This window comes from Sphingomonas colocasiae (assembly GCF_019880585.1).
Lineage (GTDB): Bacteria > Pseudomonadota > Alphaproteobacteria > Sphingomonadales > Sphingomonadaceae > Sphingobium_A > Sphingobium_A colocasiae.
In genome coordinates this window covers 1-55566 of sequence record NZ_JAINVV010000014.1, presented here as the reverse complement: position 1 = coordinate 55566, position 55566 = coordinate 1, and the positions used below count along the sequence as shown (strand labels likewise).

The 55566-nt window shown below is 65.7% G+C and carries 58 protein-coding genes (1 of these 58 only partly in view); 35 read left to right on the top strand and 23 right to left on the bottom strand.

Annotation, left to right across the window (positions count from 1 at the left end):
* From K7G82_RS26975 to K7G82_RS26945, 7 genes are all read left to right on the top strand, one after another.
* Positions 1-574: the 3' portion of a cell division protein FtsQ/DivIB gene (locus tag K7G82_RS26975; RefSeq protein WP_246623918.1), read on the top strand. It extends 416 nt beyond the left edge of the window; the window shows 574 of its 990 coding nt (coding positions 417-990); the start codon falls outside the window, past its left edge; its stop codon occupies positions 572-574.
* Positions 555-1817, top strand: a complete 1263-nt coding sequence (gene ftsA, locus K7G82_RS26970) for a cell division protein FtsA (protein ID WP_222993189.1) — start codon at positions 555-557, stop codon at positions 1815-1817. The genes K7G82_RS26975 and ftsA overlap by 20 nt, the downstream gene beginning before the upstream one ends.
* A gap of 174 nt (positions 1818-1991) precedes the next feature.
* Positions 1992-3422, top strand: coding sequence for a cell division protein FtsZ (gene ftsZ / locus K7G82_RS26965; protein ID WP_222993187.1), 1431 nt, complete (start codon positions 1992-1994; stop codon positions 3420-3422).
* 189 nt (positions 3423-3611) lie between these two features.
* Entirely contained in the window at positions 3612-5411 is a 1800-nt protein-coding gene (locus K7G82_RS26960; RefSeq protein WP_222993185.1) for a tetratricopeptide repeat protein, read from the top strand.
* A gap of 10 nt (positions 5412-5421) precedes the next feature.
* Positions 5422-6588 carry a deoxyguanosinetriphosphate triphosphohydrolase gene (locus tag K7G82_RS26955; protein WP_222993183.1) on the top strand — a complete coding sequence of 389 codons (1167 nt, stop codon included), beginning with the start codon at positions 5422-5424 and terminating at the stop codon, positions 6586-6588.
* Between the two features lie 85 nt (positions 6589-6673).
* A complete protein-coding gene (locus K7G82_RS26950; protein ID WP_222993182.1) occupies positions 6674-8107 on the top strand; it encodes a DUF1800 domain-containing protein in 1434 nt (477 codons plus the stop codon).
* Between the two features lie 4 nt (positions 8108-8111).
* Entirely contained in the window at positions 8112-9263 is a 1152-nt protein-coding gene (locus tag K7G82_RS26945; RefSeq protein ID WP_222993180.1) for a DUF1501 domain-containing protein, read from the top strand.
* A gap of 58 nt (positions 9264-9321) precedes the next feature.
* Here K7G82_RS26945 and K7G82_RS26940 read toward each other — a convergent pair whose 3' ends face one another.
* Positions 9322-9615 carry a hypothetical protein gene (locus K7G82_RS26940; protein ID WP_222993178.1) on the bottom strand — a complete coding sequence of 98 codons (294 nt, stop codon included), beginning with the start codon at positions 9613-9615 and terminating at the stop codon, positions 9322-9324.
* Between the two features lie 206 nt (positions 9616-9821).
* On the opposite strand from K7G82_RS26940, the gene argS reads away from it, so the two are divergent.
* The 8 genes from argS to tatC all read left to right on the top strand — a co-directional run bounded on the left by argS (position 9822) and on the right by tatC (position 16369).
* Positions 9822-11549 (top strand): arginine--tRNA ligase, encoded by a 1728-nt coding sequence (gene argS, locus K7G82_RS26935; RefSeq protein ID WP_222993176.1) that lies wholly within the window; start codon positions 9822-9824, stop codon positions 11547-11549.
* Positions 11549-12301 (top strand): SPOR domain-containing protein, encoded by a 753-nt coding sequence (locus K7G82_RS26930; protein WP_222993174.1) that lies wholly within the window; start codon positions 11549-11551, stop codon positions 12299-12301. The genes argS and K7G82_RS26930 overlap by 1 nt, the downstream gene beginning before the upstream one ends.
* 7 nt (positions 12302-12308) lie before the next feature.
* Entirely contained in the window at positions 12309-13319 is a 1011-nt protein-coding gene (gene nagZ, locus K7G82_RS26925; protein ID WP_222993172.1) for a beta-N-acetylhexosaminidase, read from the top strand.
* A 62-nt stretch (positions 13320-13381) separates the two neighbouring features.
* On the top strand, positions 13382-14146 hold the full coding sequence (locus tag K7G82_RS26920) for a segregation and condensation protein A (protein ID WP_222993170.1): 765 nt from the start codon (positions 13382-13384) through the stop codon (positions 14144-14146).
* On the top strand, positions 14143-14733 hold the full coding sequence (scpB, locus tag K7G82_RS26915; protein ID WP_222993168.1) for an SMC-Scp complex subunit ScpB: 591 nt from the start codon (positions 14143-14145) through the stop codon (positions 14731-14733). Before K7G82_RS26920 ends, scpB begins: the two co-directional genes overlap by 4 nt.
* 27 nt (positions 14734-14760) lie before the next feature.
* On the top strand, positions 14761-14994 hold the full coding sequence (locus K7G82_RS26910) for a twin-arginine translocase TatA/TatE family subunit (RefSeq protein WP_222993166.1): 234 nt from the start codon (positions 14761-14763) through the stop codon (positions 14992-14994).
* Positions 14995-15089: 95 nt separating this feature from the next.
* Complete coding sequence (gene tatB, locus K7G82_RS29965) at positions 15090-15608, top strand: Sec-independent protein translocase protein TatB (RefSeq protein WP_246623917.1); 519 nt, start codon at positions 15090-15092, stop codon at positions 15606-15608.
* Positions 15605-16369: a twin-arginine translocase subunit TatC gene (gene tatC / locus K7G82_RS26900; protein WP_222993164.1), complete on the top strand. Its 765-nt coding sequence runs from the start codon at positions 15605-15607 to the stop codon at positions 16367-16369. The genes tatB and tatC overlap by 4 nt, the downstream gene beginning before the upstream one ends.
* Before the next feature lie 63 nt (positions 16370-16432).
* Here tatC and K7G82_RS26895 read toward each other — a convergent pair whose 3' ends face one another.
* The 3 genes from K7G82_RS26895 to K7G82_RS26885 all read right to left on the bottom strand — a co-directional run bounded on the left by K7G82_RS26895 (position 16433) and on the right by K7G82_RS26885 (position 18644).
* On the bottom strand, positions 16433-16561 hold the full coding sequence (locus K7G82_RS26895; RefSeq protein WP_222993162.1) for an entericidin A/B family lipoprotein: 129 nt from the start codon (positions 16559-16561) through the stop codon (positions 16433-16435).
* A 337-nt stretch (positions 16562-16898) separates the two neighbouring features.
* On the bottom strand, positions 16899-18497 hold the full coding sequence (locus K7G82_RS30255) for a sensor histidine kinase (RefSeq protein ID WP_222993160.1): 1599 nt from the start codon (positions 18495-18497) through the stop codon (positions 16899-16901).
* Positions 18498-18503: 6 nt separating this feature from the next.
* Positions 18504-18644, bottom strand: a complete 141-nt coding sequence (locus K7G82_RS26885; protein WP_222993157.1) for a NepR family anti-sigma factor — start codon at positions 18642-18644, stop codon at positions 18504-18506.
* 293 nt (positions 18645-18937) lie between these two features.
* On the opposite strand from K7G82_RS26885, the gene K7G82_RS26880 reads away from it, so the two are divergent.
* The 10 genes from K7G82_RS26880 (at position 18938) to K7G82_RS26840 (ending at position 27749) form a co-directional block, all read left to right on the top strand.
* Positions 18938-19738: a response regulator gene (locus K7G82_RS26880; protein ID WP_222993155.1), complete on the top strand. Its 801-nt coding sequence runs from the start codon at positions 18938-18940 to the stop codon at positions 19736-19738.
* Positions 19739-19831: 93 nt separating this feature from the next.
* On the top strand, positions 19832-19966 hold the full coding sequence (locus K7G82_RS30110) for a hypothetical protein (protein WP_281423071.1): 135 nt from the start codon (positions 19832-19834) through the stop codon (positions 19964-19966).
* A gap of 92 nt (positions 19967-20058) precedes the next feature.
* The gene (locus tag K7G82_RS26875) at positions 20059-20724 is read left to right on the top strand and encodes a sigma-70 family RNA polymerase sigma factor (protein WP_222993153.1); all 666 of its coding nucleotides are present in this window, start codon (positions 20059-20061) and stop codon (positions 20722-20724) included.
* 400 nt (positions 20725-21124) lie between these two features.
* Positions 21125-23827, top strand: a complete 2703-nt coding sequence (locus K7G82_RS26870; RefSeq protein WP_222993151.1) for a bifunctional [glutamine synthetase] adenylyltransferase/[glutamine synthetase]-adenylyl-L-tyrosine phosphorylase — start codon at positions 21125-21127, stop codon at positions 23825-23827.
* Complete coding sequence (locus tag K7G82_RS26865; protein WP_222993518.1) at positions 23827-24288, top strand: peroxiredoxin; 462 nt, start codon at positions 23827-23829, stop codon at positions 24286-24288. The genes K7G82_RS26870 and K7G82_RS26865 overlap by 1 nt, the downstream gene beginning before the upstream one ends.
* A gap of 4 nt (positions 24289-24292) precedes the next feature.
* Positions 24293-25072: a ferritin-like domain-containing protein gene (locus K7G82_RS26860; protein WP_222993149.1), complete on the top strand. Its 780-nt coding sequence runs from the start codon at positions 24293-24295 to the stop codon at positions 25070-25072.
* A 138-nt stretch (positions 25073-25210) separates the two neighbouring features.
* Positions 25211-25978 (top strand): M23 family metallopeptidase, encoded by a 768-nt coding sequence (locus K7G82_RS26855; protein ID WP_222993146.1) that lies wholly within the window; start codon positions 25211-25213, stop codon positions 25976-25978.
* A gap of 55 nt (positions 25979-26033) precedes the next feature.
* A complete protein-coding gene (gene erpA / locus K7G82_RS26850) occupies positions 26034-26369 on the top strand; it encodes an iron-sulfur cluster insertion protein ErpA (RefSeq protein ID WP_222993144.1) in 336 nt (111 codons plus the stop codon).
* A gap of 32 nt (positions 26370-26401) precedes the next feature.
* Positions 26402-27175, top strand: a complete 774-nt coding sequence (gene xth, locus K7G82_RS26845) for an exodeoxyribonuclease III (protein WP_222993142.1) — start codon at positions 26402-26404, stop codon at positions 27173-27175.
* A 58-nt stretch (positions 27176-27233) separates the two neighbouring features.
* A complete protein-coding gene (locus K7G82_RS26840; RefSeq protein WP_222993140.1) occupies positions 27234-27749 on the top strand; it encodes a DUF2239 family protein in 516 nt (171 codons plus the stop codon).
* A gap of 6 nt (positions 27750-27755) precedes the next feature.
* Here K7G82_RS26840 and K7G82_RS26835 read toward each other — a convergent pair whose 3' ends face one another.
* A complete protein-coding gene (locus K7G82_RS26835; RefSeq protein WP_246623916.1) occupies positions 27756-28505 on the bottom strand; it encodes an SDR family oxidoreductase in 750 nt (249 codons plus the stop codon).
* 103 nt (positions 28506-28608) lie between these two features.
* On the opposite strand from K7G82_RS26835, the gene K7G82_RS26830 reads away from it, so the two are divergent.
* Entirely contained in the window at positions 28609-29502 is an 894-nt protein-coding gene (locus K7G82_RS26830; protein ID WP_222993138.1) for a LysR family transcriptional regulator, read from the top strand.
* Here the strand turns inward: K7G82_RS26830 and K7G82_RS26825 are convergent.
* From K7G82_RS26825 to lptF, 8 genes are all read right to left on the bottom strand, one after another.
* On the bottom strand, positions 29493-29933 hold the full coding sequence (locus tag K7G82_RS26825; protein WP_222993136.1) for a DUF6644 family protein: 441 nt from the start codon (positions 29931-29933) through the stop codon (positions 29493-29495). The genes K7G82_RS26830 and K7G82_RS26825 overlap by 10 nt on opposite strands.
* Before the next feature lie 20 nt (positions 29934-29953).
* Entirely contained in the window at positions 29954-30301 is a 348-nt protein-coding gene (locus K7G82_RS26820) for a DUF6152 family protein (protein ID WP_222993134.1), read from the bottom strand.
* 72 nt (positions 30302-30373) lie between these two features.
* The gene (locus tag K7G82_RS26815) at positions 30374-30667 is read right to left on the bottom strand and encodes a hypothetical protein (RefSeq protein WP_222993132.1); all 294 of its coding nucleotides are present in this window, start codon (positions 30665-30667) and stop codon (positions 30374-30376) included.
* 116 nt (positions 30668-30783) lie between these two features.
* Positions 30784-31458 carry a fumarylacetoacetate hydrolase family protein gene (locus tag K7G82_RS26810; RefSeq protein WP_222993130.1) on the bottom strand — a complete coding sequence of 225 codons (675 nt, stop codon included), beginning with the start codon at positions 31456-31458 and terminating at the stop codon, positions 30784-30786.
* Between the two features lie 17 nt (positions 31459-31475).
* Positions 31476-32630, bottom strand: coding sequence for an N-acetyltransferase (locus tag K7G82_RS26805; RefSeq protein ID WP_222993128.1), 1155 nt, complete (start codon positions 32628-32630; stop codon positions 31476-31478).
* Positions 32631-32717: 87 nt separating this feature from the next.
* On the bottom strand, positions 32718-33425 hold the full coding sequence (locus K7G82_RS26800) for a sterol desaturase family protein (RefSeq protein WP_246623930.1): 708 nt from the start codon (positions 33423-33425) through the stop codon (positions 32718-32720).
* A 231-nt stretch (positions 33426-33656) separates the two neighbouring features.
* A complete protein-coding gene (lptG, locus tag K7G82_RS26795; protein WP_222993124.1) occupies positions 33657-34751 on the bottom strand; it encodes an LPS export ABC transporter permease LptG in 1095 nt (364 codons plus the stop codon).
* 3 nt (positions 34752-34754) lie between these two features.
* Positions 34755-35951, bottom strand: a complete 1197-nt coding sequence (gene lptF, locus K7G82_RS26790) for an LPS export ABC transporter permease LptF (protein WP_222993122.1) — start codon at positions 35949-35951, stop codon at positions 34755-34757.
* A 130-nt stretch (positions 35952-36081) separates the two neighbouring features.
* Here lptF and K7G82_RS26785 point away from each other — a divergent pair, with 130 nt between their 5' ends.
* The 3 genes from K7G82_RS26785 to K7G82_RS26775 are packed head-to-tail and all read left to right on the top strand — an operon-like array spanning position 36082 to position 38431.
* A complete protein-coding gene (locus K7G82_RS26785) occupies positions 36082-36594 on the top strand; it encodes a DUF2141 domain-containing protein (RefSeq protein ID WP_222993120.1) in 513 nt (170 codons plus the stop codon).
* An 8-nt stretch (positions 36595-36602) separates the two neighbouring features.
* Positions 36603-37577, top strand: coding sequence for a diacylglycerol/lipid kinase family protein (locus tag K7G82_RS26780; protein WP_222993118.1), 975 nt, complete (start codon positions 36603-36605; stop codon positions 37575-37577).
* Positions 37574-38431, top strand: coding sequence for a hypothetical protein (locus tag K7G82_RS26775; protein WP_222993117.1), 858 nt, complete (start codon positions 37574-37576; stop codon positions 38429-38431). The genes K7G82_RS26780 and K7G82_RS26775 overlap by 4 nt, the downstream gene beginning before the upstream one ends.
* On the opposite strand, the gene K7G82_RS26770 is transcribed toward K7G82_RS26775, so the two are convergent.
* The 3 genes from K7G82_RS26770 to K7G82_RS26760 all read right to left on the bottom strand — a co-directional run bounded on the left by K7G82_RS26770 (position 38388) and on the right by K7G82_RS26760 (position 41997).
* Complete coding sequence (locus K7G82_RS26770) at positions 38388-40385, bottom strand: ATP-binding protein (RefSeq protein ID WP_222993115.1); 1998 nt, start codon at positions 40383-40385, stop codon at positions 38388-38390. The two genes, K7G82_RS26775 and K7G82_RS26770, sit on opposite strands and share 44 nt — an antisense overlap.
* A gap of 54 nt (positions 40386-40439) precedes the next feature.
* Entirely contained in the window at positions 40440-41642 is a 1203-nt protein-coding gene (gene spt, locus K7G82_RS26765; RefSeq protein WP_222993113.1) for a serine palmitoyltransferase, read from the bottom strand.
* 112 nt (positions 41643-41754) lie between these two features.
* The gene (locus tag K7G82_RS26760) at positions 41755-41997 is read right to left on the bottom strand and encodes an acyl carrier protein (RefSeq protein WP_222993102.1); all 243 of its coding nucleotides are present in this window, start codon (positions 41995-41997) and stop codon (positions 41755-41757) included.
* A 114-nt stretch (positions 41998-42111) separates the two neighbouring features.
* Between K7G82_RS26760 and K7G82_RS26755 the strand changes: the two genes are divergently transcribed.
* Complete coding sequence (locus tag K7G82_RS26755) at positions 42112-42648, top strand: Pycsar system effector family protein (RefSeq protein ID WP_222993101.1); 537 nt, start codon at positions 42112-42114, stop codon at positions 42646-42648.
* Here K7G82_RS26755 and K7G82_RS26750 read toward each other — a convergent pair.
* The 5 genes from K7G82_RS26750 to K7G82_RS26730 form a co-directional block, all read right to left on the bottom strand.
* Entirely contained in the window at positions 42645-43760 is a 1116-nt protein-coding gene (locus tag K7G82_RS26750; RefSeq protein WP_222993099.1) for an endonuclease/exonuclease/phosphatase family protein, read from the bottom strand. The two genes, K7G82_RS26755 and K7G82_RS26750, sit on opposite strands and share 4 nt — an antisense overlap.
* Before the next feature lie 102 nt (positions 43761-43862).
* Complete coding sequence (locus K7G82_RS26745; RefSeq protein WP_222993097.1) at positions 43863-44774, bottom strand: SDR family oxidoreductase; 912 nt, start codon at positions 44772-44774, stop codon at positions 43863-43865.
* On the bottom strand, positions 44771-45919 hold the full coding sequence (gene proB, locus K7G82_RS26740) for a glutamate 5-kinase (RefSeq protein ID WP_222993095.1): 1149 nt from the start codon (positions 45917-45919) through the stop codon (positions 44771-44773). The genes K7G82_RS26745 and proB overlap by 4 nt, the downstream gene beginning before the upstream one ends.
* On the bottom strand, positions 45904-46944 hold the full coding sequence (obgE, locus tag K7G82_RS26735; protein WP_222993093.1) for a GTPase ObgE: 1041 nt from the start codon (positions 46942-46944) through the stop codon (positions 45904-45906). The genes proB and obgE overlap by 16 nt, the downstream gene beginning before the upstream one ends.
* Positions 46945-46999: 55 nt before the next feature.
* Positions 47000-47584, bottom strand: a complete 585-nt coding sequence (locus tag K7G82_RS26730) for a TetR/AcrR family transcriptional regulator (protein WP_222993091.1) — start codon at positions 47582-47584, stop codon at positions 47000-47002.
* A 42-nt stretch (positions 47585-47626) separates the two neighbouring features.
* On the opposite strand from K7G82_RS26730, the gene K7G82_RS26725 reads away from it, so the two are divergent.
* On the top strand, positions 47627-48487 hold the full coding sequence (locus K7G82_RS26725; protein WP_222993089.1) for a metal-dependent hydrolase: 861 nt from the start codon (positions 47627-47629) through the stop codon (positions 48485-48487).
* Positions 48488-48594: 107 nt separating this feature from the next.
* Here the strand turns inward: K7G82_RS26725 and K7G82_RS26720 are convergent, their stop codons facing one another.
* Positions 48595-50388 (bottom strand): aminopeptidase P family protein, encoded by a 1794-nt coding sequence (locus tag K7G82_RS26720; protein ID WP_222993087.1) that lies wholly within the window; start codon positions 50386-50388, stop codon positions 48595-48597.
* 155 nt (positions 50389-50543) lie between these two features.
* Between K7G82_RS26720 and K7G82_RS26715 the strand changes: the two genes are divergently transcribed.
* Genes K7G82_RS26715 through K7G82_RS26705 form a run of 3 tightly spaced genes read left to right on the top strand, consistent with a single transcriptional unit; the run spans position 50544 to position 53316 of the window.
* The gene (locus K7G82_RS26715; protein WP_222993514.1) at positions 50544-52601 is read left to right on the top strand and encodes a S9 family peptidase; all 2058 of its coding nucleotides are present in this window, start codon (positions 50544-50546) and stop codon (positions 52599-52601) included.
* Between the two features lie 11 nt (positions 52602-52612).
* Positions 52613-53014 carry an acyl-CoA thioesterase gene (locus K7G82_RS26710; RefSeq protein ID WP_222993086.1) on the top strand — a complete coding sequence of 134 codons (402 nt, stop codon included), beginning with the start codon at positions 52613-52615 and terminating at the stop codon, positions 53012-53014.
* Positions 53015-53019: 5 nt separating this feature from the next.
* The gene (locus K7G82_RS26705) at positions 53020-53316 is read left to right on the top strand and encodes a putative quinol monooxygenase (protein WP_222993084.1); all 297 of its coding nucleotides are present in this window, start codon (positions 53020-53022) and stop codon (positions 53314-53316) included.
* A 132-nt stretch (positions 53317-53448) separates the two neighbouring features.
* Here the strand turns inward: K7G82_RS26705 and K7G82_RS26700 are convergent, their stop codons facing one another.
* Positions 53449-54150: an esterase/lipase family protein gene (locus K7G82_RS26700; RefSeq protein ID WP_222993082.1), complete on the bottom strand. Its 702-nt coding sequence runs from the start codon at positions 54148-54150 to the stop codon at positions 53449-53451.
* Between the two features lie 189 nt (positions 54151-54339).
* Here K7G82_RS26700 and K7G82_RS26695 point away from each other — a divergent pair, with 189 nt between their 5' ends.
* Complete coding sequence (locus tag K7G82_RS26695; protein WP_222993080.1) at positions 54340-55344, top strand: histone deacetylase family protein; 1005 nt, start codon at positions 54340-54342, stop codon at positions 55342-55344.
* Positions 55345-55566: the final 222 nt, after the last annotated feature.

Sequence of the window (55566 nt, the reverse complement as noted above, 5' to 3'; positions counted from 1 at the left end):
CCGCGTGTCGCGCCGCCTGCCCGACACGCTGCTGATCGACATCGTCGAGCGCAAGCCGGCGGCGATCTGGCAGAATGCGCAGAAGCTGAGCCTGATCGACGCGACCGGCGTCGAGCTGGAGCCGGTGTCGATCGGATCGATGCCCGATCTGCCGCTGGTCGTCGGCCCTGACGCCAACAAGCAGATCGCGGCGCTCGACACGCTGCTCGAAGCCGCGCCCGCGCTCAAGCCGATGCTGGCGGGCGCGAGCTGGATCGGCAAGCGTCGCTGGGATCTGCGCTTCCAGTCGGGCGAGACGCTGGCGCTGCCCGAGGGCGGGCCGGAAGCGGCGGCGGCGCTGGTCAAATTCGCGCGCATGGACGGTACCGATCGCCTGCTTGGCCGGGGCTTTGTGCGTTTCGACATGCGCATTCCCGACAAATTCTATGTGCGCCTGCCTCCCAAGGGTGCGGCGCGTCCGATCGTTCCCGACGAAACCACGATTGCCAAGGCGGCCGACGGCGACACCAAGTCCGTGAAGGATGCCGGCAAGGACAGCAGGAAGGACAAGGGCAATGGCACAACCGCGGGCTGAAGGGCTGATCACCGCGCTGGACATCGGCTCGTGGAAGGTGTCCGCACTGATCGCGGAGAAGACCGAGAGCGGCGAGATCAACGTGCTCGCCACCGGCCAGCGTGAGAGCCAGGGCGTCAAGCGCGGCTATATCGCCGACATGGCCGCCACCGAACGCGCGGTGCGCGAAGCGGTCGAACAGGCGGAACGGATCGCGGGCACCAATATCGAGGATGTCTGGGTCAGCTTCTCCGCTGGCGGACTGGTCAGCGATATCGCCTCGGTCGAGGTCGAGCTGGGCGGCCACAGGATCGAGCAGGAGGACATCAACGAACTGCTCGCCGCCGGGCGCGGTTCGATCGATCCGGACGGGCGCATGGTGCTCCATGCCCTGCCGACGCTGTATACGCTCGACGGTTTGCGTGGCGTGAAGACCCCGCTGGGCCTTCATGCCGATCGCATGGGCGTCGATATCCATGTCGTCGCCGCCGATGGTTCGCCGGTGCGCAATCTCGATCTGTGCGTCCGCTCCGCCTATCTCAAGGTCAAGTCGATCGTCGCCTCGCCGGTCGCCACCGGCATGGCGTGCCTGACCGACGAGGAGCGCGAACTGGGCGTGGCGCTGGTCGAGCTGGGCGCGGGCGTCACCAATGTTTCGCTGTTCGCCGGCGGCATGCTGGTCGGGCTGATGTCGATCCCCTTCGGTGCGGCCGACATCACCGACGACATCGCCTCCGCCTTCGGTACGCGGCGCACCCATGCCGAACGGATGAAGTGCTTCTATGGTTCGGCGACGACGAGCCCGCGCGACAATCACGACATGATCGAGGTCGCGCCGATCTCGCCCGACGGGGACCATGCCGATACCACGCGGATCACCCGCGCGCAGCTTATCTCGGTCATCCGCCAGCGGCTGGAGCATCTGACCGGCGAGGTCGGCAGGGCGTTGGGCGAACTCGGCTTTTCCGGGCCGGTCGGACGTCAGGTGGTGCTGACCGGCGGTGGCGCCGAGCTCAAGGGCATCGCCGATTACATGCAGGGCGCGCTCGGCCGCGCCGTCCGTCTGGGCAAGCCGCGCGGCCTGATCGGGCTGCCCGATGCGCATAGCGGGCCGGGCTTCGCAACATTGGCTGGCCTCGTCCAATATGCGGCGTCCAATCCGGTCGATCTGCGCGCGATCGTGCCCGCTCAGCAGATGGTGCATCGCGCCGCCGGCGCGGGACTGATCCAGCGGCTGATCACGGCCTTTCGGGCGGGTTATTGATGAACCGGAACGGCTCGTCTTTGGCCTTGACCACAAGGGGCGGGGGGTGTCGCCCGCGACTCGGCACAATTTTTTCCTCGCGGGTTAACTTTTTTGGTGATTCCGCGAATCGGTTCGTGCAAAACCGTCAAGGGGCATTCGCTTGGCCCACGACGAAGCTTGGGAGTTAAGCAAATGAGCATCGAATTCATGCCGCCTGAGGTCGATGAACTTCGGCCCAGGATCAGCGTCATCGGCGTCGGCGGCGCGGGGGGCAACGCCATCGCCAACATGATGGCCAGCCAGGTCCAGGGCGTCGATTTCATCGTCGCCAACACCGACGCGCAGGCGCTCAACGCCTCGCCTGCGGAGCGCCGCATCCAGCTCGGCCTGCGCATCACCCAGGGCCTCGGCGCCGGTTCGCGCCCCGAGATCGGGCGCGCGGCCGCTGAAGAGGCGATGGAGCAGATCGATCGTGCGCTCGATGGCGCGCATATGTGTTTCGTCGCGGCCGGCATGGGCGGCGGCACGGGCACCGGCGCGGCGCCGGTGATCGCGAAGGCCGCGCGCGACAAGGGCATCCTGACCGTCGGCGTCGTCACCAAGCCGTTCAGCTTCGAAGGCTCGCGCCGTTCGCGTTCGGCGGACGCCGGCATCGAGGAACTGCAGAAGCATGTCGATACGCTGATCGTCATCCCCAACCAGAATCTCTTCCTGATCGCCAATGCGAACACGACCTTCAAGGAAGCGTTCCAGATGGCGGACGAAGTGCTGCAGCAGGGCGTGCGCGGCATCACCGATCTGATGGTCATGCCCGGCCTGATCAACCTCGACTTTGCCGACGTCCGCTCGGTGATGGGCGAGATGGGCAAAGCGATGATGGGCACCGGCGAAGCCGAGGGCGACGGTCGCGCGATCGAAGCCGCCGAAAAGGCGATCGCCAATCCGCTGCTCGACGGCGTGTCGATGCGCGGCGCCAAGGGTGTGATCATCTCGATCACCGGCGGCGACGACATGCGCCTGATGGAAGTCGACGAGGCGGCCAACCACATCAAGGAACTGGTCGATCCCGATGCGAACATCATCTGGGGTTCGGCGTTCAACAACGACCTGCAGGGCAAGATCCGCGTTTCGGTGGTTGCGACCGGCATAGAGGCGGAGACCTCGGTCCAGCCCGAGCCGGCCCGCGTCTTCGCATTCCCGACCGCGCGTGACCGCGCGCCCGAGCCGGTGAAGGCCGCGCCCGCGCCGGAAGCACCCGCCGTGGTTGTGGAGGCGCCCGAGCCGGTCGTTGCCGAAGCCGTCGCCGAAACCGCCGAGGACGAACTGTTGCTCGACAGCGGCCGGATCGTCGAGGACGAGGCCGATGCGCCGCTCGACCTGACGGTCGAGGCGCCGGAAGCGGTCGAGGCCGCGCCGGAGCCCAAGCCGGCCACGCCGAGCTGGCTCGAGGCCGAAGCCGCGCCCGAACCGCGCGCGCCGCGCGTTTCGACCGGCGGCGGCACGCTGTTCGAGCGCATGTCCAACATCGCGCGTGGCGCGGCGAAGGGCGACGATGCCGATGCGGACGGCAAGTCCGATCCGCTCGACATTCCGCGCTTCCTGAATCGCCAGAACAACCAGTAACCCGTCAAAGGGGGCGTCCGCCGGCATGGCGGACGATCGGAGGGGCCGGATGGCTGGGGGCATCGCTCTCGTCGTCCGGCCCTTTCTCCATGCCGGGTGCAAGCGATCGGCCGCAGGATACGGTTGAGCCGGATTCGGCTTGCAATTCATCTGGGCTTCATCGACACCGCGCTCAGTGCGGGACCAGCCATGACAATCATCCATACTCTTCGCGCGACCGTAGCAGCGGCCGCGCTCATCCTGCTGCCGAGCGTCGCCGTGCGCGCGCAATCGTCGGCCTTCATCTCCGATGCGGACGCCGGCCGCACCCTGTCGCAGGCGCTCAACACGCTGTCTTCGGATCCCCAGAATGTCCGCGCCTTGATCGAGGCGGGCAATGCCGCGCTCGCGCTGGACGACACCAATGGTGCGTTGGGTTTCTTCGCGCGGGCGGAAGAAATCGACCCGCGCAACGGCCGGATCAAGACCGGGCTGGCCCGCGCGATGCTGATGACCGAGCGGCCGCGCGAGGCGCTCAAACTGTTCAACGATGCGGTCGGGCTCGGCATAGCCGAGGCCGAGATCGCGGGCGATCGCGGCCTCGCTTACGACCTGCGCGGCGATACGCGGCGTGCCCAGCGCGATTATCAGACGGCGTTGCGGCACCGTCAGGATGCCGAGGTCACGCGCCGCCTGGCATTGTCCTACGCGATCGGCGGCGACCGCGAACAGGCAATGCAGACGCTCGATCCGCTGCTCCGCATCCAGGATCGCGCCGCATGGCGCGCGCGCGCCTTCATCATGGCGATCGGCGGCGATCTCGAAGGCGCGAACGGGGTGGCGCGCACGGTGATGCCCGCCAATCTCGCCGTGCCGATGGGCCCCTTCTTCGCGCGCCTGCCGTCGCTTTCCGCGTCGCAAAAGGCGGCCGCGGTGCATTTCGGTCGTATCCCGTCCGATGGCAAGACCAGGCAGGTGCTGGCTGCGGCGGACATCGATACGCGACCGCCGCAGCCCTCGACGCGCGCGTCCGTGCCGATGAGCGAACCGATGGATTCGGGGCACGAGGCGGAGGATGACGACGCTCCGGCGACGGCGCCGCCCGTGCCGGTCTCGCGCGAACCGCGGCGCCGTCCCGGCGCGCCGGTCGCGCTCGCCGCGCGGACCGATACCGTCAGGCCGGCGCCGGCCGTATCGGCGCCCAGCCGCGCACCCGCGTCCACGGCGACACGAACCGCTCCGCCGGTTTCGAAGCCGATGTCCGATCTCGCACCCGCCGTGCCGGTGGCGCGCGATCCTGCGCCGGCGCCGGGATTCAGCCAGCCGGTGACCGCACCGGCCCGTCAGGACGAACCCGTTCGCCTTGCCCAGGCGGCATCGACACCCAGCGTTGCGGTGACGGCGGCATTGCCGCCCAGGGCCGAACCGACCGCGCCAACGCCCGCGCCATCGCCGCAGCCGTCTTCGCCGCCGACACCGCTTGAGCGATCGCTTGCCTCGATCGTGCAGGGGCTCGAACTCGAACAGGTCGAAGCCGTGCCGGTGCCCGTCCCCGCAGCGCGCAAACCCGCGGCGCCGGTGGTGGCGAAGGAAGCGGATGAGCCCGTGGCCGACGCCAGGGCGGTTGCCGACAAAAAAGCCGCGGACAAGAAGGCGGCCGATAAAAAGGCTGCCGACAAGAAAGAGGCCGATAAGAAAGCCGCCGAGAAAAAGGCTGCGGCGAAGCCCGATCCGAAAAAGCTTCACCCGGAGCGGATCTGGGCGCAGATCGCGACTGGGGCGAGCAAGGGCGCGCTCGTCACCGACTATGGCAAGCTGGTCAAGAAGTCCCCGGCCGCGTTCAAGGGCATGACGGGCTGGACGGTGCCGTTCAAGGCGACCCGCCGGCTGCTGGTCGGCCCGTTCCCGACCGCCGGCAAGGCCAGCGACTTCCTGAAAAAGGCCGGCATCACCGGCTTCGCCTGGACCAGCCCGGCCGGCACGGAGATCGAGAAGCTCGGCGGACGATGACGGATATCGGATGAGTCTGCTGGCGCCCTATGCCGCCGATCCTGCGACCAGCCGCGGCCGATTGCACCGCGAGGCGGACGGCGCCGCGCGTGGCCCGCGCGACGCGTTCCAGCGCGATCGCGACCGGATCATCCATTCGATCGCCTTTCGCCGGCTGCGTCACAAGACCCAGGTTTTCCTCGCGCCCGATGGCGACCATTTCCGCGTTCGGCTGACACACAGCCTGGAGGTCGCGCAGATCGGGCGCACCATCGCGCGCGCGCTGGGGCTCAACGAGGATCTGACCGAGGCGCTGTGCCTGGCCCATGATATCGGCCATCCGCCCTTCGGCCATGCAGGCGAGGATGCGCTGAAGGCCGCGACGATGGCGCAGGGCGGCTTCGATCACAACGCGCATACATTGCGTACGTTGATGCGGCTGGAGACGCCTTATCCGCGCTGGAACGGATTGAACCTGACCTGGGAAATGCTGGAGGGGCTGGCGAAGCATAACGGCCCCGTCCGCACGCCTGGCTGGGCGATGCGCGAAGCCGATGCCGAATTTCCGCTCGACCTCGATCGCTGGCCGTCGCTGGAAGCGCAGGTCGCGGCGCTTGCCGACGACATCGCCTATGACAATCACGATATCGATGACGGCGTGCGTGCGGGGCTGCTCGATATCGACCAGCTTCTGACGGTGCCGTTGATCGCGGAGGGCTGGGCGGACGTCCTGCGCGCCTGCGACGGATGCCATCCCGACCGGCTTCGCGCCGAACTGGTCCGCGCGCAGATCGGGCGGATGGTCAATGATCTGATCGCGGAGACGCGGCGACGGATCGCCGGGGCCGATATCGGCAGCGTCGATGACGTGCGCGCCGCCGGGCGCGCGCTGGTCGGTTTCTCCGACGGCATGCGCGATGCGGAGCGGGCGCTGAAGCGCTTCATGTACGCCAATCTCTATCACCATCCGAGCCAGCTCGCCGCCGCCGATGCCGCGCGCCATGTCGTCTCGGGACTGTTCGCCGCCTATCAGGACGATCCGGCGAAACTGCCGGGGGAGTGGCTGGCGACGCTGCCGGGCGAGGAGCCTGGCCGCAGCCGCCACATCGCCGATTTCGTCGCGGGCATGACCGATCGTTATGCGATCAAGCGCTATCGCGAGATTGTCGGCCCTGTGGATATGCCGGATGGTTTCTGAAACGCGACGAAATCCTGTGCTGACATAGTTTTGCGACAAGTCTGGCCTAGTTTGGCGGGATCGTTGATCGGCCGATGAGGCAGCCATGGAATCCGCCATCGCCCTGAACCGCTTCGGGCTCGGCGCGCGACCTGATGACGCGCAACCGGCGCAGCCCAGAGCCTGGCTGAAGGACCAGCTTCGCCGTTTCGAGCCGCGTCCGGCAACATTGGCGGATATCCCGACCCGTGCGGAAATCGCATCGGTCTATGCCGATCACATCGAAGAACTGCGCGTCCGCAACACGCTCAAGCTTCAGTCCAGATCGATGGACGCATCCGGCATGGCGCCGAAACCGGGGGAGCAGAAGCCGCCGCCGCAATATGCGCTGCAGGCGGCCCGGCGGCAGCATGTCGCCGAAATCGGTGCAAGGATGGGGACGGCTCTGGTCAGCCAGGCGCCGTTCGCCGAGCGCCTCGTGCATTTCTGGGCCAATCATTTCGCGATCTCGGCGGACAGGCTCACCGCCATCGGCCTGTCGGGCATGCTCGAGTTCGAAGCGATCCGGCCCAATCTGCTCGGCAGTTTCGGCGATATGCTGCTGGCGGTCGAGCGGCATCCGGCGATGCTGATCTATCTCGATCAGGCGCAGTCGATCGGGGCCATGTCGACGCTGGGCAGCCGCGCCGCGGCCCGCGGTGGCCGGAAGCTCGGCCTGAACGAAAATCTGGCGCGCGAGATACTGGAACTCCACACCCTTGGCGTTCGCACCGGATACCGCCAGCAGGACGTGACCGAATTGGCGCGCGCGCTGACCGGCTGGACCGTGGCGGGCCTCACCCGCGGCCCCGGCCCGCGCGAGGCCGATCTGATCGGAGAGCCGGGCGCATTCGTCTTCGCCGACCGCCTTCACGAACCGGGCCCGCGCACGATCCTTGGACGCCAATATCCTCAGGAAGGAGAGGCACAGGCCCGCGCGGTTCTTCAGGATCTGGCGGTGCATCCGGCGACGGCCCTGCATGTCGCGACGAAACTTGCGCGCCATTTCGTCGCGGACGATCCGCCGGCCTCGCTTGTCGACCGGCTGGCCGCGGCATTTACGGCTTCGCGCGGGGATCTGCCGACGCTCTACGCCGCGTTGATCGACGCACCGGAAAGCTGGGCGCCGGACGCGGGCAAGTTCAAGACGCCATGGGATTGGGGAGTGTCCGCATTGCGGGCGACTGGGGCGACCACCGCCGACGGCAGGATGGTGGTGGCGATGATGCAGCAACTGGGACAGCCGGTTTGGCAACCCGGCTCGCCTGCCGGCTGGGAGGATGTTGCGGCGAGCTGGATGGGCCCCGATGCACTGCTGCGGTGTGTGGAGGCGGCGCAGCGCCTGGTGCAGCGCGTGGGAGATGCCGATCCCCGATCGCTTGCGGCCAGGATCCTGCCCGGAACGCTCAGCCCCTCGACGGCACAGGTGATCGCCCAGGCCGACAGTCCCGCACAGGGCCTGGCGCTCCTGCTCGTCTCGCCGGAATTTCTGCGGAGATAGTTCGATGATCGACCGACGCGCATTGATCGGATCCGCGATGTTCGGTGCGGGGGTGCTGGCATTCGCGCCCGCGATCAGCTTCGCCGCGGCGCCGACCGATCGGCGTTTCGTCTTCATCATCCAGCGTGGCGCCGCTGACGGATTGGCGATGGTGGCCCCGATCGGCGATCCCGCTTTTGCCGGTGCGCGCGGCGCCTTGGCCGAAGTGGACAGTGGCGCCAGGCTGGACGCGACATTCTCGCTGCACCCCGCGCTTGCGGAAACCGCGCGGCTTTATGCCGCCGGAGAGGCCTTGTTCGGTCATGCGCTCGCCTCCTCCTATCGCGACCGTTCCCATTTCGATGGGCAGAATATCCTCGAGACCGGCGGGCGCGACGCTTATGTCGAAAAGACGGGCTGGATGAACCGGCTTGCCGCCATGCTGCCGGGCGGAGAAGGCAATGCGCTGGCGATCGCGCGCGCTGTGCCGATGGCGTTGCGCGGCCCCGTGGAAGTGGCCAGCTATGCGCCATCGGCCTTGCCGGGCGCATCGGAAGATTTGCTGATGCGCGTCGGTGCCCTTTACGAGGGCGACGCCAGGCTTCACGCCCTGTGGCAAAGCGCGATGCAGACGCGCCTGCTCGCCAGCGATCTGTCGCGGGAAAAGGGGCGGGCGGGGCAGATGACCGGCGCGCTTGCGGCCCGGCTGATGGCGCCGGCCGACGGAGCACGGCTGGTGATGATCGAAACCGGCGGCTGGGATACGCATAGCGGCCAAAAGGGGCGCCTCGCGCAGCAACTGGGCGGGCTCGACGCGATGATCGCCGCACTGAAGGCCGGATTGGGCCAGGCCTGGACGAACACCATGATCCTGGTCGCGACCGAATTCGGCCGTACGGTGGCGGTGAACGGCACGGGCGGAACCGATCACGGCACCGGCGCCGCCGCGATGCTGCTGGGCGGTGCGGTCAGGGGGGGGCGTGTCCTCGCCGACTGGCCCGGACTTCGTGCCGGAGCATTGTACGAAGGGCGCGATCTTCGCCCGACCCTGCAACTGGAAAGCTTCGTGGCCGGGGCGTTGGCAAGTCATTACGGGCTGGATTCCGCCCGCATGACGGGATCGCTTTATCCGACGATCGCCGGATTGAAGCCGACGGATGGCCTGGCGCGTGCTTGACGTCCACAGACCATCCGCCGGATCCGCATCTTGTCCGGATGGAGCCCGATAAGCCGGGTCAGCGCGATGCGAGCGTCGCGCCCTGATCGATACGCTCGACGTCGTTCAGGCGAAACTCGACGGACTTGCCGGCGCTGGTGCCACGGACGCGGCCGTTGCTGACGATCAGGCGGAAGGAATCCGCGCCGGGATAGCGCTTGCCGGCGATGATCTTGGCCTTGCCCGAATCGCGTGCGGTGAAGACGTAGGTGAAGCCTTCATGTTCGAACCGCGCCTGTTCGGGCTGGGCCAGTGCGGCGGCTGGCAGGGCGATGGCAAGGGCTGCGACGGCAGCGGTCACGAACTTCGTCATTTGGTCGTCCTCCATGTTGAAGGCCGATCGGCACCCCGTCCTGTCTGGGGCGGATCATGCAGTGACGCGCGTCGATTCCCGATCGCAAAACGCGTCGGGGCGATTGCACGCCATGCACGCGGGATCATTGCCGTCCCCCGCAAGGATGGACGCCCGGCGGTGAACTCCGCTATGGGCGCACGCTTGCCGCAACCAGAGGTTGACCTGTGACTCTCTACGCCCGTTTCGCCGCGCACATCGACGCGGTGCTCGATTCTCTCGTCACCGCCGGGGATCTGCCGTCGGGGCTGGAACGACGCGCCGTCACGGTCGAGCCGCCGCGCGATCCGTCGCATGGCGATCTCGCGACCAATGCCGCGATGGTGCTCGCCAAGCCCGCCGGCACCAATCCGCGCGCGCTGGCGGAGAAGATCGCCGCCGGCCTGGGCGCGATCGACGAAGTGGCGTCGGCGGAGATCGCGGGCCCCGGTTTCATCAATCTGCGCCTGCATGACGATGTCTGGCGCGGGGAACTGCGCGCGATCGAGGCGGGGGGCGACGATTATGGTCGCTCCGGCCTGGGCAAGGGCATCACCGTCAATGTCGAATATGTCTCGGCCAACCCGACGGGGCCGATGCATATGGGCCATTGCCGTGGCGCGGTGGTGGGCGATGCGCTTGCCAGCCTGCTGGAATATGCCGGCCACCGCGTGATCCGCGAATATTATGTCAACGATGCCGGCGGGCAGGTCGATGTGCTCGCGCGGTCCGCGCACCTGCGTTATTGCGAGGTGCTGGGCATCGACATCGGCGAGATTCCCGAAGGGCTCTATCCCGGCGATTATCTGATTCCCGTCGGCGAGCGGCTGGCGCAGGAATTCGGCCCCGCTTATGCCGAAGCGCCCGAAAGCGAGTGGCTGGCCTTGTTCCGCCAGCGTGCCGTCGCCGCGATGCTCGACCTGATCCGCGCCGATCTGGCGCTGCTCGGCATCCATCACGATCTCTTCTCGTCCGAGGCAGAGCTTCAGGCGGCCGGAAAGCCCGAGGCGGCCGAGGCGTGGCTGCGCGCGCGCGACCTGGTCTATGATGGCGTGCTCGAAGCGCCCAAGGGCGAGACGCCCGAGGATTGGGAACCGGTGGAACTGCCGCTGTTCCGTTCCACGCGCTTCGGCGACGATCAGGATCGGCCGATCAGGAAGTCGAACGGGCAATGGACCTATTTCGGCGCCGACCTCGCCTATCACTTCCAGAAGGCGCAGTCGGCCGACCAGTTGATCGATATCTGGGGCGCCGACCATGCCGGCACGGTGAAGCGTATCCAGGCTGCGGTCGCGGCGCTGACCGAAGGCAGGACTCGCTTCGACGTCAAGCTGGTGCAGATGGTGCGGCTGCTGCGCGCGGGCGAGCCGGTGAAGATGTCCAAGCGCTCGGGCAATTTCGTGACGCTCGCCGATGTCGTCGGCGAAGTGGGCAAGGATGTCGTGCGTTTCACCATGCTCACGCGCAAGGCCGACGCGCAGATGGATTTCGATTTCGCCAAGGTCGTCGAGGCGTCGAAGGATAATCCGGTCTTCTACGTCCAATATGCGCATGCGCGGATTCGCTCGGTGAATCGCCGGGCGCTGGATGCCGGTGTCGCGATCGGCGCCGCGGACCTGTCCCGCCTTGATACGGACGAGCTTGCGGTGGTGAAGCTGGCGGCGCAGTTCCCGCGCATCGTGGAGGCTGCGGCCCTGGCCCGCGAACCCCATCGTATTGCCTTCTATCTCTTTGATCTTGCTGCATCTTTCCATGCGCTCTGGAATATGGGCAATGACCGGCCGGATCGGCGCTTCCTGTTGGTCGACGATCCGGAAACCACGTCCGCGAGGCTTTTCTTAGCCAATGCGATCGGGCAGATTGTCCGCAACGGCCTGGCCATCATGGGTGTGGCGGCTGTCGAGGAGATGCAGTGATGACCGACACTGACCGCGAAGGGCTGGAGCTTTCCGAAGAGGATCGGCTGCCCTGGCTCGAAGCCGTCGAGGATGCCGATGAGGAAGAAGGCATTTCGCCGGCGAAGCTGGCGGGTGGCGTGATCGGCGCGCTTGTCGCGCTGGGCGTGGTCATCGCCGGCGTCTGGTGGATCAAGGATCGCAACGCGCAGGCCGATGGCGACGGTACGCTGATCGCGGCTGCGGAAGGCGAATATAAGGTGAAGCCCGATCAGCCGGGCGGCATGAAGGTGGAAGGCCAGGGTGATGCTTCCTTCGCGACCAGCGAAGGCGCCGAGGCGACAGGCAAGATCGACACCAATGCGGTGCCCGAGGCGCCGGTGGCACCGGTGCGGACGCCCCCACCCGCCAAGCCCGCCGTCGAACGCCCGGTCGCAGGCGGCCCCGCCGCGACCGTGAAGGTTGCCGATGGCGGCAAGATGCCTGCCCCGGCCGCGAAACCCGCGCCGGCGCCGAAGCCCGCGACCGGCCCGGCGGGATCGGTGATCCAGCTTGGCGCCTATGGCAGCGAGGCGATCGCCAACCAGAGCTGGACGACGATGAGCAAGCGCTTCTCGTTCCTGGCGCCGCTCGCGAAAACGATCACCACGGTGAAGGTCGGCAGCAACACCTTCTACCGGCTTCGCGTAGACGCCGGATCGCCCGCCCAGGCTTCGTCGCTTTGCGGCAAGCTCAAGGTCGCGGGCGAGACCTGCATGATCGCGACCAACTGACCGATCGATGAAGCCGGTCATTTTCGGCCTCGCCGGCGCGGCGTTGAGCGCTGACGAGCGGGCATTGTTCACGGCGGCGAGGCCGGCCGGCTATATCCTGTTCAAGCGCAACATCGAGGATCGCGATCAGCTTCGCCGGCTGACCGACGATCTGCGCGCGCTTGACGGCCGCGCCGACCTGCCGATCCTGATCGATCAGGAAGGCGGCCGCGTCGCGCGGATGCAGCCGCCGGCATGGCCTGCCTTTCCCGCGGCCGGTGCGCCGTTCGGCGAGCTTTACGATATCGCTCCCGCCTCGGCGATCGAGGCGGCACGCGCCAATGCGCAGGCGCTCGCGATCATTCTGCGCGAATCGGGTATCACCGTCGATTGCCTGCCTTTGCTCGACGTCCGCCAGCCCGGCGCGCATGACATCATCGGTGACCGCGCGTTCGGCAGCGATCCGATGCGGGTGGCGGCGCTCGGCCGCGCCGTGCTCGATGGGCTGAAGCGCGGCGGTTGCGTCGGCGTCGTCAAGCATATGCCGGGCCATGGCCGCGCGGCGGTCGACAGCCATATGGAACTGCCCGTCGTCGATGCCGAGGCAGAGGCGCTCGAGACCGATCTCGCCCCGTTCATCTCGCTCAAATCCGCCCCGATGGGGATGACCGCGCATGTCGTCTACACCGCCTGGGACGCGGAACTGCCGGCATCGATGTCGCCCCTCGTCATTTCTGAGATCATCCGCGGGCGGATCGGTTTCGACGGCTTCCTGATGTCCGACGACATCGACATGAAGGCGTTGAAGGGAAGCGCCGCGGAAAAGGCGAGCGCCGTCGTGGCCGCCGGCTGCGACGCCGCGCTGGATTGCTGGGGACGATTCGACGAAATGGCGGCGATCGCGGAATCGCTCGACGATATGTCGGCCGTATCGCGCGCGCGTCTCGATCGCGCCATGGCGACGATCGCGAGCGATGCGCCGCCCGGCGATTTCGCGGCGCTGGTCGAGAAACGGGACGCGCTTCTGGCCTATGCCTGAACGGCTCGCCGCGTGAGCGCGGGGAGTCGACTTTTCCGAATGCGCACGGCTACTCTCTTGCGATGAGTCCGCATCAGGATCTTTTCGGCGAAACGCCGCAGGCGAGCGCGGACACGCTCACCCTGACGCTCGACAGCTGGGAAGGCCCGCTCGATCTGCTGCTGTCGCTCGCGCGCGTGCAGAAGGTCGATCTGCGCGAAATCTCCATCCTGGCGCTCGTCGAACAATATCTGGCGTTTCTCGCGGAGGCGAAGGCGCTCAAGCTCGAGATCGCGGCGGATTATCTCGTGATGGCGGCCTGGCTCGCCTATCTCAAATCCTGCCTGTTGCTGCCCCGCGATGTGGAGGCCGATCCTTCGCCCGAGGAACTCGCGCTGCGCCTGCAACTCAGGCTGCAGCGGCTGAATGCGATGCGCGACGCAGGCGCCCGGCTGGTGGGTCGCGACCGGCTGGGTCGCGACGTCTTCGCGCGCGGAGCACCCGAAGGATTGCGCGCGATCCGCAAAAGCCTGTGGCAGGCGGAACTCTATGAACTGATCGCCGCCTATGGCGCGGTCAAGGCGCGGACCGCGCCGGTCTTCCACCATGTCGCGCGGCGCGCGGTGATGACGCTGGACGAGGCGCTGCAGCGCGTCGAGCGATTGATCGGCGAGACGATCGACTGGACGGAGATCGGGCGATTCCTGCCCGATGGCCTCGACGGCGGCATGCGGCGCTCGGCGATGGCCTCCAGCTTTGTTGCGGCGCTCGAACTGGCGCGCCAGGGCCGGGTCGAGATGCAGCAGGCCGGTCCGTTCGAACCGCTCTATCTTCGGTCTCCGACATGAATCCGCCCGACGATCTTGTCCGTGGCGTCGAAGCGGCGCTGTTCGCAGCCGAACAGCCTTTGAGCATCGCGGATCTGCGCGCGCATGTCGGCGATCAGGATATCGCGCGTGCATTGGAGACGTTGCGACAGGATTATGCGGGACGCGGGATCGAACTGGTCGAGCGGGGCAGCCGATGGCATTTCCAGACCGCGCCCGACCTTGCCCATATCCTGCGGCGCGAGCGTGAGGAACCGCGCAAACTCAGTCGCGCCGGCATCGAGACGCTGGCGATCATCGCCTATCATGAGCCGGTGAGCCGCGCGGAGATCGAGGCGATCCGCGGTGTGCAGATATCCAAAGGCACGCTCGACGTGCTGATGGAGGCGGGCTGGGTTCGCCCCGCCGGCCGCCGCGAAGTGCCGGGGCGGCCGTTGATCTATGCGACGACGCCCGATTTCCTCACGCATTTCGGGCTCGAGAGCCGCCGCGATCTGCCCGGAATCGACGATTTGCGCGCGGCCGGGCTGCTCGATCCGATCGATCTGGCGATGGCTGAATTCGATCTTTCCCAAGGCGCGCTGGAAAGCACCGACGAGAGCGAGTAAAGGGAGCCGGAATCGAGGAGATTTGTCATGGGTTTCGGGTCCCCGATCCATTGGATCGTGTTGCTTCTGGTGGTCGTTCTGCTGTTCGGCAGCGGCCGCGTTTCCAGCCTGATGGGCGACGTCGCCAAGGGCATCAAGAGCTTCCGCAAGGGCATGGCCGAAGATGACGAGGCCAAGCCGCAGTCGAGAATCGACACGCCGCGCGTCGTCGATGCCGCGCCCGAGCGCGATGCGCGGCCGGTGAGCGAGGATCGCCCCTGAGCCGTTGTCCGGCCGCAAGACCGAATTGACGGGCTGATCGCCCGGCGGAGGGGCCGTCAGGCCCGTCCGGGATTTCACGACTCCAGAAAGTCGCCATGTTCGATATCGCCCCGACCGAACTGCTGCTGTGTGCGCTTGTCGCGCTGGTCGTGATCGGCCCCAAGGACCTGCCCAAGGCCATGCGCGTCGTGGGGAATTGGGTGGGCCGTGCCCGGGCGATGGCGCGCCAGTTCCGCTCAGGTTTCGACGCGATGGTGCGCGAGGCGGAACTGGAGGAGATGGAGAAGAAATGGGCGGCGGAGAATGAGCGCATCATGCGCGAGCATCCGCCCGAGCCCCCGGCACCGATCCCGGCGCCCGCGGCAACCCAGGCCGACACCGGCCCCGAGGCTGGAACGCCCACGCCCACGCCCGACGCGCCGGCCGTGACGGCCGAACCGGCGATGGAAGATGTTGCGCCCCAGGCCGGTGAACCGGTAATCCCACCGCCACCGCCACCGCCACCGCCACCGCCACCGCCACCGCCACCGCCACCGCCTTCGGCAGAGCGGCCGGAAACGACCGGGCAACTGGATCTCGGTCTGGGCGGGGCATCCGCGGATTCGAAGCCATGAAGGATATCGACGAAAGCCGCATGCCGCTGCTCGATCACCTGATCGAGCTGCGCCGTCGCCTGTTGTGGAGCGCCGCGGCGCTCGGCCTCGCCTTTGCGGTCTGCCTGTATCTGGCCGAGCCGATCTTCGCGTTTCTGGTGCAGCCGCTGCTCAAGGCCGGGCAAGGCAAGCTGATCTATACCGACATTTTCGAAGCGTTCTTCGTGAACCTGAAAGTGGCATTTTTCGCGGCGTCCATGCTGGCATCGCCGATGATCGCGATACAGGTCTGGCGATTCGTCGCGCCGGGTCTCTATGCGAACGAGAAGCGGGCCTTTCTGCCGTTCCTGATCATGACGCCGGTGCTCTTCCTGAGCGGTGCTGCGCTCGCCTATTATTTCGCAATGCCTGTGGCGCTTCATTTCCTCCTCGGCTTTGAAGGGAATGTCGGCGGCGTACAGCAGGAAGCCTTGCCGGCGATCGGCAATTATCTGAGCTTCGTCACGAAATTCCTGCTCGGCTTCGGCATCGCGTTCATGCTGCCGGTCTTGCTGATGCTCCTCGAACGCGCCGGCATCGTCACGCGCCAGCAACTCGCGTCCGGCCGGCGCTACGCGATTGTCGCGGCTTTCGCGATCTCGGCGGTCCTGACCCCGCCCGACGTCGTTTCCCAGCTTCTTCTCGCGATCCCGCTGGTGCTGCTGTACGAGCTCGCGCTGATCGCGATCCTGCTCACCGAGCGCCGCCGCGTGAAAGCGGCGGCCGCAACGGACGCCGAATAAGCGAAGACGCGCCGGATCGGTCGATCCGGCGCGTCCTTACGCTTACTCTACTGTCTGGCGTGCTTACTTCGCCGCTTTCTCGACGGTGTTGCCGACCGATTTGACGTCGCGGCCCGCACCCTCGATGGTGTTGCAGGCGCTGACGAGGAGTGAGCCCATCAGCAGGGCGGCGCCGAGATATTTCCGGACCATGGTCTTTCTCCGATAAGGGGCATCTATCCGATGCTGCGCACATCAAAATGCGCGGAAGGCGGATTCGGTTCCGCAACGATCTGCCGGTTCGAATGGAAGAGATCGGCGCTCTCGAAAAGCTGCTCGGATATGCCCTGGACAGAATGAGACCCGGACATGCCACCGGGGGGGAGGGGGTTGGCATGTCCGGGCCCGTGTCTTGGATAGCGAGAGCGGGGGGGCAAAAGGTCGCTATCCGAATTGCAGAACGGGCGTGAGAAACAAAGGTTCCAGAAAAAAATGCGTTCCCTGACGTTTTTTTTTGAGGATCAAAAAAGCGTGGGATTTCAGGTCTGTTTTACCGCACTTCGCCGATCACCGCGATCTCGATCGAGAATCTCCCGACGACCCGATCGCGTTCCAGTGGCGAACGAAGCTGTCGGGACAGGCCCTCGAGGACGCGCCCGAAGCGATGTTCCATGCGCTCCACCAGATCCGGGGTCTCTATCAATGCCGCGGATTCGACTGAAAGCCGCGCGGCGCTGGGCGAAGTCTGCGCAAGCGTGATCACGATCGCCGCGCGAGGGTCGGTCAGCATCGACAGCTCGATCAGTTCGGTCAGCAGGAATGCGACCGGAACCGCAACGTCCTGATTGGTATAGCAGGGGCAGATGTCGATGCGAACGGGCGGAACCGGATCGCCATCGCGCGCGGATCCGCGAATATTCTGGGCAAGTTCGCCGACCAGCGAGCGCAGGCTGATCCCGCGATTCTCCTCGAAATCCGCATAATGGTTGCGGTGGACGACGGCGAGCGCATCGACGCGGCGCTGGATCGATGCATAGGCGCGGACGACGTCGGGCTGAACCTGGCCGCGGGCATGAAGGTTGATGAGGCTGGCGACGACCTGAAGATTGTTCTTCACCCGGTGATGCACCTCGCGGGTCAACCGCGTCTGGCGCGCAAGGCTTGCGGCAAGCTCGGCGTCATGGGTGGAAATGGTTTCGGTGATATGCCGGAAGGTTTCGCCGAGTTGGCGAAGCTCGTGAGCGGACGTCTCCATGCCCCGCAGGGGCTCGATGATGTCGCCCGGCTTATATCCCGATACCGCTCGCTCCAGCCGGCGCAGCGGCCGGATCAGCATGCGGTTCACCACGAACCAGCCGATCAGCGCGGCGGAGGCCCACATGACCAGCGGCAACAGGATCGAAAGAAGCTCGACCGCGCTGAACGGTGTGCGCGGCGTCGTGATTTCGGCGTTGAGGCCCGTCGTCCCGATGGGATCGCTCATGGTTTCGTACCCGGCGATGCCGCCCGAACGCACGGTTTCGACGAGCGGCAACCTGGTGCCCATGCTGACGATCGAAAGCGCATAGGGGACGGGGGATGCGCCTGAAGCGACGACCGCGGTCATCGCGCGCTCGGAATAGCGCAGCAGGCCGACCGACCCACCTGGCCCGGGCACAACGATATCGAGCGAGTCGGCGGTCAATGTGTATTTCGGCGACGCTTCGACGTCGAAGGCCAATGTACTCGGCCTGGTGGGCGAGAAACCGGTGGATGCACACCAGGGAGCGGATTCGGTGCCGTAAAGCGCGAACTGCGGCATCCGATCCGATTGGGTGGTGAGGATCTCGCCGAATCGGCCGCAGCGATCCGCGTCGTCGGGATAGGCGAGCTCCCCGCGCATGGTCGCGCGGGCAAGCGACGCGTCAGATGCCCATGTCGAAGCGAGCTGGCGGGCATTCTCGCTCAGCGCGATGCGGATTTGCGCCTGCTTCTCCAGATCGGCGGTGCGGCTGGATTGCAGTGTCGCCAGAAAGGCGACCAGCCCCAGCGGCAGCAGCGCGAGGCTGAGAATCAGGAAAACGCGAAAGCCGGTCGAGCGATTGGCGAAGATAAGCCGGCCGGGCCTGTTGCCTGGCGCTGCTTCCTCCGCGTGATCTAGCGTGGCCACATGCGATCAGCCGAGCTTGCCCAGCAGATCGAGCATTTCCTGAGGGACCGATTCGTCGATGGTCTTCTGGTAGATCGAACGCAACGCGTCGCCCACGGCCGGATTCTTGCCGTCAGGCGTCTTGTCCTTCGACTTGCCCTTGCTCATCGGCTCCCGCGGCGCAGTCGCCTTTTCCGTTTTCTTACCTGACGCCACCGGTGATCCATTCCCCCCTGAAGACCTCGATCAACACATGCATGCCGTCATGAACGGCAAAAAAGGCCGACCGGCGCGCGCCGGTACGGCACCGGTATATTTTACGACCCGTGCATGAAACAAAAAAACGCGTCGATAGTTCCATGTCCGACGCGGAAGACTCGTTTTTTTGCGTGCGGGGGCCGGGGGTTGCCAAGCCCTGTCCGTCAAACCACAAGGTTATCAGTTACAGGAGCTTCCTATCGATGTCGCTTGGACAACAGCTTGCGCCGCATCTCCCCTTTCTCCGTCGCTATGCGCGCGCGCTGACGGGCAGCCAGAATCACGGCGATGCCTATGTACGCGCCGCGCTTGAGGCGATCGTCGATGCGCCCGATCAGTTTCCGCGCGACGTCGATCCCCGGCTTGGCCTGTATCGCACCTTCCAGGCGATCTGGAGTTCGGCCAATCTCGACGAGCAGGATCTGGTCGAATCGCGTGGGCCTGACGTGCCGGAAGCGATCGCCCAGGCCCGGCTGGCGGCGGTAACGCCGCGATCGCGCCAGGCGTTGCTGCTGACGTCGATGGAGGGCTTCTCGAACGAGGATGCCGCCTATCTGATCGAAACCACGCCCGGCGAGGTCGAATCGCTGGTGGGAGAGGCGCTTGCGGAGATCGAGCGGCAGACGCGCGCCGATGTGCTCATCATCGAGGACGAGCCGATCATCGCCATGGATATCGAAACGATCGTCCGCGATCTCGGCCATGACGTGACCGGCGTCGCCGTCACCCGCGACGAGGCGGTGGCACAGGCGCGTGCGCGCCGCCCTGGGCTGGTGCTTGCCGATATCCAGCTGGCGGACGACAGCAGCGGCATCGATGCGGTGAAGGATATCCTGTCCGAGTTCAGCGTACCCGTCATCTTCATCACCGCTTTTCCGGAGCGGCTGCTGACGGGCGAGCGTCCCGAGCCGACCTTCCTCATCACCAAGCCTTTCCAGCGTTCGACGGTGAAGGCCGCGATCGCGCAGGCGCTGTTCTTCGACGCGGCGACCGTTCCCGCCTGATTCATCCTGCCCGGGTTCCCACCGTTCCGGATTCGGAACTGTGAGCGCCGCGCGACGTTCATGCAGTGAGCGATACGCGAAAGGGCAGGACAAATGGCTGAAGAACAACAGCATATATCCACGGAGAAGGCGCGGGCCGGCGCGACGCCGCACATGACGCGCTATATTCTGGCGATTTCGCTGACCGCGGTAATCGTCATCTTCGCCTTCCTCCTTTTCGTCCGCTGAGGGTTCGGGTGTTTTCGGTTGGCCGCGAGGGCGACGCGATGCTAGGCACAGGCGGACCGCAGCCGGCGACCGGCTTCGGAGCGGGTAGGCAAATGACGAATGATGACAGGCAGAAGGCCGTAACGGACGATGCCGACATCTCTGGCGAGGAGGATTCTGCTCCCGCCGAGCACATCTCGCTGAGCGACGATGATTTCAAGGCCGAGCTTGCGCGCGTGATCCCGCATCTGCGCGCCTTCGGTCGCTCGCTTTCGGGCAATGCGGATCTGGCGGACGATCTCGTCCAGGAAACGCTGATGAAGGCATGGGGCGCGCGCAAGCGCTTCCTGGCCGGCACCAACATGCGCGCCTGGACCTTCATCATCCTGCGCAACCTCTATCTCTCTCAGATGCGTCGCGCGCGCTTCAAGGGCGAGTGGGACGATCTGGCGGCGGACCGCATCCTCGCGGCGCCGGCCAGCCAGGATCGCCATGTCGAGCTGGCGGACATGCAACGCGCGTTGCTGATGCTGCCCCAGCCGCAGCGCGAAGCGCTGATCCTGGTCGGCGCTGGCGGTTTTGCCTATGAAGAAGCCGCCGAAATCTGCGGGGTCGCGGTGGGCACGATCAAGAGCCGGGTCGCGCGCGGCCGCGTCGCGCTCGAGCAGATCATGAGCGACAACAGCCTGGCCCCGCGCAGCGAGTTCGAGGCCGAGAGCGGCCGGACGGCGCTCGAAACGATCATGGGTCAGGTGGACGAACTCAGCCGCGATCGTTGAGGTTTCGATTGGGCCCGTTCCCCGCCGATCGGGGATCGGGCTCTACCTTCCCATGCTCCGGGGCTTCCGGTCAGCCCAGTTTTTCCAGCAGATCCGAGATTTCTGGCGGCATGTGATTCAGCCGTCCGCGAAACGCTGTCCGCAGCGCATTTCCGATCCCGTCGGCCGGCCTCGGAATATCGACGAGGTGCCGACGGGCATCGTTTGCATCTGGTCTGGGTGCACGCGAATCCATGAGCGAATAACGCGGTTTGCGCGGCAAGGTTGCGCGCCGGGTGCGTCTTTCGTGCCGTTACGGCCATGCAGGCCTGCTGGCTCGGGCTGGCGCGGCGTAACAGCTGGATCGTTTCGCACGGAAAACCGGTTCCCACTTTTTCGCGCAATGCTCTAAAGCGCCCACATGAATCCCAACGAAGCGATCGTGGACGCGCTGCAACGGGCGGCGGATCATTCCCCATTCTTGCGACACGCGATCGAGCGCAATGCCGATCTGACCGCGCTGCTCGCCGCCGGCGATCTCGACGGCGCGATGGCGTTGGCGAAGCGGCGCGGTGAGGGCGCCGAGAGCGTCGGCGCCGGCTTGCGGCGCGCGCGCGCGGCCTTGGCGCTGGTGCTCGCCATCGGCGATCTGGCCGGCCTGCTGAGCATGGAGGTGGTGACCCGCGAACTCTCCGACCTCGCCGATCGCGCGCTCGATCGTGCGATCGCGGCGGCGATCGCGGAGCGGACGCCGGATGAGGCGCCGCGCGGTTTCGCGGCGCTGGCGCTGGGCAAGCATGGCAGCCGCGAACTCAATTATTCGTCGGATATCGATCCGATCCTGATCTTCGACCCCGAGACCCTGCCGCGTCGCGCGCGCGAGGAGCCCGTAGAAGCGGCGGTGCGGATCGCGCGCCGCATCGTCGAACTGCTCCAGTCACGCGATGGCGACGGCTATGTGTTCCGCGTCGATCTGCGGCTGCGCCCCTCGCCCGAGGCGACCCCGCTGGCCTTGCCGGTCAACGCCGCCATCTCGCACTATGAATCGAGCGCGCTGCCCTGGGAGCGCGCGGCCTTCATCCGCGCGCGCGCCGCCGCCGGCGACGTCGCATTGGGGGAATCCTTCCTCACGGCGATCCGCCCCTTCGTATGGCGGCGCGGGCTCGATTATGGCGCGATCGCAGAGATTCGCGGCATTTCGCGCCGCATCCGGGATCATCATGCCCAGGGGCAGAAGTTCGGCCCGGGCTATGACCTGAAGCGTGGGCGCGGCGGCATCCGCGAGGTCGAGTTCTTCGCGCAGATCCACCAGCTCATCTATGGCGGCCGCGAGGAGGCGGTGCGCGCGCCGGCGACGCTCGATGCGCTGGCGGCGCTCCGGGCGGCCGGGCGCATCGAGCCGGATGTCGAGGATGTCCTCGCCCATTCCTATCGCCTCTACCGCACGATCGAGCATCGATTGCAGATGGTGGACGATCAGCAGACGCACAGCCTGCCGCGCGATCCGGCGGCGCTCGACAGCGTCGCGCGCCTGCACGGACTGGCTGACGGCGCCGCGCTGATCGATCTGCTCGATGGCCCGGTCGAAACGGTAGGCCGGATCTATGACAGCCTTGACGGGACCGATGAGGAGGATGCCGCGATCTCGCGCGATCCCGATCGGCTGACGGGTCAACTCGCGGCGGCTGGCTTCGCCGATCCAAAGGCGGCGCTGGCGCGGATCGAGCGCTGGCGCGATGGTTCGTTGCGCGCGCTGCGGACCGATGCCGCGCGCGCCGCGCTGGAGGATGTGCTGCCCGGGCTGGTCGCGGCGATCGGCGGCGCGCCCGATCCCAATGGCGCGATCAACCGGCTCGACGACATGATCTCGCGGCTGCCGAGCGCGATCAATCTGTTCAGGCTGCTCGGCGCGCGGCCCGCGCTGGCGCGGTTGCTGGGCGAGATATTGAGCCACGCGCCGACGCTGGCGGACCTGCTGGGGCGGCGGCCCGAACTGCTCGACGGGCTGATCGACGCCACCGCACTCGAACCCCAGCCCTCGGTCGAGGCGCTGGCTTCGGAACTGGGCCATTGCGAACAGGGCGCGGACTATCAGCAATTGCTCGATTCGGTGCGGCGCAAGGTCAATGAAAGGCGGTTCGCGCTGGGCGCGCAGATCGTCGCGGGCGTCGGCGATCCCGTGGAAGTCGGCTATGGCTATTCGCGCGTTGCGGAAGCCGCGATCGAGACATTGGCCGCCGCGACCGTGGCCGAATTCGAAGCCGTTCACGGCAAGGTGCCCGACAGCGAACTGGTGATCGTCGGCCTTGGCCGGCTGGGTGGCGGATCGCTCACCCACGCATCCGATCTCGATCTCGTCTATGTCTTCACCGGTGATCATGCGGCGGAATCGACGGGCGCGAAGCCGCTGGGGGCGGTCCAATATTATAACCGCCTCTGCCAGCGGATCAGCGCGGCGCTTTCGGTGCCGACGGCGTCCGGCCCCCTCTATGAAGTCGATACGCGGCTGCGCCCGTCGGGCGCGCAAGGGCCGCTCGCCGTCTCGCTCGCCGGTTTCGCCAAATATCAGCGCGAAAGCGCGTGGACCTGGGAGCATATGGCGCTCACCCGGGCGCGACCGGTGTTCGGATCGGCCACCGCGCGCGGGGCGATAAACGAGATCATTCATTCGGTGCTGGGTGCGCCGCGCGATGTTGCCAAGCTGTTGGCGGATGCGGTCGCGATGCGCGGCGAAATGGCGAAGCACAAGCCGGCAGCGGGTCCGCTGGACGTGAAGCTGATCGAGGGCGGGCTGGTCGATCTCGAATTCTGCGTCCATGTCGCGCAACTCCGGCATGGAGAGGGTCTCGATACGCGGCTCGATCACGCGATCGCCATGCTGGTCGATGCCGGGCGGTTGCCGGCCGCGCTGGCGGAGGCGCAGGTGCTGCTGACGCGGATGCTGGTCACGCTGCGGCTGGTCGCGCCGGGTTGCGACGAACTCTCGGAAACCGCGCGGCGGCTGGTGGCGCGGGCGTGCGGGATGGAGGATTGGGCATCGCTGATGGCCGCTTATGAGCGCGCGCGCGGGGATGTCGGGCAATGCTGGCAGCATGTGGTTGCCGAAGCGGAGGAGATGCGATGATGCTGAGCGATGGCGATATGGCCCCGGATGTGACGCTGACGATGACCGATGGCGCCACGCGCGCACTGTCCGATTGGCGCGGCCGGGCGCTGGTGCTCTATTTCTATCCCAAGGACGATACGCCGGGCTGCACCACCGAAGCCCAGTCCTTCACCGGGCTGATCGAGGATTTCGCCGCCGCCGGCGCGGTGGTGGTCGGCCTTTCGAAGGACAAGCCGGCGAAACATGCCAAGTTCATCGGCAAATATGATCTGAAGGTCGAACTGGCGAGCGATGTCGACGATTCGGTGTGCGAGGCGTTCGGCACCTGGATCGAGAAGAGCCTGTACGGCCGGAAATATATGGGGATCGATCGCGCGACCTTCCTGATCGACAAGGATGGCCGGATCGCGCGGATCTGGCGCAAGGTGAAGGTCGCGGGCCATGCCGAAGAGGTGCTGAAGGCGGCACGGGCGCTCTGAGCCGATGACGAGCGTCGCGGACGCGATCCGCGCTGTCCTGCTGACCGCGGAGCCCCTGTCCAAGGTCCGGATCGCCCGCAAGGTGGCGCGCGACTGGCGGCTGGGGCGGCTGGAGCATGGCTTCGCGGCGACGATGCCCGACAGTCCGTCGCGGCCGGCGGAGCCGCTGCTGCTGCCGGCCAATCGCATGCCGAAGCGCGGGCGCGGCGGATCCGAACGCGGCCGCATCGCGATGCTGCACGCGCTGGCGCATATCGAATATGCCGCGATCGATCTCGCCTTCGACATGGCGGGACGTTTCGGCGCACGGTTCCCGCGCGAATTCGTTGACGACTGGCTGAGCGTCGGCGCCGACGAGGCGATGCATTTCGCGCTGCTCGACCGGCGCCTGCGCGTGCTGGGCAGCCATTATGGCGCCTTGCCCGCGCATGACGGCCTGTGGGAGGCGGCGACCGAGACCGCGCATGACGTGCAGGCGCGGCTGGCGGTGGTGCCGATGGTGCTCGAAGCGCGTGGACTGGATGTGACGCCGGACACCGTTCGCCGTTATCGCGAATCGGGCGACGAGCGGTCGGCGCGCATCCTGGAACGCATCTATGCCGATGAGATCCGGCATGTCGCGACGGGGACGAAATGGTTCGGCTGGACGTGCCGAAACGACGATTCGAGCCCGGCGGCGATCTGGAAGATGCTGGTTAATCGCCATTTTCGGGGGGCTCTTAAGCCTCCGTTCAACGACTCGGCGCGGTCGGCAGCCGGTTTAACGCAAGACTATTACCGCTGACTTGTCGCCGGCTGTGCGTTCGATCACACAGGCTCGGCACAACGGGCGGGGCAAATCCCGGTGCAGTTAGGGTTCAAGACACGCTGGTCGCGATCGGCGTTTCGACCGTCGATCTTTGGGGGCACAAAGAGCGTGGGTATGATTTTGAACAACGTGATTACTGTACTTGGGTTCCGCGGCGGTGCCGCTTTTCTCCAGAAATCCGTATTGGGCCTGCTGGTCGCGACGCCGCTGATTGCCGCCGCGCCCGCCCAGGCAAGCGATGCGCCGGCCGAAACCGTGCTGGCCGCTATTTCCCCCAAGGCCGTCGAAGCCGCCGCCGCCACCGGCGGCGTTTTTGAAAAGGCGACCAAGGAAGACCGCGAAGCCGATCCGCAGTTCCGCTCGCTCTTCCTGTCGTGGAAGAAGCTCGATCAGGTCGGCACCGCCGGCACCGGCTTTGTTTCCGTGCCTTCGCAAAAGCCCGTTTCGCAGCTCGCTTTCACCAGCAATTTCGGTTTCCGTTCGGATCCGTTCCGCGGCAGCCGCGCGATGCATGCCGGCGTCGACATTCCCGGCCCGCTCGGCACCCCGGTCTATGCGACCGCCGATGGCGTCGTCGGCCGCGCGCAGCGCCTGGGCGGCTATGGCAATTTCGTCGAGATCGAGCATGGCCAGGGCATCGAGACCCGCTACGGCCATCTCTCGCAGATCCTCGTTCAGCCCAACGCTCGTGTGAAGCGCGGCCAGCTCATCGGCCTGATGGGCTCGACCGGCCGTTCGACCGGCAGCCATCTTCATTATGAAGTTCGTCTCGACGGCCGCGCCGTCAATCCCATGCCGTTCCTCCAGTCGTCCGATTATGTCGTCGCGATGCAGGAGCGCACGGGCACCCAGATCGCGATGGGCGGTCCGGACAAGGAATAGGGGAGGAGAGGGGCCCACGCTTGTCGTAGGGCCCCCACCTTCCTATCTCGGTTCCATGAGCGAGCCGCAACCAATCGACATTACCGAATCAGCCGCCGCGCGCGTCGCGGCGATCGCCGCGCGTCAGGGCAAGCCTGCCATCTTGCGACTGGCGGTCGAGGGGGGCGGATGTTCGGGCTTCCAGTATCGCTTCGGGCTGGCCGAAACCATCGACGCGGACGATGTCAGCGTGACGCGTGACGGCGTGCAACTGGTCGTCGATCCGATCAGCCTGGATCTGGTGCGCGGCGCGGCGGTGGATTTTGTCGAATCACTCGGCGGATCGGCGTTCAAGGTCGAGAATCCGAACGCGGCGTCGGGCTGCGGCTGCGGTTCCAGTTTCTCGATCTAGTATAGTCGCGCCGGCTGGGTTAGGCCCGGCGCATGAAGATCGCGACCTATAACGTCAACGGCATCAAGGCACGCCTGCCGCGCCTGCTCGAATGGCTCGACGAGACCAAGCCCGACGTGGTTTGCCTCCAGGAGCTCAAATCCTCCGACGAGACCTTTCCCGAAAGCGACGTGCGCGGCGCCGGCTATGGCGCGATCTGGCACGGGCAGAAGGGATTCAACGGGGTCGCGATCCTGGCGCGCGGCGCCGATCCGGTCGAGGTCCGGCGCGGTCTGGATGGAGAGCCCGAAGACGAGCATAGCCGCTATGTCGAGGCGGATGTGTTCGGTGTGCGGGTCGCGTCCATCTATCTGCCCAACGGCAACCCGCAGCCCGGCCCCAAATTCGATTACAAACTGCGCTGGATGCGCCGGCTGCAGCAGCGGGCGCAAGAAATCCTGGCGGAGGAAGTGCCGGCGGTGCTGGCCGGCGACTATAATGTGATCCCGACCGACGAGGATGTCTTTTCGGTGCAGGCGATGGCCAATGACGCGCTGATGCAGCCGGAGAGCCGCGCCGAATTCCGCACGCTCTGCTTCCAGGGCTGGACCGATGCGATCCGCACGCGCCATCCCGTCGGGCCGATCTGGACCTTTTGGGATTATCAGGCGGGCGCATGGCAGCGCGACGCCGGGTTCCGGATCGACCATCTGCTGCTCAGCCCGCAGGCGGCGGACCGGCTGGTCGACGCCAATGTCGATAAATCCTATCGCGGGCGGGAAAAGGCGAGCGATCACGCCGCGACCTGGATCGTCCTGAACGACTAAGTCCATATTTATACCCGGATATATTGACGATATTATATCCGGATAATAAGTGCCGTTCATGGATATGAGCTGCACAGCCTTTGCCGGTGATCTCTGGATCGCCACCGGCTCCCCGGAGGAAGTCCGCAAGGCGCTGCGTGCGGTGGATCCCGCCCAATCCGGACCGTTGCTGGTGTTCGACGACGAAACCGGCCGGCAGATCGATCTCGACATGCGCGAATCGCAGCCGGCGCGTTCGCGCGGTCGCCCGAAACTGGGCGTCACGGCGGGAGAGGTGACCTTGCTGCCGCGCCACTGGGAGTGGTTGAAGGCGCAGCCCGGAGGCGCGTCGAGCACGATCCGGCGGCTGATCGATGCCGCCCGGAAGCGGCCGGCCGATGCGCGCCAGGCGAAGGACGCCGCCTATCATTTCATGTCGGCGATCGCGGGGGACAGGCCGGGATATGAGGATGCGATTCGCGCGCTCTACGCGGCGGATCGCGCACGGTTCGAGACGCTGACCGGCGAATGGCCCGTCGGCATCCGCGATCATGCCCGATCGCTCGCCGATGGCGCATTCGCCGGTCCGGGTTGATCCGGCTCAGACCATCCCGCCATTGGCGCGGAGGATCTGGCCGTTGATCCAGCCGCCGTCGGACCCGACAAGGAATGAGACAGCCGCCGCGATATCCTCCGGCGTGCCGAGCCGTTCGAGCGGATTCATCTTCGCCATGCGCGCGATCAGTTCGGGCGATTTGCCGTCGAGGAACAGATCGGTCGCGACCGGGCCGGGCGCCACCGCGTTGACGGTGATCGAGCGGCCGCGCAATTCCCTGGACAGGATACGGGTGAGCGTCTCCACCGCCGCCTTGGTTGCCGCATAGATGCCGTAGTTTTCGAGGTTGAGGCCGACGACGCTCGTCGAGAGATTGACGATACGGCCGCCGTCGCGCAGCCGGCGCGACGCCTGACGCAGCGTGTTGAAGCTGCCTTTGAGATTGATCGCGACGAGGCGGTCGAACAGTGCGTCGTCGCTGTCCGCGATCGACGCCAATTGCATGACGCCGGCATTGTTGACCAGGATATCGACGCCGCCGAACGCGGCCTCGGCGGTATCGAACAGCCGTGACACCGCATCGGCATTTCCGATGTCGGCCTGCGCGGCGAGGGCGCGGCCGCCATCGGCCTCGATCGCGCGAACCAGTGCTTCGGCCTCCGCGATACGGCCCGCGAAATTGACGATGACGATATGGCCGTCACCGGCAAGCCGCCGTGCGATGGCCGCGCCGATTCCGCGTGACGCGCCGGTCACGATCGCGACGCGAGGGGATGATGCTTCGATATCGGCCATTGCGATGCCCTTTCATCTTTCGAGGAGACACACGGAAGATGACACTTCCGATGAGGCGGATAATCAGTCAGTATTCGGCAAGTCTGTTCGGAAAGAGCGAATAATGGATCGGCTGGACGCGATGCGTCTCTTCATCCGGGTCGTCGAGCGGCGCAGTTTCACGCTGGCCGCGCGGGATATCGGTGTGCCGCGATCGACCGCGACCGATGCGGTGAAGGCACTGGAGGCGCGCCTGCGCGTCCGGTTGCTGCAACGCACGACGCGCCATGTCGCCCCGACGCTGGATGGCGAGGCCTATTATCGTCGCTGTATCGGCATCATCGCCGATGTGGAGGATGCGGAAGGCGCCTTTGCAGGCCTGAAACCAGGCGGGTTGCTGCGAGTCGAAGTCCAGGGAACGCTCGCCCGGCATTTCCTGCTGCCCGGATTGCCCGACTTTCTGGAGCGATATCCGGCGATCGAACTCGCGATGAGCGAAGGGGAGCGATGGGTCGACGTCGTCCGCGAGGGCGTCGACTGCGTGCTGCGCTACGGCAATCTTCCGGACAGCGACATGGTCGGCCGCCGGCTGATCATGCTCGACCGATTGACCTGTGCGGCGCCGGCCTATCTGGCGCGACACGGCATGCCGACGGGTATCGATGCGCTGGAAGGGCATCGCATGATCGGCCTGCGCTCATTGAGCACGGGCAATTTGTGGCCGCTGGAATTCATGATCGACGGCGCGATCCGCACGGTCGACATGCCTGCCATCGTCTCGGTCACCGGCACCGAAAGCTATCTGGCGGCGGCGCGGCTCGGCCTGGGGCTGTTCCAGGTTCCGCGCTTTCACGCCGGGGCCGATCTGCCGGAAGGACGGTTGCTGCCCCTGCTTGTCGAAACGCCGCCGCCGTCGGTGCCGGTGTCGATACTCTGGCCGCGCAACCGGCAACTCTCGCCGCGCGTACGCGTCTTTGTGGACTGGGCGGTCGAACAGTTCGCGCGTGCTCAATTATAGGCGATCAGGCGGCCGAGCGCCGCGACAGTCAGCCAGAGCAGGATCGATGCCAGCGCCATCACCCGTTCGAAGACACCTGCCTCACCCGACCGGCCGCGCCTGATCCAGCGAAAACCGAACGCGTTCAGCAGTGCGATGACGATCAGCACCAGTTTTCGGGCGAAGACGTCGGAGCGGGAGAGGGCGATCGCGTCGGCCGCGAACAGGATCGGCCCACTGAGCGCGAGCAGGGCAAGGCCGCAGATCGCAAGCGGCGTGAAGGCACGCATGACGGCGTCGATCGGCAGCGCGCGGAATGCGCCGATGATCCTGAGATCCACCACGCCGATCCCGCCGAGCAGCAGGACAAGGCCGAGCAGATGCACGAGATTGGCGGCCGGATAGGCCCAGGCCGATCCGCGTGCGAACGCGCCAAGCTGCGATGCCTCCACCGCGGCGGCGAACGGCTCGATCAGCGGAGTTCCACCGTCTTGCCGTCGACGATCACGCGCTCGATCCGCATTTCGGCGGTCCCGTCCTTGCGTGCATAGCCGACCAGCGTGACGGTCTTTCGAGGAGCGAGCATCTCGCGTGTCAGGCCGCGCGTCTCCATGCGCGAGACGGGCGCGAGAACGACATCCCAGGTTCTTTTCTGCCACACGACCTTCGCCGCGCCATGGGGGTTGCCCCAGGTGACGGCGCTGATCGGCGCCTTGATCGTCAGAACCTTGGTATCGTCATAGGAACTCCAGCCATGATGCGCGAGCGCGGCGGCTGGAACGGCCGCGAACAGTGCGGCGACGGTCAGTCTGATGAGCATAAGGCCTCCATCGGCGAAACCCCGCTATAGGCAGGATATCGCCGATGGGGCTGGAAAGCGAGAGTGGCTATCTCAGCGCGGGCGGTCCGGACGATCCGGGCGGCCGGGATAGGTGGGGCTGCCATTGCTGTAGCGGATGCCGTTGCGGACCTGGCGGATCGCCTGATCGACCGAACGGATCGCCTGGGCGCGATGGCCGCCCTTGTTCGAATCGGCGCGCTGCAGCGATGCGCGGGCCTGTTCCAGAGCGGAGAGCGCATCGCACATGTTGCGATTGCCGACGCATGATTGCGCGGCGGCCGGCGTGGCGGCGAGCGATGCCATCATCAGTCCGCCGAGCAGGGAAAGCGAGACGATTCGGGTCATGGGGAATATCCTTTGCTTACGAGTCACCCGTACATTGGGCAGCGCGACTATTGCCCCTGCAAGATTACGCTTTCAATGCGACCGCGAAACAAAAAACTGGATCGGGCAAAGGATGTTCAGGCTGCGAAACGGACCTCGACGGGTTCGATCCCCTCGATCGTACCGCATACGTCCTCGCCGGGGCGGATCGGTCCGACGCCCGATGGCGTGCCGGTGAAGATGAGATCGCCCGCCGCGAGTGCCACATAGGTGGACAGTTCGGCGATGATTTCCGCCACGCTCCAGATCATGTGCGACAGATCGCCCGACTGGCGGATCTCGCCGTCGATCGTCAGTGCGATGCGGCCCTTTTCGGGCGGCGCGCCGAGAGTGAGCGCGCCGATCGGCGCGGATTGATCGAAGCCCTTGGCCATGTCCCATGGCCGGCCGGTCTTCTTCGCCTCGGCTTGCAGATCGCGGCGGGTGAGATCGATGCCGACCGCATGGCCGAAGATCAGGCCATCGGCATCCGATGGCGCGATTGTCGATCCGCCGGCACCGAGCGCCACGACCAGTTCCACTTCATGATGGAGATCGGCGGTTCGGCCCGGAAAGGGCAGCGTCAAGGCGCTCGGCACGACCGCATCGGCCGGCTTGGTGAAGAAGAAGGGGCTCTGGCGATTGGGGTCCGATCCCATCTCGCGTGCATGATCGGCATAATTCTGCCCGACGCAGAAGATCCGGCGCACGGGAAAACGATCCGTGCTTCCGGCGATCGCGATCGTCGGGATTTCGAGTGTCGGCAGAATCATGGTCGGGCTTCCTTCACTCAGAGCGACTTGTCGTAAACGACATATTCCTTGTTGATCTTGCTCTCGATCGCGTCGGCGATGGCGCGCATGCCCTGATTATCGTCAAGGATCCAGCCGATCTCGCCCCGGGTGGAGCCGTAGCGAACCGTTGCGTCGCGACGGATGAACTCGATCATCATGAAAGCGAGCTGGCTTGCAAGCCGGCTCGACTGGAGGCGCTTCACCACGCCCATCAGCGGCACGCGCATCGTGCGTACCTTGGGCTTGCGCAGCCATAGCAGCAGCTTGGCCCAGCCGAACGGCAGCAACGATCCGCCAAGCGGCTTCAGTGCTTCGTTGAGATCGGGCAGAACCAGCATGAAGGCGACCGGCTCGCCATCGACTTCGGCGATGCGGATCAGATCCTCGAACACGATCGGCTTCAGCTTCTTGCCGACATAGGCGATTTCGGCGTCGGTCAGCGGGACGAAGCCCCAATTGTCCGCCCAGGCATCGTTGAGGATGCCCAGGATCAGCGCAGCCTCTGTTTCGAAGCGGCTCTTGTCGACATTGCGGATGCGGATGCGCGGGTTGCGCTCGCCCGAGGCGACGATGCGCTGGACGATCGGCGGAAACGGTTCGGAGATGCCGAGATCATAGGTGTAGAGCGACTTTGCTGGGGCATAGCCTGCCGCTTCGACCCAGGCGCGATAGGCGGGGCTGTTATGGCCCATCATCACCGTCGGCGGATGATCGAAACCGCTGATCAGCAAGCCGGGCTCATCCCAGATCGAAAGGCTGAGCGGTCCGAGCGAGCGGTGCATGCCCTTGTCGCGAAGCCATTGTTCGGCGCGTGCGATCAGCGCCTGGAAAACGGCTTCGTCTTCCGCTTCCATCATGCCCCAATTGCCGGTGCCTGGCCCCATGCCCTGCTCCAAGGGCTGTGTAAGCGCCAGGTGATCGAGATGCGCGGAGATCCGTCCGACGACACGGCCGGCACGTTCGGCAAGGAAGAGCTGCGCCTCGCCATGGCCGAACCACGGATTCTTGGCCGGGGTGATCAGGCCATGAACCTCATCCTTGAGGGGAGGAACCCAGTTCGGATCATTCGCATAGAGACGAAAGGGAAGGTCGACGAACGCCTTGCGGTCGGCCTTGGTCTCGACGGGACGGATGGTGATGCTATCGGTCATGCGCGCCTCATGCCGCAAGTGCCGCGCCGGCGAAAGCCGGCGCTCGAAATGAAGATGCCGGCTTCCGCCGGCATCCCTGGGTTTGGTTCAGTCCTTGTTGCGCCGGCGTGGATGGCCGGTTGCGACGCCGCCGGAAAGATCCGCGACATAGGGATATTTTTCGGCGACTTCGGCCGTATAGCCGAGGTTGAACACGGTCGGGCTCTTCTTGCGGTCGCCGATCCGTTCGTAGAGCGTGCCGAACAGCCGGTCCCACCAATAGTTGGTGATACCGAAATTGCCGGTTTCGTCGTGGAAATGATGCGCCATGTGCCGCTGCTTGATCATCGCGATCCACGCGTAGCGCGGCTTGTACGAAAGATGCTGGATGCAGTGGAAGAACTCGTTGACGCAGGTGGTGATCATGCCCGTGCCGAACGCGATCGCCGCGGCACCGGTGCCGCCGATCATGTAGCCGAGCGGGATCGTCGCGATCGCGACCGTCGGCACCACGTTGAGCGGCGATCCGAACAGGACCTCCAGATTGTTGGGATCCTGATGATGGTCGTAATGAATGCGCTTCCAGGTCGGCGCGAGCCATTTGTGCTTCCACATCCACTGGCTGTGCAGCACCCAGCGATGCAGCACGTACCAGGCGAGCGGGAAGACGAGCACGGCCAGCGCGATCGACGCGAGCGTCTGGATCAGCGGCGCGGGGCGCCACAGCCATACGCCACCGGCAGCCGCGGCCAGGCCGAGGTACAGGATGATCGCCGGATACTGGAAATAGGCGTGGATCAACTCGCGCAACGTCATGCGGTCGAGATGATGGGTCTTCTGCCAGAACCCCGTTTTGACGGTGTCTGAGATCTTCACGGCGTTGGTCCTCGATTCATCGTGCCGGGCCCCAGGCCTTTGTCGTCGCATCGTTTGCTGGAAAACTCCACACGATGCTTTTGGCAAACGCACATGCCCGCATATCAGATGCAAGGCTCTGCCCAGTCAATGCGGCATAATTGCGGCGCAGAAAGGGAAGCCGCGTGAAGCCTATTCCTCGGTGCGGATCAGCACGGTCTCGCCGATCAGCAGGAACAGCAGGAACGGGCCCCAGGCCGCGAGGAAGGGCGGATACGCGCCGAGATTGCCCATGGCGAGCCCGAAATTGTCCGCGACGAAATAGGCGAAGCCCAGTGCCATCCCGATCACCGCGCGCAGGAACAGCCGCCCCGATCGCGCCAGTCCGAACGCCGCCACCGCGCCGAGCAACGGCATCAGGATCGACGACATCGGCCCCGCGATCTTGTGCCAGAGATTGGCCTTCAGCGATTTGGTGGGCCGGCCGGCGACGTCCAGATCCTCGATCGCGCTGTTGAGCGCGACGAAGGAGAGACCGTCCGGATCGACGCTCGACAGGGTGAACTGATCGGGCCGGATGTCCTTGCCGATCGTCACCGTGCCCGCCGGCCGGTTGACCCCGGTCGGCACGTCGAAACGGGTGGCGTTGTCGAGCCGCCAGGCGGTGCCGGTGTAGACCGCCGTCGGCGCCTTCACGATCTCGCGCAGCGCATCGTTCTCGCGATCGTAAACGGTGACGTCGCTCAGTCGCGTCGCGGCGCCGCGACCGCGAACCTGGCCGGCATGGATCAGGTTGTTGCCGTCGCGCACCCAGATATTGGCCTGAAGCGCCCGGTCGGGGGGAAGGGGGGCGTAATCGACGGCCTGCCAGCGATCGAGCGTGGACGTCGCGCGGGTGACGATGCGATCGTTGAAGACGAATGTGATCGCCGCGACGATGATGCTCGTCAGGATCAGCGGCGCGAGCACCTGATGCGCCGAGAGCCCCGACGACTTCATCGCGATCACTTCGCTGTTCTGGTTGAGCGTGGCGAGCGTGATCAGCGTGCCGAGCAGCACGGAGAAGGGCAGGAAGCGCTGGATGATCTGCGGCACGCGCAGCGAGACATAGGTCCAGAGCTCCGCATTGCCGTTGCCCGGCTGCGCCAGGATCTTGCCCGATTCGCCGAGCAGATCGAGCGCCTGGAGCACCAGCACCAGCGCCGCGAGCACCGCGAAGCTGCGGACCAGGAACATCCGGCCCATATAGATGGACATGGTGCGCGACGGGAAAAACTGGGTCTGCATCGATCAGCTCTCCGCCTGCCTGCGATTGCGGAACAGGCGTTTGAACACCGCGCCGAGCTTGGCGACGCCGCGTTCGAGCGCGCCGATCGGCTGGCCGCCCGGCACATGCGCGATAACATGGTACATCCAGCCGATCAGCGCCGCGAACAGCAGGAACGGCACCCAGAGCGCGATCAGCGGGTCGATGCGGCCCAGCGCGCCCATGCCTTCGGCATATTCGTTCACCTTGTGATAGGTCACCACCATCACGATCGACAGGAACACGCCGAGCGCCGATGATGATCGCTTGGGCGGGATCGCCAGCGCGACCGCGAGCAGGGGCAGCAGCAGCATCATCGCCACTTCGACCAGGCGGAAGTGGAAATTGGCGCGCGTTTCGTTGCGCAGCGTCTCCGATGTTCGCGAATCGCGGCCGACCTGGACGAGTTCGGGAATGGTGAGTTCGCGATCGGCGCCGCCGCGCCCGCGGAAGGATTCGATCTTGGGCAGGTCGATCGGCAGGTCGTGCGCGCTGAAACTCAATACGCGGGGCGTGCGGAAACTCGGCGCGTCGTGGACGAGCACGCCCTGGGTCAGGCGCAGGATGATCGTGTCGGGATCGTCGGTGGCCATGAACTGGCCGGCCTTGGCGGTGGCGGTCACCGACTGGCCGTTGCGGCTTTCGGCGCGCACGAAGATGCCGGAGAGATTGCGGCCCTCATTGCGGCTCTGCTCGATTCGCAGCGTCAGCCGTCCGCCCAATTTGGTGAACTCGCCCACCTTGATCGAGGCGCCGAGCGCGCCTGATCGCAACTCGAAGCGCAGCCCTTCATAAGCATAGCGCGCATAGGGCTGGATATAGCCGACGATCGCGAGGTTCACGAGCGCGAGCGCGATCGCATACATGTAAGGCACCCGCAGCAGCCGGCCATAGCTCATGCCCACCGCGCGGAAGACGTCGAGCTCCGAACTGGTGGCGATCTTGCGGAAGGCGAGCAGGATGCCGAGCATCAGCCCGATCGGGATGCCGAGCGAAAGATATTCGGGAATCAGATTCGCGAGCATCTGCCAGACGACGCTCACCGGGCCGCCTTCGGATGCGACGAAATCGAACAGCCGCAACATCTTGTCGAGGACCAGCAGCATCGCGGCGATCACCAGCGTCCCGAACAGGGGCAGCGCGATCAGCCGGGCCAGATAACGATCGGTCGAGGTGAGCATTTTCAGATTTCAGACGCCTCGTGACCATGATTTGGCCGCAAACGCAGCCGATCTTGTGATCGTAACAGGGGCTAGACCGGACCAGCCACGCCCATGCGGGGTGGGTATAGCTTCCAGGAGTAACAAGGTCATGTTCAAAGTTTCCGCTGTCATCGCCCTGGCCCTCGGCACGGCCGCGTTGCCGTTCGCCGCGCCGGCGGCAGCCGCGCCGATCGGTCCGTTCGCGGCCGCTTGCGCCGGTGGCGGCCCCGCGGTGATCGCGCGGGTGAGCGGTTTGAAAACGCGTACCGGCACGGTGCGCGTTCAGCTCTATGCCAACAATCCCGCCACATTCCTTGAGAAAAAGGCCTATTTGCAGCGTGTCGACGTACCGGCGCGCGCGAACGTGATGGATATCTGCGTGCCGGTGCCCAAGGAAGGGCGCTACGCGATTTCGGTACGTCATGACGTCAATGGCGACGGCAAGTCCGATCGCGGCGACGGCGGCGGCTTCTCCGGCAATCCGGATGTATCGCTGATGGACCTGCTGTCCAAGCGCAAGCCGAATCTGTCGCGCGTGGCATTCAGCGTCGGCGGCGGCGCTCAGGTGGTTCCCGTCACCCTGCGTTACGTGCAGGGCCTCTCCTTCCGGCCCATCGCATAGGGAGCATCATGGCCTGCGTCGCGCTTCTTTCCAATCCGCGCTCAACGGGCAATCGCTCGTTGCTGCCGCGCGTGCGGAGCTATTGCGCGGGCCGGCCGGACATCTTCCATTACGAGGTCGAGCATGTCAGCCAGATCGGCGACGCGTTGCGCTCGATCGCGCGGGTGAAGCCCAAGATCCTCGTCATCAATGGCGGTGACGGCACCGTCCAGGCGGCGCTGACCGAACTCTATCATGGCGGGCATTTCGGCGATTCGCCGCCGCCCGTGGCGGTGCTGCCCAACGGCAAGACCAATCTGATCGCGCTCGATCTCGGCGCGGTGGGCGATCCGCTGGATGCGCTCGAGCGGATCGTGGCGCTGTCCAGGTCCGATCTGTCGGATCATATCGTCGCGCGCGAGCTGATCGCGCTTTCGGATGGTCATGCCGGCAGCCGCCCGACGCTGGGCATGTTCCTGGGCGGTGCGGGTCTCGCCGATTCGATCCTTTATTGTCGCACCAAGATCTATCCGCTGGGCCTGCCCAACGGCGTCAGCCATGTGTTGACGGTGATCGCGGTGCTGGCATCGATGCTGTTCGGTATCCGCACGCGTTTCCTGCCGCCGCGGCCCGATCCGGTGCGCGTCTCGCTGGTCCGCGACGGCCAGTTTCAGGGGCGGTTCTCGCTGCTGATCGTGACGACGCTGGAAAAGATGCTGCTCGCCAGCCGCACCGACGGTACGGGCGGCCAGCCGGGCCGGATGAAGTTCATGGCTGTGGATGTGGGCTTCACCGCACTCATGCGCGCGCTGTTCGCCGCGATCTCGGGCCGGCTCGGCCGCCAGGAGATGAGCGGCGTGCATTTCGAGCGCGGCGACGTGGTCCGGATCGAGGGCGTGGGATCGAGCGTGATCCTGGATGGTGAAACCTTCCGCGCCGAGGCCGATCATCCGATCGTGCTCACCTCCACCCCGCCGGTGCCCTTCCTTCGCCTCGCGGCGTGACCGACCTGCTTTCGCTGATCGGGGCCGAGCTTGCCGAGCCGGTCGATCCGCGCGTGGCGGCGATGGCGGCGGCGATCGCCGCCCGCTATCCGGTGGCCGCGCGCGGCGTGCTCTTTTACGGTTCGTGCCTGCGGACAACCGAGCTCGACGGGCTGATGCTCGATTTCTACCTGATCGTCTCGGACTATCCCTCGGCTTATCCCAAAAGCTGGCTCGCGACCGCAAATCGCCTGGTGCCGCCGAATGTCTTTCCCTTCGAACATGACGGGCTGGCCGCGAAATATGCCGTGCTCAGCGAAGCCGATCTCCACGACCTGTGCGGTCCCGACGCCAGCGCCGTTTCGGTCTGGGCGCGCTTCGCTCAACCTTCCCGGCTCGTCTGGGCTTCCGACGATCAGGCGCGGTCGCGTATCGTTTCGGCGGTGGAGCGCGCACCGCGCACGCTGCTGATGTTGACGCCGGAGGGCGACGGTGCGGATCCGCTCGATCGTTGGCGGCGTGGCTTCACGCTCACCTATGGCGCGGAACTCCGTGCCGAACGCGGCGGGCGGCCGGGGACGATCGTCGATTTCGATCCGGAACGGTATCGCCGTTTCGGCGCCGCGATCGCGGTGAAGCCGATGGACGGGCTCGATGCCCGGTGGCGGCGACTGCGCCGCAACGGCAAGCTGTTGACGCTTGTCAGGCTCGCCAAGGCCAGCCTGACCTTCGCGGGCGGGATCGACTATCTTGCCTGGAAGGTGAATCGCCATGCCGGCACCCGGATCGTCATCCGGCCCTGGCAGCGGCGTTTTCCGATCCTGGGCGCGCTTACTCTGCTGCCTCGGCTTCTGGCGCGGGGCGCGATCCGCTGAGCGCCGCCTCGACCGCCGCCTTCAGCGCGCCGATCGTATAGGGTTTGCGCAATACCGCGTGACCGCGAAAGGCCGCCGCGTCCTCGACATCGGCATAGCCGGTCACGAAGAGCACCGCGATCTCGGGATAAAGCGGCGCGATCTCCGCGATCAGTTCCGGTCCGGTCATGCCCGGCATGACCACGTCGGTGACGATGATGTCGATCCGCGGATCGGAGGCCAGCCGCAATATCGCTTCCTCGCCGCCCGTGGCGCGCAGCGTTTCGAAGCCCAGTTCCTCCAATGCGCCCGCCGTCGCGATCAGCACGCGGGGGTCGTCCTCCACGATCAGTGCGACATGATCGTTGGCGAGCGGCTGGCTGTCGGCGACCGTCGGCGTTTCCTCGGTCTCGGGCAGGTCGGTTCCGTAGACGTGGTGGCGGGGCAGATAGAGCGAAACCGTGGTGCCCGCGCCCGGCGTCGACGCGATCGCGACCTCGCCGCCCGATTGGCGGACAAAGCCGAAGATCTGGCTCAACCCCAGCCCGGTGCCCTTGCCGACGGGCTTGGTGGTGAAGAAGGGTTCGAAGACGCGGTCGAGAATCTCGGGCGTCATGCCCGCGCCGGTATCGGAGACGTCGATCCGCACATAGTCGCCCGGCGGCGATTCACCGACCTCGTCGGCCGCCAGCACGGCGTTGGAGGTACGGATCGTCAGTCGGCCGCCATGTTCCATCGCGTCGCGGGCATTGACCGCCAGGTTGAGGATCGCATTCTCGAGCTGATGGCGATCCACCCAGATCGGCCAGAGACCGGGAACGGTTTCGAACGCGAGCTGGATACGCTCGCCGAGCGTGCGATCCATCAGGTCGGTCATGCCGGTGACCAGCGTATCCGGCGAAACCGCCTGGGGCAGGAGCGGTTCGGCGCGCGCGAAGGCGAGCAGGCGGCGGGTGAGCGCGGCGGCGCGATTGGCGCCTTCCATCGCATTGTCGATATGGCGCTCGGCATCGGCGGCATGGTTGTGGAGCTTGCGCTTTGCGAGTTCGAGGCCGCCCACGACCACGGCGAGCATGTTGTTGAAGTCATGGGCGATGCCGCCGGTCAACTGGCCGACCGCCTCCATTTTCTGGATCTGCCGAAGCTGGGCTTCGGCCTGGGCGCGTTCGGCGGCTTCGGTCAGCAGATGCTGGTTGGCGAGGCGAAGTTCGGCGGTGCGCTCCGCGACGGCGGCTTCGAGCACTTCGGCGCGCAGCGATTCGGCGTCGGCGCGCCGGCGTGCGCGGCGACGCTGGCCGATCACCTCGATCGTGATCCAGCCAAGCGCGATCAGCGCGGCGACGAGCAACAGGCCGAGCACCGCAAGCGTCGCCGCCAGCCGGTTCGCCTGTTGCAGGAAGCCCTGGGCATCGCCGGCGCGTGTCGCCAGCAACGCTTCCTCGTTCCGGACGATTTCGCGGAAGATCGCCTTGGTCCGGGCGATGCTGTCGGTCTTGCCCGCCGCGAAATAGGCGGACAGCGCCTGGACCTTCTGATCGTAATTGAGGTGGAGCGCCGCGGCTTCCAGCTCCTCGCTGCGCGTGCGGTAGAGCGATCGCAGCGCTTTGACGAGCGCGGCCTGGTCCGGATTGTCGCGCGCGAGCCGCGCCAGTCGTTCGATCATGACGCCGGTGCGGCGCCATTCGTCGTAAAACTGGCGTGCGATCCGCTTGTCGCTGGCGATGACGGCCCGGCCGAGCACCGCCTCGGCATTCGTCATCTGGCCCTCGATGCCGCGCACCGCGATCATGACTTCGAAACTGTGTTCCTGCTGCGCGAGTGCGGTGTCGCGCTGCGTGCTCGATATGCCGAGCATGACGACAAGGCCGGCAAGGCTCGCGACGACGATCGCCGCCGCGATCCAGCCCAGCCATCGCTGCCAGCCGGAGCGCGGTGCGTCCTCGTTGCCGGGCTCGAAGTCTTCCGCCGCCGCCATCTCATTCAGTCTAGCAAAACTGCCGGAATCGCGAAAGTCACGTGCTGACGCGCGTCAGCCGATGATCCCGACCTTGCGTCCGGCGGCCGCGAACATGCCGAGAATCTGGTCGACCTGTTCGCTGCTATGTTCCGCACAGAGCGAGCAGCGCAGCAGCGTCATGTTCGCCGGCGTCGCGGGCGGGCGGGCGAGATTGACGTAGAGTCCTTCGGCCAGCAGCGCTTCCCACATCGCCGCGCCACGCTCCAGATCGGGCATGATCACCGCGATGATCGCGGATTGCGGTTCGTCGGTGCCGAGCGTGAAGCCCAATGCCTTGAGCCCGCCATGCAGCTTGCGGCTGTTTTCCCACAGATGCGCGCGCTTGTTCGATCCATGCATCAGCTTGCGGATCGACGTGGCGGCGGTCGCGACCACGCTGGGCGGCAGCGAGGCGGTAAAGACATAGGGGCGGCAGACCAGCCGCAATATCTCGAACTTGGGATGATTGGAGACGCAGAAGCCGCCGACCGTGCCGACGCTCTTGGAGAATGTGCCGATCACGAAATCGACCTGGTCGAGCACGCCCTGATCCTCGGCGACGCCGCGGCCATTGGGGCCGATGAAACCCATCGAATGCGCCTCGTCGACCAGTATCATCGCGCCCGCTTCCTTGGAGACGCGGATCATCTCCTTGAGCGGCGCGACATCGCCCAGCATCGAATAGACGCCCTCGAGCACGACCAGCTTGCCGGCTTCGGGCGGCAGCCGCTTCAGCCGCTTTTCCAGCGCCTCGATATCATTGTGGCGGAAGGCGACGATCTCGGCATCGCCCATCTTGCACCCGTCATAGATCGATGCATGGCTGTCGATGTCGAGGATGATATAGTCGCCCTTGCCGGCGATGGTGGAGATGATGCCGAGATTGGCCTGATAGCCGGTCGAAAAGACCATGGCATGGTCCATCGCGTAGAAGTCCTTGAGCGCCTGCTCGACGTCGCGGTGGCCCTGATAGGTGCCGTTGAGCACGCGGCTGCCGGTGGTGCCGGATCCGAATTCCTCCAGCGCCTTCTTGCCGGCGGCGATGACGTCGTCGTCGAACGTCATGCCCATATAGTTGTAGGTGCCGAGCAATATGGTCTCGCGGCCGTTGCAGATCGCGACGGTCGGCGACTTCACTTCCTCCATGACGAGGCTGAACGGATCCTTCACGCCGGTCGCGAGCAGCGCCTCGCGCTGCTGGATCAGCGGGTCGAATTTGGAGAAGAGGTCGGTCATCTCTTGAATCCCGTCATGCCGGCAGGTGCCGGAGTCGCTTTGCATCAGGAATCGATGCCCCGGCGGCGGCGGTCACGAAACCGGCGCGCCATCGGGGCAACGCACAGGGTGATCAGGCCTTCAGCTTGCCCACCGCATCGACGAGCTGGCCGACAGTCTCGATCTCGGCCTGCATGTTCATGGTGATGACGATATCGAATTCGTCCTCTACCGCCGCGACGAAATCCATCACGGTCAGGCTGTCCCATTCAAGGTCGCCGGCGAAGGTCGTGGTCTCGGCCAGATCGATCCCCTTCTTGTTGAAGGGCGCGATCTGCGCCGCGACGATATCGAAAATCTGCTGTCTGTCGCTCATCTGGAATCCTTAATCGCGCCTGGCCCGAATGCCAATGGATTGCGGCGGAAAGGCGGCATTTCCGTCGCTTGTAAAGGGCAAAGCGGCCATGCCATAGTTCGGGCCATGGGGAATATGGGCGCAGAGGAGGAACCGGGGGCCAAGCGGGCCTTTTCGCCCAATGCGATCCACCTGATCCGCACCGCCCAGCAACTGACCCTGCAACTGAGCCAGATGGCCGATCAGAAGGCGTCGATCCTGATGGGCGCGACCTTCGTGGTCTTCACCATCTCCGTGGGCCAGGCGCGCAGCGGCACTTTCTCGATCCCCCTGATGCTGCTGGCTTTTTTCTCCTTCGTCTCCGCGATGCTCGCGGTGTTCGCGGTACTGCCTTCGGTATCCGGCAAGCCCAAGGGCAAGGCCAATATCCTGTTCTTCGGGGTCTTCACGCAGCTTGACGAGGATGAATTCGCCGATCGTGTGATCGATGCACTGGATGATGACGAGCGGATCTATCGGCTGATGCTGCGGGATATCCATCAGAACGGGCAGGTGCTGCAGGCCAAGAAATACCGCTATCTCGGCCTTGCCTATCGCACCTTTCTGGTGGGGCTGACCGTGACCTTCTTGAGTTTCATCCTGGTCGTCTATCTCGGCTGGAAACCCATCTAGTCGGGGATTTCGGCCAGCGCCTTCAGATATTTCTCGGCCTCGTTCGCCTTCAGCCGCACCCAGAGCGGCTTGTGGTCGGAAATCTGCCAGGTCCGCCATTCATCCGCATAATAGGTCGGCAGCTTCTCGGCGGAGACGGAACGGCCTTCCTTAGTGGCGGCCGCATGATCCTTGTAGTCGCCGAAATCCTCGGACCTGAAGATGCTCTCGTAAATCTCGAAGATGCCGGCGTTGCGCGCGCCCGCGCCGCCGCCGTCGATATAGTCGATCACGGAAGGGTCGGCGAGAAAGGCGATCTGATCGTAATATTTGGTGCGATCGAGATTGCTGGGTGCATCCAGCTTGCGCGGCGTCCTGAAGCCATGCGCCTTCAACGCCTGCATCGTCTCGTGTTCGGGATGGACGATGTTGAAATCTCCGAGCAGGATCATTGCCCGTCCGCCCTTCTTCGCGTTCAGCTTCGCCAGGTCGGCGAGATATTTGGCGATGCGGTCTATTTCCTGGATGCGTTCCTGCAAGGCCGCGCCCGAGGTTTCACCATAATAGATGTGCACGGTGCAGATATCGAATTTGAACCAGCCCGACTGGAATCGCGCCATGAATGGCGTGCGCCGGAATTGCTTGCCCTTGAACAGCGCCTCGTCGCTGCCGGCTGTAGCACCCGTCACCAGCATCTTGCTGGGCAGCACGATCTCGCCCGCGATCTTCTGGAACCATACCTTGCGCTTGTCGAATGCGTAGAGCAGCCGTTCGCCATTGCCGCCGAGCTTGGCATGGGTAACGTCGGTGGCGATGAAATCCCAGTTGGGCCCCAGGATGTCCATGATCCTGTCCCAGTCGTCGAGTTCGTTGACTTCCTGCACCGCGACGAAATCGAAGCGCGAGATGATCTCGGCGATGTAGAAGAAGCTTTCCGGCAGCCGCTTGCCATGGCCCCAGCCATCAACCTTGCCGAGATCGCGGATATTCCAGGTCGCGAGGAGCAGGTTGCGCTCGCTGTCCTTGTCCGGAATGTCGCGGTCGAGCTGGGCGATCAGTCGCTGGAGATGTGCAACCACCCGCGTCCTGTCGGCGGCGGCAATGCGGGTCTTGAGCAGGCTGTATTGCGGCATGGTCGAACCTCGCCGTGGTCAGGAAGAGTGTCAGCTTCCCGCCGGTTTCATAGCGCCATGACGTGCGCCGTCCAGTGCCGATGCATCCGATCCTGCCTGATCTCAGCCCAGCCAGCCGGCGCGGCGATACCATGCTGCGGTCGTCTTCAGGCCGCCGCGCGTGTTGACATGCGGTTCCCAGAGCGTGGCGGGCGGGCGCCTGGACGGATCGACCGTCCAGTCCGGATGGCAGAAATAGTCGACCCGGTCGGGCGTCAGCTTGGCGCGTGACCGGCGAAAGAGCTTGTCCAGCCGCGCCGCCGTCTTGAGCAGCGCCTTGGGGGTGGCGAAGGTGGTGACGCGCTTGTCGACCGCCCAGCCGATCGCGCGGGCGAAGCCCTCATGCGTCCAGCCATCGGGCGCGCCGTCATCGGCTTCGTAGATCTCCGCGATCGATCCGCGATCCGCGACCAATGCCAGCAACAGCCGCGCGAGATCGCTCACTTCGATGACGGAAAGCTTGCCGCCGGGCGGCAGCAGCATCAGGCCACGGCGCGCCATGCGGAACAGGTCGAGCATCTCGGTATCGCCCGGCCCATAGATCGCGGGCGGACGCACCATCGTCCAGTCGAGCCCGCTGGCGGCCAGCGCATCCTCGGCGCGCGCCTTGGACCAGCCATAGTCGGAGAGCTGCGGTTCGCGCGCGGCGAGCGACGAGACATGGATGAAGCGGCGGACGCCCGCCGCCTTCGCGGCATTCGCCACCGCCAGCGTGCCGCCGACATTGCATGCCTCGAATGCCGCGCGGTTGGCGCCGTTCACCATGCCGGCGACATGGATCACCGCGTCGGCGCCGTCGACCAGCCGGCCGAGCGCGGCGGGATCGTCGAGCGCGCCGTCGATCCAGGTCACGCCGGTGCGGGGATCCTGCGGCTTGCGGACCAGCGCGCGCACCTGATGGCCCTGATCGAGCGCGAGGCGGAGGAGGGTCTTGCCGACGAAACCCGTCGCGCCGGTGATGGCGAGCACGCTCACAGCAGGACCATATGGTCGCAATGGATCAGCGCGGCGCGGGGGGCATAGCCCAGGATCGCCGCCAGCCGGTCCGATCGCTGGCCGACGATGCGCGCGGCGTCCGCCGCGTCATATTCCGCCAGGCCGCGCGCCAGCGCCCGGCCGTCCGGTCCGAGCACGTCGATCACGTCGCCACGCTGGAATATGCCCGAAACCTCCGTCGCGCCGGCCGGCAACAGGCTCTTGCCCTTGGCGAGCGCGGCGGCGGCGCCGGCATCGACCTGGATACTGCCCGTCACGCGCAGCCGCCCGGCCAGCCAGGCCTTGCGCGCGCGTTTCGCGCGTTCGGGCAGGAACACGGTGCCGTGCCCGGTCTCGATAAACCGCGACAAGGCATGATCGTGATGGCCGGATGCGATGGCGAGCGTGGTGCCCGCCGAATTGGCGATCTGCGCCGCCTGCAGCTTGGAGATCATGCCGCCCGATCCCATGCCCGAAGCGGTGCCGCCATCGGCCATCGCGAAGATGGCGGCGTCGATGCGCTCGACGCGCTCGACGAAGCGGGCCTCAGGGTCGCGCTGGGGATTGGCGGTGTAGAGGCCGTCGATATCGGACAGCAACAGCACGCCCTGCGCACCGGCGGCTTGCCCGACGCGCGCGGCGAGCCGATCATTGTCGCCGAAACGGATCTCGGCGGTCGCGACCGAATCATTCTCGTTGATGACGGGAACGACGCGCAGGCTCAGCAACCGGTCGAGCGTCGCGCTGGCGTTGAGATAACGGCGCCTGTCTTCCAGATCGTCGAGGGTCAGCAGCATCTGCGCGGCGACCAGATCGTGGCTCGCCAGCAGGTCCGACCAGGCTTGCGACAATGCGATCTGCCCGGTCGCGGCGGCGGCCTGCGCGTCCTCCAGGCTGGCGCGTCCGCCCTTGGGCAGTTTCAGCCGGCGCGCGCCGAGCGCGATCGCGCCCGATGAGACGATCGCGACCTGCTGGCCCGCGGCGTGCGCCGCTGCGATGTCGGCGACGAGCGTCGCCAGCCAGTCGCGCCTGATGGTGCCGTCGGGTGCCACCAGCAGCGCCGAACCGACCTTGACGATCAGGCGTGGGCAGGCCGCGGGGGAAAGGGGATTGTCGTTGCGAACGACGCTCAGACCGGCGACCATTCCCCGTCTCCCCCTTCGTCTTCGCTCTCGGCGGCGGCGGCCGGGGTGATGGCGGCGATCAGCCGGTCGAGCACCGCATCGAGGCCCTGGCCGCTCGCGCCCGACATCGCCAGCACTTCCGCGCCGCTCTCCTCCGCCAGTTCGGCGGCGAGCGCCTCGGTCAGTTCGTCGTCGAGCGTATCGACCTTGTTGAGCGCGACGATCTCGATCTTGTCGGTCAGGCCGGCGCCGTAATTCTCCAGTTCGTCACGCACGGTGCGATAAGCGGCGGCCGGATCGGGACCATTGGCGTCGACAAGATGGAGCAGCACCTGGCAGCGCTCGATATGGCCCAGGAAGCGATCGCCGATCCCCGCGCCTTCGGCCGCGCCCTCGATCAGGCCCGGAATGTCGGCCACGACGAATTCGCGGTCGCGGTGCCGGACCACGCCCAATTGCGGGCGGGTGGTGGTGAAGGGATAGTCGCCCACCTTTGCCTTGGTGTTGGTGACGGCGTTGATGAAGGTCGATTTGCCGGCATTGGGCAGGCCGACAAGGCCGGCATCGGCCAGCAGCTTCAGCCGCAGCCACACCCAAAGCTCCTCGCCCGGCCAGCCCGTGCCGTGCTGGCGCGGCGCGCGATTGGTCGAGGTCTTGTAGCTGGCATTGCCGCGTCCGCCGTCGCCGCCGCGCAGGAACACGACCTGTTCGCCCGCCTTGGTGAAGTCGGCAAGCACCTCTTCCTTGTCTTCGGACAGGACCTGGGTGCCCACGGGCACGCGGATGACGAGATCCTTGCCGCCCCCGCCGGTGCGGTTGGCGCCGGCGCCGCCCTTGCCGCGCGGCGCCCGGAAATGCTGCGTGTAGCGGAAGTCGATCAGCGTGTTGAGGCCGGGCACGGCTTCGAACACGATGTCGCCGCCCTTGCCGCCGTCGCCGCCGTCGGGGCCGCCATATTCGATATATTTCTCGCGCCGGAAGCTGACGGCACCGGGGCCGCCCGTACCCGAACGGACGAAAATCTTGGCTTGATCCAGAAAATGCATGGCGCGCGTGTTAGACAACACGGGCGCATATTGCACTATTTACTGCGCCGGGCTCTCAATCATCGTGCAGATGCGCCGCCAGCAGCGCGCGCGTCGCCAGGTCGCGCGCCGCGCCGCGCGGCAGGCCGAGCGCCTTGGCCATGGGCGCGCCGAGCAGCGCGTCGCCCAGCGCCATCAGCACCAGATGCAGCGTTTCTTCCTGCAAAGACTGATCCTTGTGCGCATGGTCGCTGGAAATCTTGTCGACCAGCCGCTGGATCGCATCAAGGATGGGATTGAGCGCATCCTCGTTGCCGGTCAGGATCATCCAGCTCGCGAGCGCGCCCGCGCCATTGCGGTCGAACGCGTCGAACGTCATGTCGACCACCTCGCGCGGATCATGGTCTCCGGCGCGCGCGCGGAACACGGCGGCGCCGATTTCGGCGGTCACCGATTCGGCCAGCGATTCGATCAGCGCCTTTTGCAGGCCCGCCGCCGAGCCGAAATGATGGAGCAGATTGGCGTGCGTCCGCCCGATCCGGCCGGCCACCGCTTTCAGCGTAACTGCTTGAGGTCCCGCCTCTATCAGCAGTTCGCGCGCCGCGTTGAGCGCGGCGGCGCGGCTATGCTCGGGGCTCAGTCTCTTTCGCACTATTGACATTTGTGTCAGTAACGTCCAGTTCGATGTCCAAGGAGCTTTGGCATGACCCGCGACAAGACACCCACGGACCTGACGATCACCCCGCGCGACCGCCGTTTTGGACGCGGCATGACGCAACAACGGTGGTGGATGCGCGGCGACCCGATTGCAACGGCTTTCTACAACGCGCTTTCGGTCACATTCCCGCGCGGCGAGGCGTTCTTCGTCGAGAGCGTGCGCGCCTTTCGCGACGGCGTGCCGCCGAAGCTGGAGCGCGAGATCAACGCCTTCATCAAGCAGGAGGTGATGCACAGCCGCGAGCATGTGTCGTTCAACAAGCGCGTCGTCGACGCCGGCTATGATATTGCCCATCTCGAAGATGTCGTCGCCCAGTCGCTGGAGCTCACCAAGGATCGGCCGCAGATCCTGAATCTCGCGGTCACCATGGCACTCGAACATTATACCGCGATCATGGCGCAGAAGATGCTCAAGGAGCCTCGTTATTGGGAGGGCGCCGATCCCGAACTGGTCGCGATGTGGAAGTGGCACGCGATCGAGGAGATCGAGCACAAGGGCGTCGCTTACGACACCTGGCTGCACGCCACGCGCGACTGGTCGCGCTGGAAGCGCTGGAAGGTCAAGACCATCATGATGCTGCTGGTCAGCAAGGAATTCTGGAAGAAGCGCTTCCAGGGCATGCTTTACCTGCTCAAGCAGGACGGCATCGAAGGGCCGCGCGCCGCGATGCGCATCCTGTGGCTCTGGTTTGGCAGCCCCGGCGTCGTCCGCAAGCTGATCCCGTCCTGGTCGGCATTCTTCCTGCCGGGTTTCCACCCCTGGAACCATGACGATCGTTCGCTGATCGCGCTGGCGGACAGCGATTATCCCGACGCCGTGATCCCCAAGGGCGCGGCGCCCGCCTGATCCATCACAATGTCATCCCCGCGAAAGCGGGGATCCAGTGACGTAGAGCGCTACGATCGACATCTTCTGGATTCCCGCGTGCGCGGGAATGACAGGAATGGTTGCCCTCAAAGCGGCGCGCACTGCGCCTCGAGCCAGGCCTTCGGCTCGCCGTCGAGCTGCGGGCCGACCACGGCCAGCACCTTCGCATGATAGCTATCGACCCATTGCCGTTCGGCGGGTGACAGCATCGTGACGTCGATCAGTCGCCGTTCGATCGGGGCGAAGGTGAGCGTTTCGAAACCGAGCATCGGCTTTTCCGCGCCGGGCACGTCGCGATCCTCGACCAGCACCAGATTCTCGATGCGGATGCCGTATTCGCCGGTCTTGTAATAGCCGGGCTCGTTGGACAGGATCATGCCCGCGCGCAGCGGTTCATCGGTGCCGGCCTGGCCGCCCGCCGACATGGCGATGCGCTGCGGCCCTTCATGCACGCCCAGGAAGCTGCCGACGCCATGGCCTGTGCCATGCGCGTAGTCGAGGCCCGCTGCCCACAGATATTGCCGCGCCAGCGTATCGAGCTGGCCGCCGCGCGTGCCCTGCGGAAAGACCGCCATGGCCAGCGCGATGTGCCCCTTGAGCACGCGCGTGAAGCGGTCGCGCATCTCGGCGGTCGGCATGCCGATCGCCACGGTGCGCGTCACATCGGTGGTGCCGTCGCGATACTGGGCGCCTGAATCGACCAGATAGAGCGAGTCGGTCTCGATAGGGCGGTTGGTCTCCTCGCTCACCCGGTAATGGACGACCGCGCCATTGGGGCCGGCGCCCGAAATCGTGTCGAAGGAAAGATCCTCCAGCTTGCCGGTTTCCTTGCGGAACGCTTCCAGCCGGTCGGACGCCGACAATTCGGTCAGCCCGCCTTTGGGCGCTTCCACGGAGATCCAGTGGAGGAAGCGGCTGAGCGCCGCGCCGTCGCGTGCTTGGGCCGCGCGCTGGCCTGCGATCTCGACCTGATTCTTGATCGCCTTCGCCAGCACGGTCGGTTCGCGCAGCGCGACGGCGTCGGCGCCGGCGCGATCGAGGCCGGCGAAGATCGCGGCCACGGCGCGCTCCGGATCGACCACCACCGTCTTGCCGGCCAGTGCCGCGAAATCGCGGGCGAATGCCGCACGGTCATGCACGCGCACCGCATTGCCCAGATGCTGGGCGACATCCTCTGCCATCTTCTCGGGCGCGACGTAGAGATCGGCGGTCGCGTCGCCGTGCACCACGGCATAGGCGAGCGCCACGGGCGTGCGGCTGACATCCTTGCCGCGGATGTTGAAGGTCCAGGCGATCGAGTCGAGCGCCGACAGGATGACGGCGTCCGCCTTGTGCGCATGCAGCCAGTCCGCGATCTCCTGGCGCTTTTCGCCGGCGCCCTTGCCGGTCAGTTCCTGCGGCTGGACGACCAGCCTGGCCGTGCTCGGTTCCGGCCGGTCGGGCCACACCGCATCGACGGGATTGGTGTCGACCGGCACCAGGGTTGCGCCCTTTCTGGCGAGCGCGGCCGATGCCTGTTCGGCCCAGGCGCGGGTGTGCAGCCAGGCGTCATAACCGATCCGCGCGCCCTCGCTTGCATGTTCGCCCAGCCATTGGGCGACGCTGGTTTGCGGCACGCCTACATATTGCCAGTGATTGCCGTCGACCTGCTCGCGCACCTGCAGCGTATAGCGGCCGTCGACGAAGATCGCGGCTTCCTCGGGCAGCACCACGGCCGAGCCGGCCGAACCCTGGAAGCCGGTCAGCCAGGCAAGACGTTGCGCATAATCGCCGACATATTCGCTCATATGCTCGTCGGAAATGGGAACGACGAAGCCGTCGAGCCGGTCGCGCTTCAACTGCTCGCGCAGCGCCTGCAGGCGTGCTTCGTGGGTGGACATGCGGTGATCCTTGATTTCTATTGATGGGCATCAACATAGGGCGATGGCGACCGCCTTGCCACCCGCCGCAACGGGAAATACCGACCATGCGCCTGGCATTCGCCGCCACTCTCTCGATCGCGCTCGCCGCACCCGTTCAAGCCCAGAAAGACACCATGACCGATCCGATCAAGCCCCCCGTCGCCGAGCAGCGGCCGCACAGCTACACCCGCCACGGCGTCACGATCCAGGATCCCTATTTCTGGCTGAAGGATCAGGACTATCCGGAGGTGAACGATGCCGATGTGCTCGATTATGTGAAGGCGGAGAACGCCTATTTCGAGGCGCGGATGAAACCGCGCGCGGCGCTGGTGGAAACGATCTTCCAGGAGATGAAGGGCCGGATCAAGGAGGATGATTCCTCGGTTCCGCAAAAGGACGGCGACTGGCTTTACTGGCTCGCCTACCAGACCGGCGCGCAATATCCCGTCCATTATCGTCGGCCGGTCGCGGGCGGCGCGGACGAAGTGCTGTTCGACGAACCCAGGGAAGCCGAAGGCAAGGAATATTTCCGCCTCGGCATCCTGGAGGTGAGCCCCGATGGCCGGCTGATGGCCTATGGCGCCGACGACAACGGATCCGAACGCTATACGCTGCGCATCCGCGAGATCGCGACCGGACGCGAGCTGGAGACGATCAGCACGCAGGTGAACGGCGATGTCGCCTGGGCCGCGGATTCGAAGAGCCTAGTCTATACCGAGGTGAACGAGCAGTGGCGCGCCTACAAGGCGCTGCACCATGTGCTCGGCGCCGATCCGAAGACCGACACGGTCCTTTACGAGGAACAGGATATCGGCTTCCAGGTCGGCATCGACGAGACGCAGGATCGCCAGTGGATCGTGCTCGCGACCGGCGACAACCAGACCAGCGAAGTGCGGCTGCTGCCCGCGTCGAACCCGCTCGCCGAACCCCTGCTGATCGCGCCGCGCAAGGTGAAGCGCGAATATTCGGTCGATTCGGCGCATGGCAAGCTGTGGATCCTCACCAATGACGACCATGTGAATTTCCGACTGGCGGAGGTCGATCCCGAGGACCCGGGCAATTGGAAAACGGTGATCGCCGGATCGGATCGCGTCTATCTGACCGGCTTCGCCGCCTTCGCGAAACATCTCGTCATTTCCGAACGTGTCGACGGGCTCGATCAGGTCGTGCTCAGAACCTATGACGGCAGGGAAAGCCGGGTTCCGTTCAGCGAGGCGAGCTATTCGGCGGGGCTGTCGAGCAATCCCGAATATGATCCCGACGTCTATCGCCTGTCCTACTCCTCGATGGTGACGCCGCGCACCACCTATGAATATGATCCCGCGACCGGCGGGCTGACGACACTGAAGGTGCAGGAGATCCCGTCGGGCTACGACCCCGGACAGTACGAGACCGAACGACTGATGGTGACGGCGCGCGACGGCGCCAAGGTGCCGGTTTCGGTCGTCTACAAGAAGGGCTTCCGCAAGGACGGCACCGGCAAGCTCTTCCTCTATGCCTATGGCGCGTACGGCTATGCGATCCCGCCCAGCTTCTCGACCGGGCGGCTCTCGCTGCTCGATCGCGGCTATGCCTTCGCCATCGCGCACATCCGGGGCGGCGACGATCTCGGCTATAACTGGTACCTTCAGGGCAAGGCGGAGGCGCGCTGGAACACCTTCCACGATTTCGCCGATGTGGCGAAGGGGCTGATCGCCGCCGATTTCACCAGGGCGGGCAATATCGCGATCAATGGCGGATCGGCGGGCGGCGAGCTGATGGGCGTGGTCGCCAATACCGATCCCGATCTGTGGGGCGCCGTGGTGGCGGACGTGCCATTCGTCGATGTGCTCAACACCATGCTCGACGACAGCCTGCCGCTGACCCCCGGCGAATGGCCCGAATGGGGCAATCCGATCACCGACAAGAAGGCGTTCGAGCTGATCCGCAGCTACAGCCCCTATGACAATGTCGCCGCCAAAGCCTATCCGCCGCTGCTGATCACGGGCGGGCTCAACGATCCGCGCGTGACCTATTGGGAGCCCGCGAAATGGGCGGCCAGGCTGCGCGCGACGAAGACGGACAAGAATGTGCTGCTGCTCAAGACCAATATGGGGGCGGGGCATGGCGGCAAGTCGGGCCGGTTCGACAGTCTGCGCGAGGATGCGGAAACCTACGCCTTCGTGCTCTGGCAGCTCGGCGACGCGGAATAGGGGGCGCAGCCATGGGTTTTTCCTGGTCCGTCACCGCGTCCGCCGACGACATTGACGAGCTTGGCCATGTCAACAATGCCGTCTGGGTTCGCTGGATCCAGGACATCGCGACCGCGCATTGGCGTTATGCGGCGGCGGCCGAGCATGTCGACGCCTATGTCTGGGTCGTCGTCCGCCATGAAATCGACTATATTGGCAATGTCGTCATGGGCGAGGCGGTGACCGCGCGGACCTGGGTGCCCGAATGGCCGCGTGGCGCGCGGTTCGACCGGATGATCGAATTCACCGGCCCCGACGGCAAGGCCAAGGTCCGCGCGAAGACGACCTGGGCCATGATCGACAAGGCGACGGGCCGGATCGGCCGCGTGCCGCGCGAGGTCGCCGCCAATTTCATCGAGGGGGGAAAGGAGTAGAAGCCATGATCATCGTCACCGGCGCCATCCACACCCTGGCCGCGACGCACGGGCCGATGCTCGCCGCCTGCCTCGAACATTGCCGGCGCTCCCGATCCGAATCCGGCTGTATCGCCCACAATGTCCATGTCGATTGCGAGGATCCGTGCCGATTGGTCTTCGTCGAATTCTGGGACGACGAAGCGGCGCTCCGCGCGCATTTCCAGGTTCCGGCCTCACGCGCCTTCGCCGCCTATGCCCGTGCCAATGCGTCCGAACCACCGGAGATCGTGATCCATCGTGCGGAAACGGTGCCGCTTTGAGGTTAAGAAACCTGTTGTCATTCCCGCGCATGCGGGAATCCAGCTTCTTCTTCTTTCTGATGTTTCACGGAAAAGCTGGATTCCCGCGTTCGCGGGAATGACAGAGAGAAGCTTGATCCAGCCCTCGAACCCTCAGGCGTCCAGCGCCTCGAAGATCGCGTGGATCGAATCCGGCGAGGTCGTGAAGCCGAGATGGCCGCAGCCCACCTGCCAGGCGCGATCGCTTTCATGCGGCAGCCCGCGGCTGCACAGCGGCGATACGATGCCGTCATTCTCCGACCACAAGGCGTAGGTCGGCACCGGCGGCTTTTCGGTAAGATTGACGGTAAGCGGCCCCTGATCGACCGGATGACGGTTGATCAGTTCGTAAAGTCGCCAGGCATGGTTGGCGCGCAGATCCCCTGAAAAGGGGCTGCCCATGGTGATTACGCGATCGATGCGGTCGGGCGCGTGCTTTGCATATTCGCGCGCGATCAGGCCGCCGAGACTCCAGCCGATCAGGGCGACGGGCGCGTCGCATTCGCGCTGGATATAGTCGAGCCGGCGGTCGAGCCGTTCGAGAATATCGGCCTTCACGCCGAAATTGCGGCCTTCGCCCCAGCCATAGGTCCTGAAATTCGCGGCTTTCAGCGTCCGGCGCAGCATCACCGTCGATCCGTCCGCCGCCAGGAAGCCGGGGAGCACCATCACCGGGCGGCCTTCGCCGTCATGGTCGGTCGCCATCGCCGGGCCGTAGCGCCAGCCGCGGCGGATCTCGTTCAGCACGCGCATTTCGCCAAGCAGCTTGGCGAACGGCGGCGGCGAGGCCGTAAGAGAGGGCGAAAGCGCGTCCATGACAGTTTTATGACCGAAAAAACTTTCCAAATCGAGTCACGGTTCCGTCACATGAAGGAAATCAATCTGTGATGAAGTTTCGGCCGACTACCGATCGCGCCGCTGCGCCGGGCCGTTGATCGCCGCGATCGGGCCAATCCGGCGGAAAACCGGTTCCATCCTTTCGGCAGATCATTCTAGGATGGGGGCATGAAACTGTTCTTCGATCCGCGCGAACTCGATCACGCGCCCGAGCAGGAGCTGCACAATGGCGGCTTCGTCCCTTATGCCGAGCATCCGGGCCGCGCCCGCAACATGCTGGGCGCGCTGGCCGGCACCGTGGCGCCGGCGGATCGTGGCGAGGCGCCGATTCTGCGCGTGCACGACGCCGCCTATATCGATTTCCTGAAGAACGCCCATGCGCGCTGGATCGCGGCGGGGCGCAGCGGCGACGCGGTGGGCTATACCTGGCCGATCGCGCGCCGGCGGCCGTTGGATCTTGAACGGATCGACGCGCAGCTCGGCCTGTTCAGCTTCGACGCGTCCACCCCGATCACCGCCGATACCTGGGACAGCGTCTATTGGGGCGCGCAGTCGGCACTGGCGGCGACGCATGAGGTGCTTGACGGCGCATCGATCGCCTTTGCGCTGTGCCGGCCGCCGGGGCATCATGCCGGCGCCGACTATCTGGGCGGCTATTGCTACATCAACAATGTTGCGGTCGCTGCGCAGGCGGCACGCGATGCGGGCGTCGCGAAGGTGGCGATCCTCGACATCGACTATCATCACGGCAATGGCACCCAGGACATCTTCTACGATCGCGATGACATATTGTTCGTCTCGATCCACGCCGACCCCGTGACCGACTATCCCTTCTATTGGGGCCATGCCGACGAGCGCGGCGAAGGGACGGGGGAGGGCGCGACGCTCAACCTGCCGCTGCCGCGCGGCACGACGCTGGCGGAATATGAGCCTGCGCTGGAGACCGCGATGGAAGCGATCGCGGCGTTCGGCCCGGATCTGCTGCTGGTCTCGTTCGGTGCGGATACCTTCGAGGAGGATCCGATCTCTCAGTTCAAGCTGAAGACCGAGGATTATCCGGCGCTCGCGCGGCGCATCGCCGCGTCCGGACTACCCCTGGTGGTGGTGATGGAGGGCGGCTACGCCACCGATGCGCTCGGGCGCAATGTCGCGAGTTTCCTCAGCGGGTTTTGATGCGGGAAGAATGAGCCCCTCCCCTTCAGGGGAGGGGTTGGGGTGGGGAACACTTCGCTTCGCGAGCGCTGCCTGACGGCAGCGCACCCACCCCGAACCCCTCCCTTGAAAGGGAGGGGCTGAGATGTTGATTACAGCTTGCCGGTGAGTTCCGGGACAACCTTGAACAGGTCGCCGACCAGGCCGATGTCCGCCACCTGGAAAATCGGCGCGTCCTCGTCC

Bases quoted from the DNA above. Each gene is read 5' to 3' on its own strand.
- ftsA (WP_222993189.1), top strand. From the start codon at position 555: ATGGCACAACCGCGGGCTGAAGGGCTGATCACCGCGCTGGACATCGGC.
- ftsZ (WP_222993187.1), top strand. From the start codon at position 1,992: ATGAGCATCGAATTCATGCCGCCTGAGGTCGATGAACTTCGGCCCAGG.
- K7G82_RS26960 (WP_222993185.1), top strand. From the start codon at position 3,612: ATGACAATCATCCATACTCTTCGCGCGACCGTAGCAGCGGCCGCGCTC.
- K7G82_RS26955 (WP_222993183.1), top strand. From the start codon at position 5,422: ATGAGTCTGCTGGCGCCCTATGCCGCCGATCCTGCGACCAGCCGCGGC.
- K7G82_RS26950 (WP_222993182.1), top strand. From the start codon at position 6,674: ATGGAATCCGCCATCGCCCTGAACCGCTTCGGGCTCGGCGCGCGACCT.
- K7G82_RS26945 (WP_222993180.1), top strand. From the start codon at position 8,112: ATGATCGACCGACGCGCATTGATCGGATCCGCGATGTTCGGTGCGGGG.
- K7G82_RS26940 (WP_222993178.1), bottom strand. From the start codon at position 9,615: ATGACGAAGTTCGTGACCGCTGCCGTCGCAGCCCTTGCCATCGCCCTG.
- K7G82_RS26930 (WP_222993174.1), top strand. From the start codon at position 11,549: ATGACCGACACTGACCGCGAAGGGCTGGAGCTTTCCGAAGAGGATCGG.
- nagZ (WP_222993172.1), top strand. From the start codon at position 12,309: ATGAAGCCGGTCATTTTCGGCCTCGCCGGCGCGGCGTTGAGCGCTGAC.
- K7G82_RS26920 (WP_222993170.1), top strand. From the start codon at position 13,382: ATGAGTCCGCATCAGGATCTTTTCGGCGAAACGCCGCAGGCGAGCGCG.
- scpB (WP_222993168.1), top strand. From the start codon at position 14,143: ATGAATCCGCCCGACGATCTTGTCCGTGGCGTCGAAGCGGCGCTGTTC.
- K7G82_RS26910 (WP_222993166.1), top strand. From the start codon at position 14,761: ATGGGTTTCGGGTCCCCGATCCATTGGATCGTGTTGCTTCTGGTGGTC.
- tatB (WP_246623917.1), top strand. From the start codon at position 15,090: ATGTTCGATATCGCCCCGACCGAACTGCTGCTGTGTGCGCTTGTCGCG.
- tatC (WP_222993164.1), top strand. From the start codon at position 15,605: ATGAAGGATATCGACGAAAGCCGCATGCCGCTGCTCGATCACCTGATC.
- K7G82_RS26895 (WP_222993162.1), bottom strand. From the start codon at position 16,561: ATGGTCCGGAAATATCTCGGCGCCGCCCTGCTGATGGGCTCACTCCTC.
- K7G82_RS26885 (WP_222993157.1), bottom strand. From the start codon at position 18,644: ATGAGCAAGGGCAAGTCGAAGGACAAGACGCCTGACGGCAAGAATCCG.
- K7G82_RS26880 (WP_222993155.1), top strand. From the start codon at position 18,938: ATGTCGCTTGGACAACAGCTTGCGCCGCATCTCCCCTTTCTCCGTCGC.
- K7G82_RS30110 (WP_281423071.1), top strand. From the start codon at position 19,832: ATGGCTGAAGAACAACAGCATATATCCACGGAGAAGGCGCGGGCCGGC.
- K7G82_RS26875 (WP_222993153.1), top strand. From the start codon at position 20,059: ATGACGAATGATGACAGGCAGAAGGCCGTAACGGACGATGCCGACATC.
- K7G82_RS26870 (WP_222993151.1), top strand. From the start codon at position 21,125: ATGAATCCCAACGAAGCGATCGTGGACGCGCTGCAACGGGCGGCGGAT.
- K7G82_RS26865 (WP_222993518.1), top strand. From the start codon at position 23,827: ATGCTGAGCGATGGCGATATGGCCCCGGATGTGACGCTGACGATGACC.
- K7G82_RS26860 (WP_222993149.1), top strand. From the start codon at position 24,293: ATGACGAGCGTCGCGGACGCGATCCGCGCTGTCCTGCTGACCGCGGAG.
- K7G82_RS26855 (WP_222993146.1), top strand. From the start codon at position 25,211: ATGATTTTGAACAACGTGATTACTGTACTTGGGTTCCGCGGCGGTGCC.
- erpA (WP_222993144.1), top strand. From the start codon at position 26,034: ATGAGCGAGCCGCAACCAATCGACATTACCGAATCAGCCGCCGCGCGC.
- xth (WP_222993142.1), top strand. From the start codon at position 26,402: ATGAAGATCGCGACCTATAACGTCAACGGCATCAAGGCACGCCTGCCG.
- K7G82_RS26840 (WP_222993140.1), top strand. From the start codon at position 27,234: ATGGATATGAGCTGCACAGCCTTTGCCGGTGATCTCTGGATCGCCACC.
- K7G82_RS26835 (WP_246623916.1), bottom strand. From the start codon at position 28,505: ATGGCCGATATCGAAGCATCATCCCCTCGCGTCGCGATCGTGACCGGC.
- K7G82_RS26830 (WP_222993138.1), top strand. From the start codon at position 28,609: ATGGATCGGCTGGACGCGATGCGTCTCTTCATCCGGGTCGTCGAGCGG.
- K7G82_RS26820 (WP_222993134.1), bottom strand. From the start codon at position 30,301: ATGCTCATCAGACTGACCGTCGCCGCACTGTTCGCGGCCGTTCCAGCC.
- K7G82_RS26815 (WP_222993132.1), bottom strand. From the start codon at position 30,667: ATGACCCGAATCGTCTCGCTTTCCCTGCTCGGCGGACTGATGATGGCA.
- K7G82_RS26810 (WP_222993130.1), bottom strand. From the start codon at position 31,458: ATGATTCTGCCGACACTCGAAATCCCGACGATCGCGATCGCCGGAAGC.
- K7G82_RS26805 (WP_222993128.1), bottom strand. From the start codon at position 32,630: ATGACCGATAGCATCACCATCCGTCCCGTCGAGACCAAGGCCGACCGC.
- K7G82_RS26800 (WP_246623930.1), bottom strand. From the start codon at position 33,425: ATGACGTTGCGCGAGTTGATCCACGCCTATTTCCAGTATCCGGCGATC.
- lptG (WP_222993124.1), bottom strand. From the start codon at position 34,751: ATGCAGACCCAGTTTTTCCCGTCGCGCACCATGTCCATCTATATGGGC.
- lptF (WP_222993122.1), bottom strand. From the start codon at position 35,951: ATGCTCACCTCGACCGATCGTTATCTGGCCCGGCTGATCGCGCTGCCC.
- K7G82_RS26785 (WP_222993120.1), top strand. From the start codon at position 36,082: ATGTTCAAAGTTTCCGCTGTCATCGCCCTGGCCCTCGGCACGGCCGCG.
- K7G82_RS26780 (WP_222993118.1), top strand. From the start codon at position 36,603: ATGGCCTGCGTCGCGCTTCTTTCCAATCCGCGCTCAACGGGCAATCGC.
- K7G82_RS26770 (WP_222993115.1), bottom strand. From the start codon at position 40,385: ATGGCGGCGGCGGAAGACTTCGAGCCCGGCAACGAGGACGCACCGCGC.
- spt (WP_222993113.1), bottom strand. From the start codon at position 41,642: ATGACCGACCTCTTCTCCAAATTCGACCCGCTGATCCAGCAGCGCGAG.
- K7G82_RS26760 (WP_222993102.1), bottom strand. From the start codon at position 41,997: ATGAGCGACAGACAGCAGATTTTCGATATCGTCGCGGCGCAGATCGCG.
- K7G82_RS26755 (WP_222993101.1), top strand. From the start codon at position 42,112: ATGGGCGCAGAGGAGGAACCGGGGGCCAAGCGGGCCTTTTCGCCCAAT.
- K7G82_RS26750 (WP_222993099.1), bottom strand. From the start codon at position 43,760: ATGCCGCAATACAGCCTGCTCAAGACCCGCATTGCCGCCGCCGACAGG.
- proB (WP_222993095.1), bottom strand. From the start codon at position 45,919: ATGGTCGCCGGTCTGAGCGTCGTTCGCAACGACAATCCCCTTTCCCCC.
- obgE (WP_222993093.1), bottom strand. From the start codon at position 46,944: ATGCATTTTCTGGATCAAGCCAAGATTTTCGTCCGTTCGGGTACGGGC.
- K7G82_RS26730 (WP_222993091.1), bottom strand. From the start codon at position 47,584: ATGTCAATAGTGCGAAAGAGACTGAGCCCCGAGCATAGCCGCGCCGCC.
- K7G82_RS26725 (WP_222993089.1), top strand. From the start codon at position 47,627: ATGACCCGCGACAAGACACCCACGGACCTGACGATCACCCCGCGCGAC.
- K7G82_RS26720 (WP_222993087.1), bottom strand. From the start codon at position 50,388: ATGTCCACCCACGAAGCACGCCTGCAGGCGCTGCGCGAGCAGTTGAAG.
- K7G82_RS26715 (WP_222993514.1), top strand. From the start codon at position 50,544: ATGACCGATCCGATCAAGCCCCCCGTCGCCGAGCAGCGGCCGCACAGC.
- K7G82_RS26710 (WP_222993086.1), top strand. From the start codon at position 52,613: ATGGGTTTTTCCTGGTCCGTCACCGCGTCCGCCGACGACATTGACGAG.
- K7G82_RS26705 (WP_222993084.1), top strand. From the start codon at position 53,020: ATGATCATCGTCACCGGCGCCATCCACACCCTGGCCGCGACGCACGGG.
- K7G82_RS26700 (WP_222993082.1), bottom strand. From the start codon at position 54,150: ATGGACGCGCTTTCGCCCTCTCTTACGGCCTCGCCGCCGCCGTTCGCC.
- K7G82_RS26695 (WP_222993080.1), top strand. From the start codon at position 54,340: ATGAAACTGTTCTTCGATCCGCGCGAACTCGATCACGCGCCCGAGCAG.